This window comes from Streptomyces sp. NPDC088147 (assembly GCF_044741565.1).
Classification (GTDB): domain Bacteria; phylum Actinomycetota; class Actinomycetes; order Streptomycetales; family Streptomycetaceae; genus Streptomyces.
In genome coordinates this window covers 594,159-649,021 of the sequence record NZ_JBIUSY010000005.1, presented here as the reverse complement: position 1 = coordinate 649,021, position 54,863 = coordinate 594,159, and the positions used below count along the sequence as shown (strand labels likewise).

Below are 54,863 nucleotides of genomic sequence, written 5' to 3'. Positions count from 1 at the left end.
ACCGCGATCGCGCGGGCGATGCACAGACGCTGCTGCTGGCCGCCGGAGAGGCCGGAACCGGGCTTGTTCAGGCGGTCCTTGACCTCGTTCCAGAGGTTGGCGCCCTTGAGGGACTTCTCCACGACCTCGGCCAGCTCGCTCTTGCGGACCTTGCCGTTGAGCCGCAGGCCCGCCGCGACGTTGTCGAAGATCGACATCGTCGGGAACGGGTTCGGACGCTGGAAGACCATGCCGACGGTACGGCGCACCGCGACCGGGTCGACGTTCGGCCCGTACAGGTTCTCGTCGTCCAGCAGGACCTTGCCCTCGACCCGGCCGCCGGGGGTGACCTCGTGCATGCGGTTGAGGGTGCGGAGGAAGGTGGACTTGCCGCAGCCGGACGGGCCGATGAAGGCCGTCACGGAGCGGGGCTCCACGGTCATCGAGATGTCGTCGATGGCCCGGTGGGAGCCGTAGTAGGCGGTCAGACCGCTGACGTCGATTCGCTTGGCCATGTCAATCACTGCTTCTTTCGTGGCCCCGCGCGGCGGAGCCGGATATCGAGGCCTCAGCGGCCGGTCTTCGGGGCCTTCCAGCGGGCGATGCCGCGCGCCACCAGGTTGAGGATCATGACGAACGCGATCAGCACCAGGGCCGCTGCCCAGGCACGGTCGATCGAGGCCACCTCGCCGGCCTTGTACTGCTCGTAGATGTAGAAGGGCAGCGAGGACTGCGCACCCTCGAAGGGGTTCGGGTTGATCAGCTGGCTGCCGAAGACGAGGAGGATGATCGGCGCGGTCTCACCGGCGATACGCGCGATCGCGAGCATCACACCGGTGGTGATACCGCCGATCGCGGTCGGCAGGACGACCTTGAGGATCGTGCGCCACTTCGGTACGCCGAGGGCGAGGGACGCCTCGCGCAGCTCGTTCGGTACGAGCTTGAGCATCTCCTCGGTGGAGCGGACCACGACCGGGATCATCAGGATCGCCAGCGCGAGCGCTCCGAGCAGGCCGGACGGCTCGATCTTGAACATGAGCACGATCGACAGGATGAAGAGACCCGCGACGATGGACGGGATGCCGGTCATGACGTCCACGAAGAACGTGACGGCCTTGGCCAGCGCGCCCTTGCCGTACTCGACCAGGTACACGGCGGTCAGCAGGCCGATCGGCGCCGAGATCACGGTGGCGATGCCGACCTGCTCCAGCGTGCCGAGGAGCGCGTGGTAGACACCGCCGCCCACCTCGGCGCTGGGCACACCGGCCATGGAGTGCGACAGGAAGTACCCGTCGAGGATCTCGATGCCGCGGCTGATCGTCGTCCAGAGGAGCGAGAACAGCGGGATGACGGCGAGGACGAAGCAGACCCAGACGATGCTGGTGGCCAGCCGGTCCCTGGCCTGGCGCTGGTTCTCGACGGTCGTCGTGACGACGTACGAGATGACGACGAAGGCGACGACCGCGATCAGGCCCCACTGGACCTTGCTGTCGAGACCGGCGGCGGCGCCGACGCCCACGCCGACGAGGATGCCGAGGAGGGCGAAGCCGGCCGGTGCCCAGCGGGGGAGGCTGCGCTGGCTGAGGCTGCCCGGCCCGCCCGGGGGCGGCACCGGGGTCGGTGTGTCCTGAACAGCTGCGTGGCTCATGCGTTGGCCCCCGAGTACTCCTTGCGGCGCGCGATGATCAGACGGGCCGCGCCGTTCACCAGCAGGGTGAGGACGAAGAGGACCAGACCGGAGGCGATCAGGGCGTCGCGCCCGAACTCATTGGCCTCGTCGAACTTCGCCGCGATGTTCTGGGCGAACGTGCCGCCGCCCGGGTCGAGCAGATGGAGCGAGATCAGATAGCTCGGCGAGAGGACCGTGGCGACGGCCATCGTCTCGCCGAGCGCGCGGCCGAGCCCCAGCATCGACGCGGAGATGACACCGGAGCGTCCGAAGGGCAGCACCGAGAGCCGGATGACCTCCCAGCGGGTGGCGCCCAGGGCGAGCGCCGCCTCCTCGTTCATGCGCGGGACCTGGAGGAAGACCTCGCGGCTGACGCTGGTCACGATCGGCAGGATCATGATCGCCAGCAGGATGCCGACGGTGAGCATGTTGCGGGCCACGCCGGGCTGCGTCTGGTCGAAGATGTACGTCCAGGCGAAGTACTGGTCGAGCCAGGAGTTCAGACCGTCGAGATACGGCACGAGGACGAGGGCGCCCCAGATGCCGTAGATGATGCTCGGCACGGCGGCCAGCAGGTCCACGACGTAGGCGAGGGGCGCGGCCACCTTGCGGGGCGCGTAGTGCGAGATGAACAGCGCGATGCCGACAGCGATCGGAACCGCGATGACCATCGCGATGATCGAGCTGACGACCGTGCCGAAGAGCAGGACCGCGATGCCGAAGACCGGCGGGGACGCGGAGGGGTTCCAGTCGAACGTGGTGAGGAAGTTGCCCTCGTCCTTGGAGATGGCGATGGAGGCGCGGTAGGCGAGGAAGCCCGCGATCGACGCCATGATGACGAGCAGCAGAATGCCCGAGCCCCTGGAGAGGCCCGAGAAGATCTTGTCGCCCGCACGCCCGGTGGAGGTCGTCGCCGACGGAGGGTCGGTACGCGGGGGCTGCGGCGGTGGTGGGGTGTCTATCGATGTGGTGGAAGCCATGGTCTTTCCGGTCTGTGTGGGGGAGGGCTGGCTCCCCTGGCGGCGGTGCACCGGATGAGGTGGCGGCCGCCGGTCCGGAGAGATCCCGTGGACCGGCGGCCGTCACCTGTCGCTCTGTGGTTACGAGAGGGAGTCGACCGTCTCGCGGACCTTGGCGTTGATCTCGGCGGGGATCGGCGCGTAGCCGGCCTCGGAGAGCAGCGCCTGACCGTCGGCGCCGGCCGTGTAGGTCAGGAAGGACTTGACCGTGGCCAGGGTCTCGGGCTTGTTGCCCTTGTCGCAGGCGATCTCGTACGTCACCAGGACGATCGGGTAGGCGCCGTCGGCCTTGGTGGTGTAGTCGAGGTCCAGGGCCAGGTCCTTGCCGGTGCCCTTGATCTTGGCGGCGGCGATGGCCTTGGAGGCGTTCTCGGAGGTCGCCTCGACCGGGGCGCTGGCGCCCGTGTCGATCTTGACCGTCGAGATCTGCTGCGAGGTGGCGTAGGAGAGCTCGAAGTAACCGATCGAGCCGTCGACCTGCTTCACCTGGGTGGCGACACCGGAGGAGCCGGAAGCCGCCTGGCCGCCGGGGGCGGGCCACTTCTTCTCGGCCTCGTACTTCCAGTCGGACGAGGCCGTGGCGCCCAGGTACTTGCCGAGGTTCTGCGTGGTGCCGGAGTCCTCGGAGCGGTGGAAGGCCTGGATCGGCTTCTTGGGGAGCTTGGCGTCGGGGTTGAGCGCCTTGATCGCCGCGTCGTCCCAGCTCTTGATCTTGCTGTCGAAGATCTTGGCGAGGGTGGGGGCGTCGAGGACGAGGCTGTCCACACCCTCCAGGTGGTAACCGATCGCGATCGGTCCGCCGACCATCGGCAGGTTGATGCCCTGGCCGCCGGTGCAGATCTTCTTCGAGTCGGCGACCTCTTCGGGCTTCAGCGCCGAGTCGGAGCCGGCGAAGCCGACCGTGCCCTGGTTGAAGGCGACGATGCCCTCGCCGGACGACGAGGACTTGTAGTTGACCTCCACGCCGGTGCAGGTGGCCATGTAGTTCTTGATCCAGAGGTCCATGGCGTTCTTCTGCGCGCTGGAACCGGACGCGAGCAGCTGACCCTTGGCGTCCTTGCACACCGCGCTCGTCGCGGCGGACGACTTCGTCGCCGTGCCCTCGGGAGCGTTGTCGTCCGAACCGCACGCCGTGAGAACCAGGGCGCCGGAGACGGCGAGGGCACCGAGCGCGGTGGCGCGCAGCCCGTTCTTGCGCTGAAGCTTCACTTCGGGTGTTTCCTTCCAGGAGCCGCCGGTCTGAGCCTTTGTACGGCGGCGTGCGTCGGGGTGGCTGGTGCGGCGCTATGACCGTCACCGTGTAAGGCCGAAATTAGGCAGATCAGGTGAAGCCGCCGACGGGGGCGAGTGAACGGGAGGTGAACCTCGCGGGGCGGTGTGGTTCCGGCGCGCGTGCCGTACACCCGACTGGGTGTACGGAGGGCGTACTCGCGATCACGAAAGCGCCACATGGTGACCGGCGCCGAGCCGCGTACGGCGCGCTACGTCGGGTACGGCCCGCTGTGCGGCGTAGGGCCACTACGTCGGGTGCGGCGCCGGGGACCGTCCTGGTGGTCCCACCGTTCTTCAGAGGCCGGCGAATCCGCGCAAGTTCATGCAAGTTCCTGTCTGCTCAGGTGATTCCGCCCCAAGCTGAGGTCCAGACATCGTTGGCCGTGAAGCTGGAGGTCGTCATGGCTCTGCACATGCTCGGCAAGGACCCGAACTCTCCCGAAGGCAAGTCCCCGACTGTGTACTACGACGACGTGGCGGACAAGTACCTGGTTCAGGGCTTGAAGGTACGTGACGAGGAGCGGCTGTCTCAGATGGACCTGCCCGACCACGAGACCGTGGTCGAGATCCCCAAGTACATGGTCATGTTCTTCCCGGAGGTCACCGGTGGCGGCGGAACCCACGTTTGACGAGCTGTTCCGGCTGGCCAAGCGGTCGGCGGTGCACCTGGAGATGCGGGACGGCTACATGAGGTCGGATCCGCGCTTCATCGCCTGGCAGCGGGACAGGCACTCTGTCTCCGCCGACAGTGATCCGGATCAGCGTCCCTGGCTGGAGCTGATGCGTGAGATCACCGGCCGCGGCGTAGCGGTTCGCCGGGCTCGGATCGTCTCCGAGCCGATCAGCGACTACATCCGGTTCGAGCATCACCTGACGGCCGGCAACGCCGCCGGCGGCGAGCGGGTCCGTTGGCTTCCCCGTCGCCGGGCCTCGGATCTGGCCCTCCCCGGCAACGATTTCTGGCTGTTCGACGACAGTCTGGTCGTGTTTCTCCATTTCACCGGAGAAGGGGAACTCTCCCCGGAAGGGGACGAGGAGCGCACGGCTGATCCTGGCGTTGCGCAGCTCTGTTCGGCGGCCTTCGAGGCGGTGTGGGAACGGGCGGTACCGCACGAGGAGTACAGGCCGTCCTGAGCTACGAGTGAACAGGCACACTTCTCCCGTGGCCCCGTCGTCGCCTTCGTCGAGCGTCCGGCAAGCCAAGGAAGCCCTCGGATCGCGCCTGCGTGAGCTCCGGAAGGACTCCGGCATGACGGGCCGGGCTTTGGCGGCGGCTGCTGGGTGGCATGAGTCCAAGACCTCGCGCATCGAGAACGGCAAGACGCCGCCCTCCGACGCCGACATCCGCGTCTGGACGAGGCTGTGCGATGCGGAGGGCCAGACCGCTGACCTCATTGCCACGGCCCGTGGCATCGAAGGCATGTACGTCGAGTGGAGGCGTCTGGAGAGGGGCGGCCTGAAGCGGGTGCAGCAGTCCGTGCTGCCCCTTTTCGAGCGAACCCGGCGCTTCCGCTTCTACCAGTCGTGGGTCGTTCCCGGTCTCTTGCAGACTCCCGACTACACCCGTGCCGTACTCAACACGGTGGTTGCCCTGCGGGATGCTCCGGATGACGTTGATGCCGCTGTCGCGGTGCGGATGGACCGACAGCGCATCCTTCGCTCAGGTCATCAGGGATTCGCCATGCTCGTGGAGGAATGGGTTCTCCGCACAGTGATCGGAGATGCCCGCGTCATGAGCGGCCAACTCGGCCATCTCATCGCGGCGGCATCCCAACCGTCCGTGAGTCTCGGCGTTATCCCTGTGGGAACTGAGCGTGGCGATGCATGGCCGACCGAGTCCTTCTCTCTCTTCGATGACGCACAAGCATCCGTGGAACTGGTGTCGGCGAATCTTACGGTGACGCAGCCGCGTGAAGTCGCCGAGTATGCACGTACGTTCAAAGAGCTGTCCAGGATCGCGGTCTACGGAGCGAACGCCCGCAAGTTGATCACTGCCGCAATCGACGCGCTCGGGTGAATCCGTGCAAGTCCGTAGAAGCCTATGGAAGCCCGTTGCGCCGTAAGTCGATGCTTTACCTCACGTCAGTAAGCGTTACGTAGCGCGAGGTGATCACTGTGGGAACTGTGGCAAAAGCTGAGACCGAGCCGCCCAACACCATCTACAGCCTTCCTGCCGAAGGAGCAGAGTTCGAGAACTTCTGCGGAGGCAACCTGGGTGGCGAGCAGGCGTACATCGATTTGGATACGAAGGCCGACTACGCGGAGGACGCGCTCAGACGGGGCAGTGATGCCGTCTGGGTCCACTACACCAAGTCCTCGAATCTGGTGTCGTTCTCAGTTGTGTGCTGCCCTCATCGCTTTCTCTCTCGGATTCCATGCCCGATGCCGCTTCTCTGACAGCACAGCGGGTGGGAAAGGATGCCATGTCGCTCAGTCTTCTGCTCCCGGAGACCGGCGTAGCCGACCTCTTGACTTCCTGGCCGGACGAACCTCGCGTGTACCGGCGCGACACCACGGAACTCGACCGCATTGTCACTTCGGCGTTCCTCAATGACGGGATATTCGAACTACGTCCACGCGTTCCTGACGCCGCCGGGAAATCAGGGGCTTCGCCACCATTGGGATCAGCAGATGGCGGTGATCGTGCAGGCAGCGGGGGTCAAGCGGTGGCAACTGTGGCGCCCGCCCGTGGAAGCGCCGATGAGGGAGTTCAACGCATCCTGGCGGGTGTGGCGCGAGAACTACATCCCGGACTGGGAGGCCGCCGGCCCGGACGCCGAGTTCGATCTCCGCGCGGGGCAGTCGCTGCTGTTGCCGAGGGGCTGGGTCCACAATCCCTATGTGGCGGACATCGACGAGGACAGCGTCCACGTGACGTTCGCCATCCGGGAGCGCACCCCAGTGTGGCTGGCCGAGAAGCTGATCGCGGGTGCGATGGAGGAGCCTGCGTTCCGTCGGATCATTCCGCCCCGTGACATCAGCGGTGTGGCGCTGGCCGAGCGCGTGCACGAGACGCGCGACGCGCTCGTGAAGTACCTCGCGGCCCTGGACGTCGACGAACTCGCCCTGGTCGTGAGGCAGGCCGCCCTGACCGAGCTGGAGTACTCGACGTGATCCGCGGGACCCCAACGCCTGGGCCGGCGGTCCGGACCGCTCCCGGCCGACAGGGCGCTACGGCGCGTGCGGCGCGTTCAGGAGCGCGTCGACCAGTAGCCGGTCGCGGGGCTGCGTCAGGCGGTCGCGGGCCGCCGGCGGGGACAGCCACACGATGCGGTCGACCTCGTCGTTCGGGACGAACGTGCCGTCCGTCGCCTCGGCCGCCCAGTACGTGACCTCTTTGGGGCGTCCCTGTGCCAGATAGCGCACGGTGCCGAGCCGGGTCCCCGGCACACAGTGGTGGCCCGTCTCCTCCAGGACCTCGCGCAGGGCCCCGGCCAGCGGGTCCTCCGCGCGCTTGAGCTTGCCCTTGGGGTGGGACCAGTCGTCGTATTTGGGCCGGTGCACCAGGCAGATCTCCGTGCCGCCGCCCCCGTGCGGCGAGCGGCGCCAGAGCACGCACCCGCCCGCGCGGACGAGGCCCTGCCCGCGCTCCTCGGACCCCGTGTGTCCCTCCGGCCCCCGGGGCCGCTCAGGCCCCGCGCCCGGCGTCGCGGTCACCGTGCCACCGCCGCCTTCTGCCACACCTGCTGAAAGGCGAAGCGCGCCGCCTCCACCTCGTGGCGCTGGTCCGCGTGCAGTACGCCCAGGGCGTATGCCGTCGTCGGCGCGATCCGGGGGGTGCGGGCCGCGTTGGCCGCCGCTGCCGCCGCCTCGGCCGCGTCGCGGTGCCGGTCCAGCGCCTGGCCCGCGCCCAGCAGCACCGGATCGGGGGCGCCGCCGGGGCACCACACCTCCTGGGCGTACCGGTGCAGCCGCAGCAGCTGCCGTACGTGATGCCAGGGCGCGTCCTGCGCCTCGCCCTCCGAGGAGGTCGCCAGGCCGTGGACCAGCGCCTCCGCGTTGTACGGATGGGCGGCCCGCGCCAGCGGCAGCGCGGCGACGGCGTCCAGCAGCTGCCGCTCGGTGGCCTCGCCGGGACCGGCGAGCACCTCGACGGCCGGGGCGCTCGCGAGCGGTGCCAGCGGTACTTCCGAGGCCAGTACGGCCACCGCGTCCGCCACCGCGTGGAAGCGGGACGAGCCGAGTGCCTGGAGCGCGGCCGAGTGCGCGCGGGTCCGGGCGAGGGTCAGCTGCCGCTCCAGCAGCGCGCCCGCGCGGGACGCGCCGACGGTGAGCGTCCCGGGCTGCGGCCCGCCGGGCTCCGCCCCCGTACGCGCGCCGGGCGCCGAACCGAGCGTCGTGGCCGGTACGGCGACGGGCACGGGCGCCGCGCCCGAGAGCCTGCCCAGCGCCCCCACCAGCCGGTGCAGCCGGGCCGTACAGGCGTGCTCCTGGGCCAGCGTGCCGGACAGCCAGCCCAGTTCCGTACGGAGCTGGTCGGCCCAGCCGGGGTCGAGCAGCGGCCGGAACGTGTGCAGGCCGCCCCCGATCCTGCGGGCCGCGCCGCGCAGTGCCAGGGCGGCCGACTCGGCCGCCGCCGTGTCCGCGCCGCTCTCCCCGTACAGCCGCAGGCCGCGCAGGAAGTCGGCGGCGTGGGAGTGCAGATAGCCGGCCAGGACCTCGCCCGCGGTCAGCCCGCCGGGGCCTGTCGGGGTAAGCCGGTCGGTGTCCACTTCATGGTGCTGCACGCCGGCGCCTCCGGGCGTCTATGAGCATTTCCTGGATGTTCCGTAGCGGCTGGCCCTCGGCGTCCGTCGAGTGCCGGGTCCAGTTGCCGTCCGGGCCGAGGTGCCAGGAGGACGTGGTGTCGGACATCCCGGTCTCCATCAGCCGGGTTATCGAGGCGCGGTGGGCCGGGTCGGTGATCCGGACCAGGGCTTCGATACGCCGGTCGAGATTGCGGTGCATCATGTCGGCGCTGCCCATCCAGACCTCGGGTTCCCCGCCGTTGCCGAAGGCGAAGATCCGGGAGTGCTCCAGGAAGCGGCCCAGGATCGAGCGGACCCGTATGTTCTCGGAGAGCCCGGCGACCCCGGGGCGTACGGCGCAGATCCCGCGCACCCAGATGTCCACCGGCACCCCGGCCTGCGAGGCCCGGTAACAGGCGTCGATGACCGCTTCGTCGACCATCGAGTTGACCTTGATGCGGACGGAGGCGGGACGGCCGGCCTGGTGGTGCGCGACTTCCTTGTTGATCCGGGAGACGAGCCCGTCGCGCAGGGACTTCGGGGCGACCAGCAGCCGCCGGTAGGTCTCCCGGCGCGAGTAGCCGGACAGCCGGTTGAACAGGTCGGACAGATCCGCGCCGACCTGCGGGTCCGCGGTGAGCAGGCCGAGGTCCTCATACAGCCGGGCCGTCTTCGGGTGGTAGTTGCCGGTGCCGACATGGCTGTAGCGGCGCAGGGACTCGCCCTCCTGCCGTACCACCAGCGAGAGCTTGCAGTGCGTCTTCAGCCCGACCAGGCCGTAGACCACATGGCAGCCGGCCTCTTCCAGCTTGCGCGCCCACTTGATGTTGGCCTGCTCGTCGAAGCGGGCCTTGATCTCGACGAGGACGAGGACCTGCTTGCCCGACTCCGCGGCGTCTATCAGCGCGTCCACGATCGGGGAGTCGCCGGACGTCCGGTACAGCGTCTGCTTGATGGCCAGGACGTCCGGGTCGGCCGCGGCCTGCTCCAGGAACGCCTGGACGGAGGTCGAGAACGAGTCGTACGGGTGGTGCAGCAGCACATCGCGGTTGCGCAGCGCCGCGAAGATGTCGGGCGCGGACGCGGACTCCACCTCGGCGAGCTGGCGGTTCGTCCCCGCGATGAACTTCGGGAACTTCAGCTCGGGCCGGTCGAGCGAGGAGATCCCGAAGAGCGCGGTGAGATCCAGCGGGCCCGGCAGCGGATAGACCTCCGCGTCGGTCACCTTCAGCTCGCGCACCAGCCGGTCCAGGACCTCGGGCGCGATGTCCTCCTCGACCTCCAGCCGGACGGGCGGGCCGAAGCGGCGCCGCATGAGCTCCTTCTCCAGCGCCTTGAGGAGGTTCTCGGCGTCGTCCTCCTCCACCTCCAGGTCCTCGTTGCGCGTGACCCGGAACATGTGGTGCGCCAGCACCTCCATCCCGGGAAACAGCTCCTCCAGGTGGGCGGCGATCACGTCCTCCAGCGGTACGTACCGCGAGGGGGACGCCTCCAGGAAGCGGGAGAGCAGCGGCGGCACCTTGACCCGCGCGAAGTGACGGTGGCCGCTCACCGGGTTGCGTACGGTCACGGCCAGGTTGAGCGAGAGGCCGGAGATATACGGGAAGGGGTGCGCCGGGTCCACGGCGAGGGGCGTGAGGACCGGGAAGATCTGCTGGCGGAAGAGCGTGAAGAGGCGCGCCTGCTCCTTCTCGGTCAGCTCGGGCCAGCGGATGATGTGGATGCCCTCGTCGGCGAGGGCGGGGGCGACGTCCTGCTGGTAGCAGGCGGCGTGCCGGGCCATGAGCTCGCGCGAGCGGGTCCAGATGAGATCCAGCACCTCGCGCGGCTGGAGGCCGGACGCGGAGCGGGTGGCGACACCGGTCGCGATGCGACGCTTCAGCCCGGCCACCCTGACCATGAAGAACTCGTCCAGGTTGGACGCGAAGATGGCGAGGAAATTAGCCCGTTCGAGGAGCGGCGTGGTGGGGTCCTCCGCCAGCTCCAGGACCCGTTCGTTGAAGGCGAGCCAGCTGCGCTCGCGGTCGAGGAACCTGCCCTGCGGCAGATCGGTGCCGTCCGGGCCGCTCTCCTCCTCGTACGCGTCGAGGTCGGCGTCGAGATCGGGTTCGAGGTCGGAGCTGGTGGCGGCCACGGTGTGGGGCCGGTGCGCGGCTATGAATCCGACGGACGGCTGGGGATGCTGGACCGGTACCTCGGCGGGCTGCTGGTTCATGTCCCTATTGTTCCGCGCGGAAGGCACGACGGGCGCGTCGGAGAGAGCGGGGGCGAGGTGGATCCTGCCGTTGGTCCTGCCGTTAGGCGTGGGGGGCACAGCGGGCTGCATTCACAGAGACTCGCAAGAGCGTCTGAATGGCCGGTAACGGCGACATGACGTGAAGGGAAGCGGGGCGGGGCTCCCCGGGGGCGATGTGCCACCTCCGGGGAGCCCCACCGTAGCCGTGGGTGAGCCGGTGGCCCCGGGTGGGGGCCGGACCGGCGGCCGGTCCGGGACCGCTACGTCCGGTCCCGGCGTCAGGGCGTCAGGCGTGGCTGCGGCGCAGCACCCGGAAGGCCGCGAGGACGACCACGGCGGCCACGGCCAGGACGATCCCGGTCTCCATGAGCTGGAGGGGCCAGAAGTGGGAGGCGGGGTGGTAGTCGGTGAAGTGCCTGCCGCCCTCTTGCAGGGTCTGGCACGGGGACGACGACCAGCCCGTCGCCATGCACTCCTCCCGGGTCATCCGCTCGCCCGAGGCCAGGATGACGCCGTCCTGGAGCGTCCAGGCCAGGTCGGGGAGGCGCCCGTCGCCCGTGACGGTCTCGATGGGCCACAGATACGGGCGCAGCCACGTGATCATGGCGAGCATGGCCCCGCCCAGGGCCAGCGCGGTGGCCGACATCGCCAGGACCGTACGGCGCACCAGCAGCCCGGCGAGCGCGCCGAGCGCGATGCCGAGGAGGCCGTACGCGACAGGCAGCGGGCCGAGCCCGGCGAAGCCGAGCCTGTCGTACCAGTAGACGGAGTACACGCCCTCGGGCCCCTGGAACCTGGACGCGCGGTAGAGGATCACCAGCGCCGTACCGCCGACGACCGTCCACACCACGGGAGCCGTGAGCTTCGCCGCGAGCCAGCGGGCGGGGGAGACGGACTGCGTCCAGGCGAGCTTGTACGTCCCGGACTCCAGCTCCCGGCCGATCACCGGACCCGCCACGAAGGCGCCGACGACCACGGGGAGCGCGAACAGCAGGGCGCCCGTGTTGCCGAGCCACTGGTGGAAGGCGTACTGGGCGTCGAAGAAGCCCCGGACCGTGTCCCCGCAGCCGGCCGTGGTGACCTGGACGGAACAGCCCGTTCCGGCGAAGTCGCTCACCGCGCTCGTCGCGAGATAGCGCTGGTAGAGCAGGATCGCGGCGGTCAGTACGAGGAGTGCGGTCCCCGCCCACAGCACGCGGCGGTGCTGGCGTACGGCGACCCGGACCGGGCCGCGCAGGGTCGGTGCGCTCATGCCGCCACCGCCGTACGGCCGCGCTCGCCGTTTCCGTCGCCGCCGGCCGGCGGCTCGGCGCTCGGGGTGAGCAGGGTGGGCGCGCCCGGGGAGCGCAGGTGTGCCAACAGCAGTTCCTCCAGGGAGGGTTCGGCGGTCTGCCAGGTACGGTCCAGCGGTCCGTCCGGCCGGATCAGCGCCGTACGTCCGCGCCCCGCCGTACGGGACTCGACGACCGTGTGCGGCGTCAGGTCGTCCAGATCCCGCGCCGCTCCGCTCACCAGCCGGTGCGCGGTGAGGATGTCCTCCACCTCGCCCCCGAGCCGTACCCGGCCGCCGTCCACGAGCAGCAGGTAGTCGCAGGCGTCGGCCAGTTCCGTGAGGATGTGCGAGGAGATCACGACGGTGGTGCCGTGTTCCTCCGCGCCCGCCATCAGAGCGCCCATCAGCTGATGGCGCGCCAGCGGGTCGAGATCCGCCATCGGCTCGTCCAGCAGCAGCAGTCCGGGGCGTTTGCCGAGCGCGAGGGCGAGCGCGACGCGGGTGCGCTGACCGCCGGAGAGCGAACGGACCCGCCGGCCGTGGTCGAGCGCGCTGCCCTGGCCGCCGCCCTCGATGATCCGCTCGGCCGCCGCCGCGTCCCAGCGCCCCGGGTTCAGCTCGCGGCCCATGCGCAGCGTCTCACCGACCGTCAGCTGCGGGTACAGCGGCTTGTCCTGGGCGACGTACGCGAGGTGCGCGCGGGCGTCGGCCGGTGCCGCGCCCAGGACACGCAGGGTCCCCTCGGTGGGAGCGAGCAGCCCGGCCGCGTGGGCGAGCAGCGTCGATTTGCCGGCGCCGTTGGGGCCGACGAGGGCGCAGACGCGCCCGGCGGGTATGCGGAAGGAGCAGCCGCGCAGCGCCCAGCGCTCACGTCGTCCCACCCCCGCGAAGCGTTTGCCGAGGCCGGTCGCCTCGATCGCGGCCACAGTCATGCGTGGTCCCCCTTGATGCGCGTGGTGCGCGTGGTGCGCGTAGTGTCCCGGGCGCCTTTGGCGCGTTCTTCGAAGCGCTCTTCGACCACCGAGGTGAAGAGCGCGGTCACGTCGTCCTTGTCGAGTCCTCCGGCGCGGGCGCGGTCCGCCCAGGCGGCCAGCTCGGCCCGCAGCTCGCTGTCGGCGGAGCCCCGGCCGAGGGTGCCCTGTACGAACGTGCCGAGGCCGCGCCGCCCTTCCGCCAGCCCCTCGCGCTCCAGCTCGCGGTACGCCTTGAGGACGGTGTTGGGGTTGATGGCGGTGGCCGCCACCACCTCGCGGGCGGTGGGCAGCTTGTCGCCGGGCTCCAGCAGGCCCAGGCGCAGGGCCTGTTTGGTCTGCTGGACGATCTGGAGGTAGGTGGCCACCCCGCTGCGCCGGTCGATGCGGTACTCGATCACCCGCAACCACCCTTTCACTAGGGAAGTAGTGAAAGGGTGGCGTAAGAGAAGGGGCGGCGTCAAGTACGCCGCCCCTCGACTCCCCTTGTCCGTTCCCCTTGTCGTCGGTTCAGGACTCCGTTTGTCGTCGGTTCAGGACTCCGTGCGGTACATCAGGTCGACCTCGTGCGTGCTGAAGCCGAGCCGCTCGTACACCGTCACCGCCGCCGTGTTGTCCGCGTCCACGTAGAGCATCGCGGTCGGCAGCCCCTGCGCCGCCAGATACCGCAGCCCGATCGCGGTGAGCGCCTTGCCGAGGCCGCCGCCCTGCGCGTCGGGCCTGATGCCCAGGACGTACACCTCACCGAGCTGCTCCCCGGCGTGCACCTTGGTCCAGTGGAAACCGATCAGTTCGCCATCGCGCTCGGCCAGGAAGAAGCCCTTCGGGTCGAACCACGACTGGGCGAAACGGTCGTCCAGGTCCCGCTGGGTCAGCGCGCCCTGCTCGGGGTGGTGGGCGAAGGCGGCGGCGTTGACCGCGAGCCACGCCGCGTCGTCCTGGCCGGGGACGAACGTACGGACGGTGACCCCGGCGGGCAGCACCGGCTCCGGGATCGCGGGCGGGACCAGCGGCCTGCGCAGCTGGCGCAGTTCACGGAACAGGGTCAGCCCGAGTACCTGGGCCAGATGCCGCGCGGCCGACCTGCCGCCGTGCGCCCACACCCGCAGCCGCTTCCCGGACGCGCCCAGCAGGGCCGTACCCAGCGCCCGCCCGTGGCCCCGGCCCCGGCACCCGGGGCGTACGACCAGCTCGGCGGCCGGGGCCTCGATGGGATCGGTGTCCTCCAGCTGTCCGTACCCGACGAGTTCACCGTCGACGGTCAGCAGGAAGTGCCGTACGCCCTCCCGGTGCCCGCCGCGCAACTGGAGCCGGCCCTGCTCGGAGACGGCCTGCACCTCGTCCGAGGCGGCTGCCTCCGCCAGCAGGGCGAGTACGTCTTCGGCTTGCCCGGGGGTGAGCGCGTCGAGGGTCTGGATCTGCCGGCCGGGCTCGCGGGCTACTGCGTCAGTCATGGGTCGAGGGTACGGCGGGGGCGCGGCGGGAGGGCGGATGGTCCGGGCGGTCCGGCGTGCGGTCCCGGCGGGGACGGCGTACGGTCCGGGCGGGGACGGCGTACGGTCCGGGCGGCGACAGCGTACGGTCCGGACGGGGTTCGGCCGATACGTGGCGTTTGGTCCACGCGGTATGCGGCGTCCGGTCCGGGTGCCACACGGCGACGGTCCCGGCGAGGACGGCGTATGGTCCGGGCCGCGACAGCTTCCGCACCCGCAACGGCAACCAGCTCGTAACCCGGTACCCCCTGTCGTGCTACGCGCGTTGACTCTAGGCTGCGGCTCGCGGGCTTCGTTACACTCCGCGCCTTTCACCCCCCTCACGCTTCACTCTCACCTCGCACGCTGAATTCACCAAGGGGATCGATGTCAGCGACACCGCAGAAGAACCGCGCGGCACGGCGGGTGCTCGCCGCTGCCGCAGGTCTGGCTACCGTCGGCGCCCTCTTCGCCGCGATGCCGACCGCCACCGCCACCGAGGCCGGTCACGGCAAGGGGCACGGCCACGGCCATGGCTCGCACAAGCCGAGCACCGTTGACGTACAGCTGCTTTCCTTCAACGACCTGCACGGCAACCTGGAGGCGCCCGCGGGCTCCGCCGGGACCGTCACCGAGAAGCAGGCCGACGGTACGACCAAGGCGATCCCGGCCGGTGGTATCGAGTACCTCGCGACCTCGCTGCGCAACGCCCGCAAGGGCAACCCGTACTCCGTCACCGCGGCCGGCGGCGACATGGTGGGCGCGAGCCCGCTGCTGTCCGGCCTCTTCCACGACGAGCCCACCATCGAGGCGCTCAACAAGATCGACCTCGATGTCACGACCGTCGGCAACCACGAGTTCGACGAGGGCGCCGTCGAGCTGGCCCGCCTGCAGAACGGCGGCTGCCACCCGACCGAGGGCTGCTACGAGAAGGGGAAGAAGTTCAAGGGCGCCGACTTCCCGTACCTCGCCGCCAATGTGACGTCGGAGAAGACCGGCAAGCCGATCCTCAAGCCGTACACGGTCTGGAAGAAGAACGGCGTCAAGATCGGCTTCATCGGGGTGACCCTGGAGGGCACGCCGAACATCGTGACCGCCGAGGGCGTCAAGGGACTCAAGTTCCACGACGAGATAGAGACGGTCAACAAGTACGCCAAGGAACTGGAGCGGCAGGGCGTCAAGTCGATCGTCGCGCTGATCCACGAGGGCGGCTCGCCCGCGTCCACCGCGTACAACTACGACTGCGACAGCCCGGGGGCCGGTGACGGCATCTCGGGTCCGATCGCCGAGATCGCCAAGGGCATCACGCCCAAGGTCGACGCGCTGGTGACCGGCCACACGCACCAGGCGTACGTCTGCACGATCCCGGACCCGTCCGGGAACCCGCGACTGGTCACGTCGGCCTCGTCGTTCGGCAAGCTCTACACGGACACCACGCTCACCTACGACCGTCGTACCAACGACATCGTGCGCACGAGCGTGGAGTCGGCGAACCACATCGTCAGCCGTGAGCAGCCGAAGGCGGCGGACATGACGTCGCTGATCGGGCGCTGGAACAAGCTGGCCGCGCCGATCGCCAACGCCCCGCAGGGCTTCATCTCCGCGGACATCAACGGCCGCGGCGCGACGAGCCCGGAGTCGCCGCTCGGCGACGTGATCGCGGACGCGCAGCTCACGGGCATGGCTCCGGCGGACAAGGGCGGCGCGCAGATCGCCTTCATGAACCCGGGCGGGATCAGGTCGGACCTGGTCCACAAGGCGTCGGGCAGTGAGGGCGACGGCGTGGTGACCTACGGCGAGGCGTTCACGGTCCAGCCGTTCACCAACATGATGAACGCGGTGGACCTGACCGGCGCCCAGCTGATCACGGCGCTCCAGCAGCAGGTCAGCGGAGTGAACGAGGCGTCCCCGAAGATCCTTCAGATCTCGAAGGGCCTCACCTACACCCTGGACATGACGAAGACGGGCGCCGCCCGGGTCGTCACGGACTCGGTGAAGCTGGACGGCACGGCGATCGACCCGGCGAAGACGTACCGCGTCGCGATGAACGAGTTCCTCGCCGGCGGCGGCGACGGCTTCCCGGCTCTGGGCGAGGGCAAGAACAAGCTGGTCGGCCCGTCGGACCTGGACCTCTTCAACGCCTACCTGGCGGCGAACTCCACGGCGCAGGCGCCGCTGGCCCCGCCGGCGGCGGACAGGATCACGATCCTGAAGTAGCGGTACGGGCAGGGTACGGGGGGTACGGGGGTACGGGGGTCACGTCAGCGGACGTACCCGTCCGGAGGGCGGTGGGCGACAGACTCACCGCCCTCTGGCGTGCGGGGTGCGGGTTCGGGTGCGGGTGGCTGGCGGGTGCGGGTGGGCTTCGGCGCGGCCCACCCCGGCTACGCCTCGGTTCCGGGCTCGCTTCCCACCGCCGTCAGTCCCACGACCGTCGCGTGCAGCAGGCGCGTCAGGCGGGGTGTGAACTCCACGGCGGCGTGGGCGAGGCGGGTGTCCTCTCGGTAGAGCTTGGCCAGGGTCTCCGGTGGGTGCGAGATCTGCCAGAGGGACTGCGCCAGCGCCATGGATGTCGTGACGAGGTCGAGGGCGGCGTCCCGGTTGAGGTCCGGGAGCGCGGCGGCCAGCGTTTCCGCGATGTCCTGGGCCGCCGTCACGGCGCTGAGCTTGAAGGCGCGCACCACGTCGGCGGAGACCGCCCGTTCCAGGCTGAGCGGGGCGTGGGCGAGCAGGTCGCAGAAGAGCGGCCGATCGCCGAGCGTGTCCGCCAGCGCCGTCGCCAGGCCGGACGGGGTGACCGCCGGGCCGGTGCCGAGCCGGTTCCGTAGCGCCTCGGCCCACTCCCGCCAGCCCTCCTCGGCGAGCCGCAGGAAGATCTCCTCGCGCGATTCGAAGTACCTGCGCACGGCGGAGACATGCACACCGGCGCTGGTGGCGATCTCGGTCAGGGTCACCGCTCGCACGCCCTCGTCGCGCGCCAGCCGGCGGGCGGCGTCGAGGAGATCGTCGGCGCGCTGTCGTTTGCGCTCCGGGGTGCGGGCCCGCTGGAAGCCGGGCTCAATGGTTTCCATGCCCTCACCCTACGGTCGCCGCATAACGCAAGTGTCATGCGTTATCTTTAACGCAAGCGACGCGCGTTATCGAGGTCGAGGAGCTGACGATGAAGGAGAGCGGCATGTCCCAGCAGGAGCAGGAGCAGGAGCAGGAACAGGAGCACGAGCGGGTCTGGTTCATCACCGGCGCTTCCCGGGGCCTGGGACTCGCCCTCGCGCAAGAGGCCCTGGCGGCCGGTAAGCGCGTCGTCGCGACCGCGCGCCGTACCGAGACGCTCTCCGGGCTGGTCGACGCGTACGGGGACCGCGTTCTGCCCCTGGCCCTGGACGTCACCGACCAGGCGCGGGCCGAGAGCGCCGTTCAGCGTGCCGTCGAGCGCTTCGGGCGCATCGACGTCGTCGTGAACAACGCCGGTTACGCCAATATGGCGCCCATCGAAGAGGTCACCATGGACGACTTCCGCGCGCAGGTGGAGGCCGTGTTCTTCGGCACGGTCCTGGTCACCAAGGCCGCCCTGCCGGTCCTGCGGCGCCAGGGCAGCGGTCACGTCATCCAGATCGCCTCCATCGGCGGCCGGATCACCGCGCCGGGCCTGGGCGCCTATCAGAGTGCCAAATTCGCCGTCGAGGGCTTCTCCGGCGTGCTCCGGCAGGAAGTCGCGCCGCTGGGCATCAAGGTGACCGTGGCCGAGCCCGGCGGCATGCGTACCGACTGGGCCGGCTCCTCCATGGAGGTGCCGGCCTTCGACGACGCCTACCGGCCGACCGTCGGGGCCATGACCGAGCGCCTGCGCGCCGGCAGTGGCAAGGAGCCCATCGACCCCGTCAAGGCCGCCCGCGCCCTGATCGGCATCGCCGACGAGGATGAGCCGCCGCTGCATCTGCTCCTGGGGCGCGACGCCCTCCAGTACGGCACCGCGGAGCTGGAGCGGACCAGCGCCGAGGACAAGCGCTGGGCCCATGTCGCCGGCTCGGTCGACTTCGAGGACTGACCGGAGGACCGACCGGCAGGAGACGGCGCCGACAGGAGCGAGGGCGCGGACAAGAGGGCGGGCGCAGAACAAGAGGGCGGGCCGACAGAAGCCAGGGCCGGTAAGAAGGAAGGCCGGTAAGAAGGAGGGCCGACAGGAGGACCGCCCCCGACGCCCCGCTCCCTCAGCTCCAGTCGAACGTCAGCAGCGCCAGCCGGTCGACAGGCTCGAAGAACAGCAGAATCCAGTCGGCCCCGCTCCGGCGGTAGTGCCAGCCCGGCACCGCCGCCACGAACCGGAACGGGTTTCCCGCCTGGCTCACGGGCCACGCCCGGTCCTCGTCGAATTCGAGCCGGAACAGGTCGGGATCCGCCCAGTTGCCCTGGTCGGCGTAGCCGCCGAGCTGGTCGAGCAGCGCCACCCCGTCGGTCGCCCCGTACAGCGGTGCCCCGTCGTCGTCACGCATGAACAGCCGGCCCTCGCGCCGGAACGCGTCCCGGTGGGTCCGGTAGCTGCGTTCCTGGAGTTCGCAGTGCTCGTCGAGCGCGGCGCGGAACCCCGGCCAGGGCTCCGGCACCTCCTCGGGGGTGGTCGCCCGCGCGAAGTACCGTACGTCGCCGAGCAGCCGGTACCGGTCGTCCTCCAGCGCGAACCCGAGCCAGTTGGGCGTCTGGAGCGCGGAGTGGAAGTCCCGGGTGTGGTCGCCGAGATAGCCCTCGGCCGGTTCCAGCGGGCTGACCAGATGGATCCACCCGTGCCAGGCCGGGTCGACCTGCGCGAGATCGATCGAGATCAGGGGGTGCAGATGCCGGGCCAGCCCGACCTGGTCGGCGACGAACACGTCCGCGGGCTCCGGGTACACCCGTAGGCCCGCGCCGGCCGTCACGACTCCCTCCCGCATCCGGGGTCTTCCGCCGCCCGCCCCGGCCGGTAACTCTTCCACGGATATCGACGCCCCTCCCGTGATCACCGATCAAATGATGATCAACCTTAGCGTTCGCTCATGCGCTGTTCCTTGCCTGTCGTGTACCGGTCATAATCCGAGGGCTGACCCCCCACGCCCGACGGAGGCACCCTCGTATGAGCACGTCCATAAACACGCCCGTAGGCACGTCCACAGGCACGTCCATAGGCACGCGCCGGGGCTTTCTGGCCGGCGCGTTCGCTGTTTCCGCCGCTGCCCTGATCGGCGCGGCCCCGGCCGTGGCCGCGCCGCGGCGCGCGTTCGCCACATACGACTGGATGGGCGGCTTCGCCGACTCCACCCCCGTCCAGCGGCTGACCATCCCCGGCACGCACAACGCCGGCGCGCGCGTCGGCGGTCTTTACGTGGCCTGCCAGAACACCAGCATCGCCGAGCAGTTGAACAGCGGCGTCCGCTTCCTCGATGTCCGCTGCCGGGCGTTCGAGAACGCGTTCACCATCCACCACGCCGCGTTCTACCAGAACCTGAACTTCGACGATGTGCTGAACGCGTGCCGGGACTTCCTCCGGGCCAACCCCTCCGAGACCGTCCTGATGCGCGTCAAGCAGGAGTACTCCGGCGAGAGCGACGCGGAGTTCCGGCGGATCTTCGACACCTATCTCGACGGCAAGGGCTGGCGCTCCCTCTTCCGGCTCGACGGCAACCTCCCGACCCTCGGCGAGGCGCGCGGGCGGGTCGTCCTGCTCGCGGACAACGGGGGACTGCCCGGTGTGCGGTACGGGGACTCCGGGCTCTTCGACATCCAGGACGACTACCAGGCGGAGCCCGGCGCCAAGTACCCCAAGATCGAGGCGCACTTCCGCAAGGCGGCCCAGCAGCCCGGGAAGATGTTCATCAACTACGTCAGCACGGCGGCCCTGCTGCCGCCCCGCTGGAACTCCGACCGGCTGAACCCGCAGGTCCACACCTTCCTCGACGGCGGCGAGGCGAGCGGCTGGCGCGGGCTCGGGATCGTGCCGCTGGACTTCCCCGCCACCCGGCCGGGACTGGTCGAGTCGCTCATCCGGCACAACGGCTGACGGCTGACGGCTGACGACCAACGGGTGACGACCAACGGGTGACGGCGCGTACCGGAACCGGCTCTCAGAATTCCCGGCTGCCGGTTCCGGTGGTCTCCGGCGGGGGCGTCGGCGCCCCCGGGATACGGATCACCGCCGCCGTCCCGCCCCCCGCCGCCTGGCGCAGCGCGATCTCGCCGCCCGTCTGCTGGACCGTACGCGCCACGATCGAGAGGCCCAGCCCCGAGCCCGGCAGCGCGCGGGCCGACGGTGAGCGCCAGAACCGTTCGAAGACATGCGGCAGTTCGTCGGCCGGGATACCCGGGCCATGGTCCCGTACGGTCAGCTCGCCGCCCGTGGTCAGCGACACCTCCACCGAACCGGCCGCCGGGCTGAACTTCACCGCGTTGTCGAGGACGTTGACCAGCGCCCGTTCGAGGGCGGCCGGCTCGGCCCGTACGTACCAGGGGTTCAGCTCGGCGCCGATGGTCAGGTCGGGCCCGCGCAGCCGTGCCCGGTCCAGCGCGCTCTCCACGACGTGGTGCAACGCGACGACCTGGAGGGGCCCCGGATCCGCGGCGTCCGGGCGCGACAGCTCCTGGAGATCACCGATGAGCGCGGCCAGCTCGGTCATCTGCGCCTTGACGGACGCCATGAGCGCCTTGCGGTCGTCGGGCGGGATCGCCCGGCCCGTCTCCTCGCTGCGTGCGAGCAGTTCGATGTTCGTACGGAGCGAGGTGAGCGGGGTCCGCAGCTCGTGCCCGGCGTCGGCGATCAGCTGGGACTGCCGGTCCCGGGAGGACGCCAGGGCGGCGGTCATCGAGTTGAAGGAGCGGGACAGCCGGGCGATCTCGTCCTCGCCCTCGACGGGGATACGGACGGCGAGATCCTCGGTCCGCGCCACATGCTCGACGGCCCGGGTCAGCCCGTCGACGGGCCGCAGCCCGGACCTGGCGACCCAGAGCCCGGCCGCGCCCGCCCCGAGCACGCCGACGCCGGCGACGGCGGTGAGCAGCAGGGCGAGCCGGTTCAGGGAGGCGTCGATCTCGGCGAGGGGGCGGGACACCGAGACGGCCACCTGGGCCACCTGGGTGCCGGTCCGGTAAGGGGTGGCCTTGGTGAAGACCCGCACCTTGGCCCCGCTGTCCGTGACGCTGTTGTGGAGCGACTCGCGCAGGGTGCCGGTGGCGACCCCCACATCCTGCGGCTGGACCTTCACCGGCTCCGAGAACGAGGCCACACAGCGGCTGCCGTCGCTCAGGACCACCTGGACGTAGGCGAAGCCGGTCCCGTTCCCAGGACTGGCCGGGGCGCCGCAGTTGTTGAGCGCGTCCCGCACCGTGGGCTCTCCGGCACTGGTGTTCCTGAGCGAGTTGTCCAGCTCGCTCTCCAACTGCGTGCGCGTGAGCAGCCAGCAGGCCACCGCCGCGACCGCGACCGCGACCGCGACCGCCGTGGCGACCAGCAGGGCGAGCCGGGAGCGGAGCGGCAGCGTACGGAGGCGGTGGAGCGGGCCCGTCGGACCGGTCACGCCGGGCCGCCCGTCCCGGTGCCTGTGCCTGTGCCCGTGCCTGTCCCCGTCCCGGCGCCGGAGCCGGAGCCGGGAACCGCCCCGCCGCCCGTGCCGCTTCCGCCGCCTGTGCCGCCTCCTCCGTCGGCGCGCAGCGCGTACCCCACGCCCCGCACCGTGTGGACCAGCCGGGGTTCGCCGCCGCTCTCCGTCTTCCGCCGCAGATACATCACGTACACGTCCAGGGAGTTGGAGCTCGGCTCGAAGTCGAAGCCCCACACGGCTTTGAGGATCTGCTCCCGGGTCAGCACCTGCCTCGGGTGCGCCAGGAACATCTCCAGCAGCGTGAACTCGGTACGGGTCAGCTCCACCCGCCGGTTCCCGCGCATCACTTCGCGTGTCGTCAGGTCCATCCGCAGATCCGCGAAGGCCAGCACATCGTCGTCGGGCACGTCGCCGGCCGTGGTCGCCGCGTACGAGCTGCGCCGCAGCAGGGCGCGGATCCGGGCGAACAGTTCGTCCAGCTCGAAGGGTTTGACCAGGTAGTCGTCGGCGCCCGCGTCCAGCCCCGTGACCCGGTCACCGACCGTGTCGCGGGCCGTCAGCATCAGGATCGGCACCTTCGAACCGCTTCCCCGGAGCCTGCGGGCCGCCGTCAGACCGTCCATCCGCGGCATCTGGATGTCGAGCACGATCAGATCCGGATCGTAGGCGGCGGCCTTGCCGAGCGCGTCGATGCCGTCGACGGCGACCTCGGTCCCGTATCCGTCGAAGGCGAGGCTCCGCTGGAGGGCCTCGCGTACGGCGGGCTCGTCGTCGACGATCAGGATCCGCTGGGGATCGCCTTCGGCGGGACTCATCTCGCTGCTACCTCGTCAGTCGGCTCGGCGGAACGGTCGGGCATGTCACAGGTCGTACGACGGGCGTGCGACCCGTGCTATCAGCGTCGCACGCCTCCCTCACGGTGGCTCGCGCCACGTCCCCGGGGATCAGCCGGTGCCGCCGGAGCGCAGTGCCGAGAGGTCCGACTTGACGGTGTTGACCGGGATGGCGAAGCCCAGCCCCACGCTCCCGGCGTCGGAACCGCCGGTCGCCGAGGCCGAACTCGGCGCGTACATCGCGGAGTTGATCCCGATGATCTCACCGTTCATATTGATCAGCGCGCCGCCCGAGTTGCCCGGGTTGAGCGAGGCGTCCGTCTGGAGCGCCTTGTACGTGGTCTTCGAGGAGCCGGTGTCCCCGTTGAACTGCTGCCCGCCGAACTCGAACGGCCAGTTGCCCCCGCCCCGCTGCGGTTGCTGCTGCTGACCCTGGTCCTGGTCCTTGGCCACGGTCACATCGCGGTTGAGCGCCGAGATGATGCCGCTGGTGACGGTGCCGGTCAGGCCCTCGGGCGAGCCGATCGCCACGACCTGGTCGCCGACCTTCACCTGGTCGGAGTTGCCGAGCGTGGCCGTCTTGAGGCCGCTCGCGCCCTCCAGCTTGATCAGCGCGAGGTCCTTGTCCGCGTCGGTGCCCACGACCTGGGCGGTGTAGGTCTTACCCGTGCTGAGCTGGACCTTTATGGAGGAGGCGCCGGCGATCACATGGTTGTTCGTGACGATCTCGCCGTCGGACGTGATGATCACGCCCGAGCCGGTGGCCTCACCGCTCGTGGAGGTCGCGTTGATCTCCACGATGGCGGGCGACACGGCCTGGGCGACGCCGGCCACCGTACCCGCGCTGCTCTGCGAGACGGTCGTCCCGCTGACCGTGGTGCCGATGCTGTCCGTGCCCCCGCCGGTGTAGTTCCCGACCAGGGCCGCCGTCCCGCCCCCGACGATCGCCGCGGCGATCGCCACCGCGGCGAGCAGCGCCACCGGCCGCCTGGCACGCCGGTGAGCGGTGGCGGTACCGCCGACGGGAACGGTGGGACCGTACGAGGGCGGCGGCGGATACGCCGAGCCCTGGAACCCCTGCCCCTGGTACCCCTGCCCCGGAAACCCCTGGGTGGGGTGCTGCTGCGTGCTGTCTGCGTCGCCGCTGCCGCGGTAGTTGTCGGTCATGGCAACGACTGTCCGCGCCGTAGATGAGAACGAGCTGAGGACGTTCTGAGAAGGGCAACAAAAGCGCGTATGCCCCATATAAAGGCCGCGCGCCGGACGAGCCGGGACGGGGTGGCCGGTGGAGCATCAACCCTCACGGACCAGTGCTTCCGCTCGGTGGCGAGTGCTCACTTACCGTGTAGAGCGGCAAGGTCGGAGTCGTGTCAGCAGCACAGGAGGACGTCATGAGCGCCGGCGAATGGGTCAGTACCTCGATGCCGTACCTGACACCACCCGGTAAGGGGCAAACCGACGCGTGGGGCGCCGAGTTGGCGGCGCGGGGGCGGCCGGGGGGCCAGCGGATCGTCGGTGCGGGCGAGGTGGAGGCGTCGGACGAGGTGGCCGGATTGCTCGGCGTCGCCGTAGGGGAGTTGGTCGTTGTGCGGAGGCGGATGATGTTCCTGGAGGACCTGCCCTGCGAGCTGACCGACACGTACTACCCCGCTTCCGTCGCACGCGGCACGCGTCTCGCCGGGACGGCGAAGATCCCCGGCGGAGCCGTCGCACTCCTCGCCGAGCTGGGGTACGTCGGCGTACGCGTCCGGGAGGATGTGACCGCCAGGATGCCCGCGGAGGAAGAGCGGGAAGCCCTGTGCGTCGAGCCGGGCGAGCCGGTGCTGGGCCTGACCCGGGTCACGCTCGACGGGGAGGACCGGCCCATCCAGCTCGACAAGATGACCATGCCCGCACACCGGCAGCGGCTGCGTTACGAGATGAGGATCGGATGACGACCGTGCCCCTGCCGGAGTAGACCCCGTACACGGAGCGTGCACGGACAAGAGCGTGGACGACCGCCGGACGCCCCATGAGCGGATCGCCGCCGATCCGCGCGATGAGATCATGACCGGGATCTCGCCCCGGGCGCCGACGGCCGCCGGAGGCTACGCGCAGCCGCAGGAGCGGCGCACGATCAGTGCCGACGGGAACTGCTTCACCCGTTCCCGCCGCGACCCCGCCACCCGCAGCCCGTCGTCCAAAACGAGATCCACCGCGGCCCGTGCCATCGCGGGCCGGTCCGAGGAGATCGTCGTCAGCGGCGGGTCCGTGAGGCCGGCTTCCTTGACGTCGTCGAAGCCCGCCACCGCCAGCTCGCCGGGGACATCGATCCGCAGTTCGCGGGCGGCGCGCAGCACGCCGATCGCCTGGTCGTCGGTGGAGCAGAAGATCGCCGGCGGCCGGTCCGGGCCCGACAGCAGTTCCAGCGCGACGTTGTACGCGTCGTACCGGTTGTAGAGGGCCCGGAAGAGGCGGCCCTCCACCGGCCGCCCGGCCTCCAGCATCGCCCGCCGCCAGCCCTCGACGTGGTCGGTCACCGGGTCGCCGACGACCGGGGTGGACTCGACCCCGCCGAGGCAGGCCACGTACGGATGGCCGTGCTCCAGCAGATGACGGGTGGCGAGCTGGGCGCCGCCGATGTCATCCGTGACGACCGCCACGTCGTCGATGCCCTCGGGCCGCTCGTGCAGCAGCACGACCCGGGCGTCCCAGGCCTCTATCTCGGCCGCCGCGCGCTCGCTCGGGCCCTGGCTGACCAGGATCAGCCCCGACACCCGCATGCCCAGGAAGGCCCGCAGATAGTGGACCTCCCGCTCGTTGCGGTAGTCGGAGTTGCCGACGAGCACCATTTTCCCGCGCTCGGCCGCGGCCTGTTCGACCGCGTGCGCCATCTCCGCGAAGAAGGGCTGTCTCGCGTCCGGCACGACGACCCCTATGAGGTCGGTGCGCCGCGAGGCCATCGCCTGGGCGACCCGGTCGGGCCGGTACCCCAGCTCCTTGATCGCGGCGACCACCCGCTCGCGCGTGGCCGGGGCGACCGGCCTCGGTCCGTTGTTGATGACATAGCTGACGACGGCGGTGGACGTACCCGCCAGTCGTGCCACATCGTCCCGCGTCACCTTGGCCACGCGCGGAGTCTACGCGTGGTGACCTACCGCTTGGCAGGTCGCACGGCACTTTCTTGTGTGGCGTCCAGTTCGGCGGCCCTGTCGTCGCCCCGGGGTGCCTCGGCCTTCTCGTGCCGCGGCTCGGGGTGCGAACCGTTGCGGGAGCCGTGGTGAGCGCCGTTACGGGACGGGTCCGCGGCGGCGTTCGCCCGGGTCGTCTCCTCGGAGGCGTTCGGCCGGTCGGCCTTGTCCGAGCCGCGCTCGCCCTTCTCCGGGGTGACGAAGCGGTAGCCGACGTTCCGTACGGTCCCGATCAGCGACTCGTGCTCGGGGCCGAGCTTCGCGCGCAGCCGCCGTACGTGGACGTCGACCGTCCGCGTACCGCCGAAGTAGTCGTAGCCCCAGACCTCCTGGAGCAGCTGCGCCCGGGTGAAGACCCGGCCGGGGTGCTGCGCGAGGTACTTGAGCAGCTCGAACTCCTTGAAGGTCAGGTCCAGGACCCGCCCCTTCAGCTTCGCGCTGTACGTCGCCTCGTCGACCGACAGGTCGCCGTTGCGGATCTCCATCGGGGAGTCGTCGGTCGAGATCTGCTGCCGGCCCATCGCGAGCCGCAGCCGGGCCTCGACCTCGGCGGGACCCGCCGTGTCGAGCAGTACGTCGTCGATGCCCCAGTCCGCGGTGACGGCGGCGAGGCCGCCCTCCGTCACGACGAGGATCAGCGGGCAGCCCGGTCCGGTGGACCGGAGCAGCTGGCAGAGCGACCGCACCTGCGGAAGGTCGCGCCTGCCGTCGATCAGAATGACATCGGCACCAGGGGTGTCGACGAGAGCGGGCCCTTCGGCGGGAGCCACCCGCACATTGTGGAGCAGCAGTCCAAGAGCCGGCAGCACCTCCGTCGAGGGCTGGAGTGCGTTGGTCAGGAGCAGCAGAGAACTCATCGCCGCCCACCTGCCTCGGCCGGACTGTTGTCATACACGGTTCGCTTGCCCATTACGTCGGTTCCTCCTCGGTCCCTGCGAGGACGTATGCGGCACTGCTTGTCCTACGGTGGTGCCGGTCGCGGATCCCTCGCCCTGAGGCCGCGGCCGTGATGTCCGTGTCTTCCGTCTGCGTCATCTGTCTGTAACAACGGACGGGAAACACAAAAGGACCCGGGGGCTACATTGCCCGGATCCTCTTCGCAGCAGAATAACCCACATGTGCTCGGCGACAGAGGGTCAATCCCGCAGATCACCAGATTCCCCGGGTGCCCGGAGCACCCGGCGCACGGTCCTCAGGACCGTGGACGGGGTCCCCATCGAGGCGGTGTACGAGCCGTGTACGGCGGGTTTCGGACAGGATTTCCGGGCGGACGGCGAAACCGCGATCGTGCTCGCACATGGGTTCACCGGATCAGTCGACAGGCCGGCCGTACGACGGGCGGCGCGGGTGTTCGCGCAGCGTGCGGCCGTCGTCACCTTCTCGTTCCGCGGGCACGGCCGCTCGGGCGGGCGCTCGACGGTCGGCGACCGCGAGATCCTCGATCTGGCGGCGGCCGTGGAATGGGCCCGTGCGCTGGGCCATTCGCGTGTCGCGACCGTCGGTTTCTCCATGGGGGGTTCCGTGGTGCTGCGCCATGCCGCGTCGCACAGGGGGCGCACAGGTGCGCGGACCGACGCCGTGGCCGCCGTGAGTGCCCCCGCGCGCTGGTACTACCGGGGAACGGCCCCGATGCGGCGCCTGCACTGGGTGGTGACGCGGCCCCTGGGGCGGCTGGTGGGCCGCTACGGATTGCATACACGTATCCATGACCGGGAGTGGGACCCGGTGCCGCTCTCCCCGGTCGAGTCCGTCCCGCTGATCGCGCCGGTGCCGCTGCTCGTCGTCCACGGCGACCGCGACCCGTACTTCCCGCTGGACCACCCCCGCGCACTGGCCGGGGCCGCGGCACCGGGCGCCGCCGAACTATGGCTGGAGCCGGGCATGGGGCACGCGGAGAACGCCGCCGACGACGCGCTGCTGGCCCGTCTCGGGGAGTGGCTGACGGAGCCGCGAGGGCCGTCGGCCATCATGGGAGCCGACGAGAGGAGCGCCGCCATGGCATCGGGCACGATCCGCTACTGGGCCGCGGCCAAGGCCGCGGCGGGCACCGCGGAGGAGCCGTACGCGGCGGACAATCTGGCCGACGCGCTCGCGGCAGCGCGGGTGAGGCACCCGGGCGAGCTGGCCCGCGTACTCCAGAGGTGTTCCTTCATCGTCGACGGTGACCCCGTGGGGACCCGCGGGCATGAGACCGTACGGCTTGCCGAGGGCGGCACGGTCGAGGTGCTCCCGCCGTTCGCAGGAGGGTGAACCGCAGCACATGAGCGACGACGATCAGCAGTATCGGTACGGCCAGGGTGGGTACGGGGACCGGGGCCAGGGGCAGAGCCAGGGCCAGAGCCAGGGTCAGGGGCCGTACGGCGACCAGATCCGGGACCAGGTCCAGTACGACCAGTACGGCCGCCCGCAGCAGCCGTCCTACGATGGGAACGGGGCGTACCAGGACCCGAACGCCTCGCAGGGCTGGGCCGAGCCCCAGTACCGGCCGCAGGTCCACGAGGAGCCTCCCACGCAGACGTGGCAGGGCCAGACCTGGGACACCCAGTACCAGCCGCACGTCCAGCCGCAGGGCCAGCAGCCGCCCGCCCAGCAGTACGTTCAGCAGCCGCCCGTCCAGCCACCGGGCCAGTACCACCCCTCGCAGCAGGGCCAGGCCCCCGGGTACCAGCACCAGCACCAGCCTCAGCAGGCCGCTGCCGCCGCCGACACGGCGTATCTGCCGCCGCAGGGCGCCTATCCGCTGCCTCCGGAGATGCCGTCGGAGCCGTCGTCGGGGGTTCCGTCGGGGGTGCCGTCGCCCGCCTCGGCGCCGTACGCGCCCCAGGCTCCGGGCCCGGCCGCCTTCGCCGCTCCCGGGGCCACGCCTCCAGGGGCCACGCCTCCCGGTTCCGCCGACGGCTACAGCGCGCCGACCACCATGGGCAACGCCCGCATCACCGACGCCCAGCGCGCCCGTGCCGAGGGCCGTTCGCCGATCATCCCGCCGGGCATCCAGCCCGCCGGGCTGACCGCACTGCTCGGCCTGCTGCTGGCCGGCGGCGCGGCGATCGGGCCGTACGCGCTGCTCGTCCCGCTCGTCCTGCTCCAGGCCGTCACGGCGGCCGGCTGGTTCCGGCTGAACGGGATGTGGCCGGCCAGGCAGGGCATCGCGCTGGCCTTCCTCGGCGGGCTCACCGCCGATGTCGTGCTGCTCGTGGCGGGCAGGGAGAACGCCCCCGCCGCGATCATCGGCACGCTCGGTGTGTGGGTGCTGCTGGTCGTCGTCCTGCAACTGCGCAGCCGCGCGAGCGCCGACGAGCGGATGACGGGCCTGATGGCCACCGTCGCCTCGGCCGCGCTCGCCATCCTCGCCACCGGCCAGCTCGCGGCCGCGCCGGACGCGGTGGCCGTCGGCGGGGTCGCGGTCGCCGCGGCCACCGTGGCCCGCGCCCTTCCGCTGCCGGGGTTCGTCTCCGTCGTGGTGGCCCTGCTGGCCGGCGCGGGCGCCGGGATCGTGGCGGGCGGGATGACGGACCTGGGCAGCCAGGGCGCGCTGCTGGGGCTCGGCGCGGGGGTCTGCGCGCTGGTCGGGCTGCGCGCGGCGAGCTACGACTACCCGTCCCGTTTCGTGCACATGACCGCCGGAGTGGCGCTGCCGCTCACGGCCGCCGCCCCCGCCGTCTACCTGCTGGGCCGCATGCTGGCCTGAGCCGGGCCCGCCCCTGGGCCCTGGCCGCTCAGGGGCCTGACCGCCCGGGTCTGACGGGGCCCGAGTGGCGCGTGACGCACGGCCGGGCGGGGCACGGCGGGGAACTGTACGGCCACGCCGGACGTCGATCAGTCCGACAAGCGGCCCATCCGACTGGCGTTACGCTCACGGTCGTCAGGGGGCATAACCGATCAAGGTGGGGGTCACGGAACCATGCGCGCACTGCGAATACTGCTGATATTCGTCGTGATCTTCGGCGGGCTGTTCGTCGCCGCGGACCGGGCGGCGGTGTACTTCGCCGAGAGCGAGGTCGCCGACCGTGTCAGATCGAGCGCGGGACTGAGCTCCCAGCCCGAGGTCTCCATCAAGGGCTTCCCCTTCCTGACCCAGGTCCTCAACACCTCGCTCGACGAGGTCGAGATCAGCCTCGACGGTGTCAACGCCACGGCCGACGGCCACGCGGTCCGGGTGACCCGGGTCAAGGCGGAGCTGAAGGACGTCACGATCGACAGCAGTTTCTCGTCGGCCGTGGCGGGGCAGGCCACCGGCTCGGCGCGCATCTCGTACGCGGACCTCGCCAAGTCGGCGCCGAAGGGCGCGACCGTCGGCTACGCCGGGGCCGAGCGGGCGGCGAAGGGGCAGGTCAAGCTCTCGGGGTCGCTGACGGACGTGCTGGCGGGCGCGGGCATCGAGATCCCGGACACCGTCAAGGCCCTGCTGGGCACCCGGAGCGTCACGGCGTACAGCACGGTGACGCTGGACGGGGGTGACACGGTCCGGCTGAAGGCCGCGTCCCTTCCCGAACTGCCCGTGCCCGGCATGGACGAGCAGGTGCGCGACGTGGTCGATTACGACCTCAAGATCGACGGACTGCCGTCGACCGTGAAGCTCGACCAGGTCACGGCGGCCGAGGACGGTCTGCACTTCTCCGGCGCCGGGACGGACATCTCCCTCACCGGCTGACCGCACGCCGACCGCGCATCGGCCGAGAGCGCGGCGGCCGGGGGCGCGGCGGCCGGGGGCGCGGCGGCCGGGCCCGGTACGGCGCACCGCGAGCGGCGGGTTAGCGCGCTCCGGAGGGCGGGTAACCGGATGGTGAGACGTCGGCGTCCGCTCCTCAGATGACAGCGGGACGCCCACCCCCGGCCGGTCGGCGGACACCGCCCCGACCATAGGATCGTCTCGCTTTCTGGACGATCGAGTCTCAGCATGTGACACGCCGGTGACATGTCCGCCGGGACGTCCCTACGATCGGACGTATGAAGCAACAGGCGGACTTCACGAAGCGGCGGGCAGTCGACCTGTGCCGCGTCGCCGCCATGCTCTGTCGCACCGTCTGAGCGGGACATTCGCGTCCGCTTCCCGCCGGGCCCTTCGAGTCTCTCAGGGCCACCCGCGTGCCGTACGCAGGCTCGGGCTCCGTACCCGGAAGCCGTGGCGGCAGCCGCGCCCCCCACCTCGCAGCACCCGCCGCACACTGCCCCGGAGGAGAACAGCATGAGCCGCAGCGACGTCCTGGTAGACGCCGACTGGGTCGAGGCCCACATCGACGACCCGAAGGTGGTCATCGTCGAGGTCGACGAGGACACCTCGGCCTACGACAAGAACCACATCAAGAACGCTGTCAGGATCGACTGGAAGAAGGACCTCCAGGACCCGGTCCGCCGTGACTTCGTCGACCAGGAGGGCTTCGAGAAGCTCCTGTCGGCCAAGGGCATCGCCAACGACGACACCGTCATCCTCTACGGCGGCAACAACAACTGGTTCGCGTCCTACGCCTACTGGTACTTCAAGCTGTACGGGCACGACTCCGTGAAGCTCCTCGACGGTGGCCGCAAGAAGTGGGAGCTGGACTCCCGCGACCTGGTCGACGCCGTCCCGACGCGCGCCGCCACCACGTACAAGGCCAAGGCCCAGAACACCGCGATCCGCGCCTTCCGTGACGACGCGGTCGCCGCGATCGGCACGCAGAACCTGGTCGACGTGCGCTCGCCCGACGAGTTCAGCGGCAAGCTGCTCGCTCCGGCGCACCTCCCGCAGGAGCAGTCGCAGCGTCCGGGTCACATCCCGACCGCGCGCAACATCCCGTGGTCCAAGAACGCCAACGACGACGGCACCTTCAAGTCGGACGACGAGCTCAAGGAGCTGTACGCCGAGGAGCAGGTCGACCTGACCAAGGACACCGTCGCCTACTGCCGTATCGGCGAGCGCTCCGCGCTCACCTGGTTCGTGCTGCACGAGCTGCTCGGTGTCGAGAACGTCAAGAACTACGACGGCTCGTGGACCGAGTACGGCTCGCTCGTCGGTGTGCCGATCGAGCTCGGCGCCAACAAGTAATCACGCCCCGACCCGGAGGACTGAACAGTATGTGTGGAGCACAGGCCGGCGGCCCCGACGCTTCGACGATCAAGCCCGGCGAGACCACCATCCAGGGTTCCGTGACCCGTGACGGCGAGCCCGTCACCGGTTACGTACGCCTGCTGGACTCGACCGGAGAGTTCACCGCGGAGGTCCCGACATCGGCGACCGGCCAGTTCCGCTTCTACGCTGCCGAGGGCACCTGGACGCTGCGCGCCCTCGTGCCGGGCGCGACGGCCGACCGTACGGTCGTCGCGCAGACCGGGGGCCTCTCCGAGGTCGCGATCGCGGTCTGAGCTCCTCTTTTTTCCGACAGGGAGGGCCCGCGCCCCAGGGGGTGCGGGCCCTCCCTGTCGTATGTGCCGTACGGCGGGCCGATCCAGGCATCCCCGGGCATTCCCGGTCGTACACTGAACATATGTACGCGCGACGCCGTCGTCGGTACTTTCTGCTCATGGGCGGATGCCTGGTCCTCTTCGTCTCCGCCTGGACCTTCGTGCGCGACTGGTCGGTACCGGCCGCCGTCGGGCTCTGCCTCGTCGCGATGCTCATCCCGCCGATGGCCGCGATCGTGGGCAACACCAAGGACAGGACCGACCACTGGTGGGACGATCCGCCGGAGGGCGAGCCGTCCGAGTCCGAGAAGTGGCTGGACGAGCTGGACCACAGAACGCGCCACGGGAAGCACCACGAGCGCTCCGAGGAGCAGCGCGTGGCGGAGCAGGGGCGCGTGGCGGAGCAAGGGCGCGAGATGGAGCGGGGGCAGGGCGGGAGACCGGCCGGGAAGCCGCCACCGGGCGCCCGTGCCCCCGGATCACGCCGTCGGTAGCCCGGCTCCGGATCCCCGGCTCCGGATCCCCGGCTCCGGATCCCCGGCTCCGGATCCCCGGCTCCGGATCACGCCGTCAGTAGACGAGCGCCTGCACGCCGTCCGCCATGATCTCGCTGACGAAGACCTGCGCCCCGGCGATCCGTACCCCGTCGAGCACGTCCTTCTCCGTGATGTCCCGCCGGGCGGCACACTGCGTGCACAGCGTGATCAGCCCCGCCGCCTGGACCGACTCGATGAGTTCGGGCAGCGGCGCCGAGTGCGGCAGCTCGAACTCCGCCGCCCGGCCGGGCAGCGCGAACCAGGCGGACTCTCCCGTCAGCCACAGGGAGACCTCCACCCCACTGGCCACGGCGACCGCCGCCACCGTGAAGGCCTGGGAGCAGCGCTCGGGGGCGTCGGCCCCCGCGGTCACCTTGATCACGAGCTTCTTCGCGGAGTGCATACGCGGAACTGTAATCCGCGCGGGTACGACCACTCGCCCGTCACCCCGGGTGTGCCCGAGACCCCGCGGTACCTCGGAGTACCTCGCCGAGAGGGCCCGGCCCCCACCCATTAGGCTGGGGCCCGGCCCTTACCGCCCATTCGCTCATCCGAGGAGCACTCCGTGCTTGAGGCTTTCTTCACTTCCCTGCTGGTCCTCGTCTGCGTCGGGGTGCTCGCCTTCACCGTTCTGGCCGTGAAGAAGCTGTACCAGGGTCAGCGCTGACGCCTCGCGCCGGTCGCCGCACATCGCTCACCCCGTACTCACCCCTACAGATCGCCTGAGCCGCTCATGATCGAGATCCCGTCCGACCTGCACCCGGACCTTGTTCCCCTCGCCTTCCTCCTCGGCAACTGGGAGGGCGTCGGCGTCTTCGACTTCCCCGGTGACGAGAAGGCCAACTTCGGCCAGGAGGTCACCTTCAGCCACGACGGCCGGGACTTCGTCGAGTACGTCTCGCACACCTGGGCGCTCGACGACGAGGGTAAGAAGATCAGGCCGATCGAGTCCGAGGCCGGCTACTGGCGGATCGACAAGGACCGCAAGGTCGAGGTCGTGATGGTCAGGGACCAGGGTGTGGTGGAGGTCTGGTACGGCGAGCTGGCCGACCAGAAGCCGCAGATCGACCTGGTGACCGACGCGGTGGCCCGTACGGCGGCCTCCGGGCCCTACAGCGGTGGCAAGCGGCTGTACGGCTATGTGAAGGGCGACCTGATGTGGGTGGGCGAGAAGTCCACCCCCGAGGTGCCGCTGCGCCCGTACATGTCGGCGCATCTGAAGAAGGTCGTGTCCCCGGACCAGGTCGAGGCATGGGCCAAGGACCTCGGCGACCTCCCGGACGACGGCATCGCCTTCTTCAAGTAGAGCCGCCTCCGCGCCGCGCCTGCCTACACTGGGGGCGTGGTGAGCACCGACTGGAAGAGTGATCTGCGGCAGCGTGGCTACCGGCTGACCCCTCAACGCCAGCTTGTCCTCGAAGCTGTCGACTCCCTGGAGCACGCGACACCCGACGACATCCTGTGCGAGGTGCGCAGGACCGCGTCCGGGGTGAACATCTCCACCGTCTACCGGACGCTGGAACTGCTGGAGGAGCTGGGCCTCGTCTCGCACGCCCATCTCGGGCACGGCGCCCCCACGTACCACCTCGCCGACCGGCACCACCACATCCACCTGGTCTGCCGCGACTGCACGCATGTCATCGAGGCGGATGTCGAGGTGGCCGCGGAGTTCACCGCCAAGCTGCGCGAGGACTTCGGGTTCACGACGGACATGAAGCACTTCGCGATCTTCGGCCGGTGCCGGAACTGCGCCGCCCGGACCGCGAACGGCGAGTCGTAGGCTGAACGGTATGAAGAGCCCTCTGCTGTCCCTGCCCGGAGCCGTCGCCGCCGAAGGACAGGACGAAGGTGTCGCCGCCCACTACGGTGACCTGTTCCGCGAGCAACGAGCCCTCGCCGACGGCACCGGGCTGGTGGACCTCTCGCACCGCGGAGTCGTCACCGTCACCGGGGACGACCGGCTGAGCTGGCTGCATCTGCTGCTCACCCAGCACGTCAGCGAGCTGCCCGTGGGCCGGGCCACCGAGGCGCTGATCCTCTCCCCGAACGGTCATATCGAGCACGCGCTGTATCTCGTGGACGACGGCGAGACGGTCTGGGCGCATGTCGAGCCCGGCACGCGGGAGGCGCTGATCGCCTACCTGGAGTCGATGAAGTTCTTCTACCGGGTCGAGGTCGCGGACCGTACGGACGACATCGCGGTCGTCCATCTGCCGGCGGGCTCCATCGCCGAGGCGCCCGAGGGCGTGGCCGTACGGGAGACCCCGTACGGCCGGGATCTGTTCCTGGCCCGCGCCGACTTGGAGGCGTACGCCGCCGCGCACGGCCCGGTCGCCGGGATCCTCGCGTACGAGGCGCTGCGCGTCGAGGGCCACCGGCCGCGCCTGGGCTTCGAGACCGACCACCGCACCATCCCGCACGAGGTGGGGCTGATCGGCACGGCCGTGCATCTCGACAAGGGCTGCTACCGGGGCCAGGAGACCGTGGCCCGCGTCCAGAACCTGGGGAAGCCGCCGCGCCGGCTGGTCTTCCTGCACCTGGACGGCAGCGAGGTCCATCTGCCGGGTCACGGCACGCCGGTCCGGCTCGCCGCGGACGGCGCCGAGGGGCGCCAGCTGGGCTTCATCACCACCTCGGCCCGCCATCACGAGCTGGGGCCGATCGCGCTGGCCCTGATCAAGCGGAATGTGCCGCTGGACGCGGAGCTGCTGGCCGGGGACACGGCGGCGGCGCAGGAGACGGTGGTCGAGGCGTAGCGGAGCCTTCCGACCGGGCCCGTGGCGGATCCTTCCGCGGGGGCCCGTAGCGGATTCTTCCGCCGGGGCCCGTGGCGGTGTCTCCGCCGGGCCGTGGCGGTGGTCTCTCCGCCGGGCGCGTAGTGATGTCTCCGCCGGGGCTCGTGGCGGTGTCTCTTCGCCGGGCCTCCGCGCGTCACATGTCCAGCAGCACCGTGAACGGGCCGTGGTTCGTGAGCGAGACGCGCATCTCCGCTCCGAACCGGCCCGTTTCCACCGTCGCGCCCAGCGCGCGCAGCTGCGCCACCACCTCGTCCACCAGCGGTTCGGCCACCGGGCCGGGGGCCGCCGCGTTCCAGGTGGGGCGGCGGCCCTTCCGGGCGTCCCCGTAGAGAGTGAACTGCGAGATCACCAGGAGCGGGGCGTTCACCTCTGAACAGGACTTCTCGCCCTCCAGCATCCGTATCGACCAGAGCTTGCGGGCCAGCCGTTCCGCCTGCTCCGCGGTGTCCTCGTGGGTGACTCCCACCAGCACACACAAGCCCTCACCGATGATCTCGCCGACGGTTTCCGGCCCGGACTCCGTCACGGCCACGACGCTCGCGCCGTCGACTCTCTGCACCACTGCACGCATGCGGACCAACCTATCGGGGGCCGAACGGGTGCAGAGTGCCCGCACGCCCGGCCGTGGGAGTGGCACGATGCACGGAGGCGGTGCGTTCTGCGTATCTGTCGAGGGATGGGGGTTCCCAGCGGATCGGGGCAGGGGTCTCTCCAGCGGAGTGAGGGGAAGTACGCGCGATGAGCACATCTGGCGCCGGGCAGCCGCCCGGTCCCGTACCGACGACCCGTACGACCACCGGGACGGGCAGCGGACCGGCCGCCGGTCCGGGCGCGGACCACGGTCCGGGAGCGGCGGGACCGGGAACGGGCCCGGCGGGCGGGGGGCCCCGGCCGCCCGTGCAGCGGACCGGCGGTGAGGGCACGCTGCCCGCGCCCCGGCCGTACGACTTCGGTGTGCTGCGGCTGCCCGAACTGCGCGCGCTGCGCCGTGACTCGCAGCGGGACGAGGCCGATCTGAGCTATCTGCGCCGGCTGCTCCAGGGCCGGATCGACATCCTGCGGGCCGAGCTGGCCCGCCGTACCGCCCCGGAGACGCCCGTGGTCGACCGGCTCTCGGAGATCCTGGCCGACTCTCCTTCGCGGCACCGCTCGTCCGCCCGCCACGTCACGCTCTCCACACCGCGCAGCGAGGAGTACCGCCTGCTGGCCGCCGAGACGCTGGCCGAGGTGGAGCTGTCGGACCTGGCGGCGCGTACCGACGAGGAGTTGCACACGGCGATGGGGCGGCTGGTCCGCAACGAGCAGCAGCTCTCGCGCCGCCGCCATCAGTTGCAGCGGACGGCGGACGATTGCAGTGCGGAGATCGCCCGCAGGTACCGTGAGGGTGAAGCCCAGGTGGACGACCTGCTGACGTAGTGATTCCGTGTGGTTCCGTCTGATTTCGTGTCGATCCTCACCGTCCCGCACCGTCCCGGCCGTCCGCTGATCACTGTTGAGGTGATCACGGTCGATACGTGCGGATCCGTACGGGTCCCCGCGGATGACCGCGGATCACCGCCGGACCGCGCGAGCGGGTACCCCAGCCCCCGGAAGGCCGATGATGTCCTCCAGTTCCCACGCCATATCCCCGGCCGTGCCGCCGGTTCTCGCCGAGGTCGTACGCTCCGGCTTTGTCGAGGGCAGTCACCGGGGAACGCTGGTGCTGCTGGCGGCGGACGGCACCGTCGAGCTGGAGCTCGGTGACCCCGAGGCCCCGGTCTTCCCCCGCTCCAGCAACAAGCCGATGCAGGCCGCGGCCGTGCTGCGGGCCGGGGTGGAACTGTCCGGGGAACGGCTGGCGCTGGCGGCGGCGAGCCACTCGGGCGAGAGGTTCCATCTCGACCTCGTCCGTACGATGCTCGCCGAGCACGGGCTGACGGCCGACGATCTGCGGACGCCGCCGGATCTGCCGGTCGACCGCGTCGAGGCGGAGGCGTATCTCGCCGGTGGCGGGGCGCGGGACCGGATCGTCATGAACTGTTCGGGCAAGCACACGGCGATGCTGGCGGCCTGCGTACGCAACGGCTGGCCGACGGAGAGCTATCTGGACCCGGAGCATCCGTTGCAGAAGCTCGTCCGGGCGGTGATCGAGGAGACGGCGGCCGAGCGGGTCTCCACGATCGGTACGGACGGCTGCGGCGCCCCGCTGATGGCGATCAGCCTCACCGGTCTCGCCCGCGCCTTCCGTCACTTCGTACTCGCCGCCCCGGGGTCCGCCGAGCGGCGGGTGGCGGACGCGATGCGCGCCCACCCCGAGTACGTCGGGGGGACGCGCAGGTCCGACACCTGGCTGATGGCGGAGATACCCGGCACGCTCGCCAAGACGGGCGCGGAGGCGGTCCAGGCGGTGGCGCTGCCGGACGGCCGAGCGCTGGCCTTCAAGATCGACGACGGCGGGGCCAGGGCGCTGGGGCCCGTGCTGGCGCGGGCGCTCCAACTGCTGGGCGTGGAGGCCGAGGTGCTGGGCCGGATCGGACGGGCGCCGCTGCTGGGCGGCGGTGTGGAGGTCGGCGCGGTGCGCGCGGCGTTCTGAGACTTCCGGGGCGGGCCGCGGCGGTCCGGGACGGCCGGGGCCGGCCGCGGCGGTGCGAGATCTCCGGGGCCGGGGAGCCGGCGAAAACCGGGGTGCGGCGGGCCGCCCGGACCGCTTAGCGTGACGGCCATGAGCCTTGACGTCCGTACGGTCACCGAATCCGAGCTTCCCGACTGGCTGCGGGCCGTTGACACCGGGTTCCTCCGGCCGCCGCGCGTCCCGGACGAGTACGTGGCGGACAAGCTCTCCCACTTCGATCTGGCCCGTACGCGCGGGGTCTTCGACGACGGGCGCTGCGTCGCCACCTTCCGGTCCTTCGAGCAGGGTCTCACGGTCGTCGGCGGCGCGGTGGTTCCCGCCGACGCGGTCACCAACGTGACCGTGTCGCCCACCCACCGCAGGCGCGGGCTGCTCGGCCGGATGATGGCCGCCGACCTGGCGGCGGCGAAGGAGCGCGGGGACGTCGTCGCCACGCTGATCGCCGCCGAGTACCCGATCTACGGACGGTACGGGTTCGGCCACGCCACCTCGATCACCGAGTGGGCGATCGAGGTGGCGCGTACGGGACTTGACCCGCGGTGGTCGGGGCCGGGCGACGGCGGCAGGATCGATCTGATCGACCTCGCGGACGTACGGAGAACAGGCCCGGAGCTGCATGAGCGCTTCCGGGTGCGGCAGCCCGGCGCGGTCAGCCGTGACGGCCAGTGGTGGCGCGCCAATACCGGCCAGGCGGCGAGCAGCCTGCCGTGGACGGAGCCCTTCAACGCGGTGTACCGCTCGGCGGCCGGTGAGGTCGAGGGCCTGGTCACCTACGCCAGTGACGAGCACTGGGACGACACCAAGCAGCCGCTGAACACCGTGTCCGTGCGGAAGCTGATCGCGCTGACCCCGGCGGCGGAGAGCGCGCTGTGGCGCTTCGTCTGCTCGATCGACTGGGTCACCACGGTCAGGACGGGCCACCGCGCGGCGGACGATCTGCTGACCCGGTTCCTCCCGGACCCGCGCGCGGCGCGGATCGTGACGCAGGCGGACTTCCTGTGGGTGCGGATACTCGACACCGTACGGGCCCTGGAGGCGCGTACGTACGCCGTGCCGGCCACGCTGACGCTGGAGATCCACGACAAGGACGGTCTGGCGGGCGGGCGCTTCCGGCTGGAGGGGACGCCGGAGGGCGGGGTCTGCACCCCGACCACGGAGTCGCCGGACATCGCGCTGGATGTGCGGGAGCTGGGCGCGCTGTACCTGGGGGACGAGTCCGCGGTGACGCTCGCGGCGCTCGGTCTGCTGACCGAGGAGCGGCCGGGGGCGGCGGCGGTCGCGGAGAAGCTGTTCCGTACGGCGCGGCGCCCCTGGTGCCCGGACATCTTCTGACGCCGGGCCCGGGGTGAGATCCGGGCCCGGACCTACCCCGGGCCCGGATGCATGACCAGCAGGACCAGGACCACCGCGCCGATCCCCGCGCAGGTGCTGTTCCTCGACTTGATCCCGATGCTGAGCAGGACGAGTGCGACGATCCCCATGGGGCCGAAGCGCCACTGGACCAGCTGTTCGAGTCCGAGGCCGAAGGTTGCGATGACGAGTGCGAGCAGAGGCATGGCGGTTGCTCCTTCGAAGGCGGAGAACGCGCGGCGGACTTGGTCCGAGTTGGTCGCCAACTATCAGCCAACTAAGGGAGTTGTCCCTCTGTGGCGCGATCCATAAACAACTTCGGATACAACTTCCCTGACAACTCCCCTTGGATGGCAGGAAGTTGTAACGTGCTGGGGTGACGGGGTGACAAGGTGACCTCAGAGACGGGGAGCGCTGCTGTGAACGGCATCGGGAAACCCACGTCGGAGGAGGTGGCCGAGGCTCTGCGCGCCCGTATCGAGTCGGGCGAGCTGGCCGCGGGGCAGCCCATTCCGACGCAGAAGAGCCTGGTCGAGGCGTTCGGGGTGCAGCGCGGGGTGATCCGCCGTGCCCTGCGCAGCCTTCAGGAGGACGGGCTGCTGACCGAGGTCACCAGGGGCGCTCCGCCGCGTATCGCCGACCGTTCCGCCGAACCGCGCGTGGCGGATGGGGCGGGCGTGGCGGGTGCGGCGGGCACCGCGGGCGTCGGCGCCGATGAGACGCCCCAGGAGACCATGGTGGCGCTGCGGCCCCGGATCACGGAGGCGTTCCGGGCCGACCATGTACGGGTCGACGCCCTCTGTCTGACGGCCGAGTCCCTGAGCGCGGCCCTCGGGGAACAGCGGCTGCGGATCCAGGACCGTTCCGTCGCGCCGAGCAGCGTCACCGTCCGGGTGCTGCTGCCCAACCGGAACATCGAGCTGGCCTTCCCGCGCTCGGTCAGCACCGCCGACACCCACCCCGACGAGGGCGATCTCGTCCATCAGCGCTGGCTCCAGCAGCGCAACTCGCATGGCACGGTGCTGAGCGACCATCTGGTGGGGATGCGCTCGGCGGGCATCGATGTGGACGTGCGGTTCAAGGCGCTGCCCTTCACCCCGGCCGTCAAGCTGTATGTGCTGAACGGCACGGAGGCGCTGCTCGCGTACTACAAGGTCATGGTGCGCGAGGCCGAGATCGGGCGGACGTCCGTGGAGATGTATGACGCGCTGGGGGACAAGTCGCCGCTGTTCTCCTTCGTGTCGGGGGAGACACGGCTGCGACGGGACGAGGCGTTCGTGGCGGAGTCGCAGGCGTGGTTCGACGCCCTCTGGGACACGATCGCCACGGATCTCGCGCTGGGCTGACGCCGGGCGCCGACTGCCCTGCTTCGGTGCTTCGGGGGAGTGGTTGGGGGGAAGATGGGGTCCGGAGGTGCTGTCCGCCCGCCCTCCGCCCCGACGGACGGAGCGACGTGACCGACCCGCTCGACCCGCTCGACGCGAAGGCGCCGCTCGACGCGATGACACCGTTCGACACGAAGGCGCCGCACGACACGATGGCGCCGCTCGACGCGAAGGCGCTCGTCGACTCGATGGCGCCCCTCGACACGATGGCGCCCCTCGGCTCGATCGCTCCGCCGGATGCGGTCAGGTGCGTGCTCTTCGACTTCGACGGACCCGTCTGCGCCCTCTTCCGCAACCATCCGGCCCCCGGGGTGGCCGGCCGGCTGCTCGACTGGCTGCCCGCCGGGGTGCGCCGCCTCGTACGGTCCGAGGACGGCGGCCCCGTGACCGATCCGCAGGTCATCCTGCGGGCGGTGGGGGAGCTCGATCCGGGCGGCGCGCTGGTGTCCGAGCTGGAGGCACGGCTCACCGAGGAAGAGGTCCTGGCGACGGCGTCCGCCGTACCGACCCCGCGCGCGGCGGAGCTGATACGGGCGCTCGGCGACGCGGGCGTCGTCCTGGCGGTGACGACCAACAACTCGCCGCGAGCGGTGCGCCGTTATCTCGAACGGGCCGGTCTCGCCGACTGCTTCGGCCCGCACCTCCACGGCCGTACGCACGACCCGCACGATCCCCGCAGGCTCAAGCCGCACCCCGACTGTCTGGCGCGGGCCCTCGCGTCGACCGGCGCGGCGGCCGGGGAGTCGGTGATGATCGGCGACGCGGTGGCCGACTTCCTCGCGGCCAAGCAGCTCGGTATCCGGTTTCTCGGGTACGCGACACGTGAGAGCAAGGGCGAGGTGCTGTACGAGGTGGGGGCGCGGGTGGTGGTCGATGAACTGCCCGGGAGCACGGCCGAGTTGGCCGCACTGGTCGGCCAACTCAGCCGAGATGGCCGCCCGGCATAGCGCCGCACCCGTCGAATTCCTGTCCGGTACGGTGCGTCAGCTGCCACGACGCGCTGGTCCGAGTTGGTGAAGATGGCATAACTTCCCACCGGCATGCCCCTCGGAGAGGTACGTTCCGCCTCTGGGGCCGCCCGTGGGACAGGCCCCGGCGGCCCGGCGGGCGGAACCGCCGACGGCATCATGATCATGAGCACCGAGGGCATACGCGCGATGACAGCCGATGCGGCACCGGCATCCGAGGTCCGTCTGCGAGCGGGCGAGCTGAGCCGCGACAGCCGGCGGGTCGTCGGCCCGCTCAACGGCTATCACCATGAGACCTATGCCTTTCCGCTGCCCGAGGAGAGCGAGCTGAGCGCGCGGTTCGAGCGCGCCAAACTCCGCGCGCCCAGGCCGGGGCTGCTCTGGTTCGACCGGCGGTGCTTCGCCTCCGAGGATCTGCTGCTCACCGCGCTCCAGGGGCGCATCACCCGTATTCCGGAGATCATCGAGGTCGGCGGGGGCGTCCATCTCCAGGGCTTCATCGAGGGCGTGACGCTGGACGGCGGCGCCCGCTCCCTGCCGGGACGCTGCCTGCCGGGCCGGTATCCGGGGGGCCGTGGGCTGTCCCGCCGCCACCACGGCCAACTGGAGCGTTTCTTCCACGAGTTGGTGTCCATCGACCCGAAGGCACTTGAAGAACGCGAGGTGAAGCGGGTCTGCGCGCCCGCCGACCGCACGGACGACGGGGATTCGGCCGCCTTTCTCGACCGGCTGATCGGATTCACCGAGGAGCAGGTCTACCGGCGCCACGGCGCGCCGTATCAGCGGCTCTTCGAGGAGTTGGGCGTCGGCGCCGAGGCGCTCGTCCGGCTGCGCGAGCGGGCCGTCGAGCTGCGCCGGCGCCCCTTCTCGCTCCTCCACTGCGATCTGCACCGGAAGAATCTGATCGTCGACCGGCGCGGCGATCTGTGGATCATCGACTGGGAACTCGCCATGATCGGCGACCCGCTCTACGACCTCGCCACGCATCTCCATCTGATGCGCTATCCGCGACGGGAGGCGGCCGGGGTCGCGCACCGGTGGCAGCGGGCGGTGGAGCGGGCCAGGGAGGGGAGTTCGTACGGCTGGGAGGACGATCTCCCGCTGCTCCTCGCGTACAAACGCGTCCAGTCCGTCTATACGGACGTGATTCGTACGGCGCTGCTGCTCGGCGAGCGGCGGGGCCGGGCGCGGGGGGCGCTGCCCCGGGCCGCCTGGCGGATCCGGCGCGTGCTGGCGGCGGCGGCCCGGGACACGTCGGGCGCGGATCAGGAGCCGACTGGGGCGGCCGGTGTGACGGATGCGACGGGTGCGGCCGGGGCGGCCGGGGTGCCGTCGTACCGGCAGGTGGTGGCCGCGTACCGGAACTGGTTCCGTACGGCCCGGCCGCCCGAGGCCCTCACGCCGTCCGGATCCTGAACAGCACCTTCGACAGCCCGAGCGCCAGCACCAGGAACCCGGCGCACCACGCCAGCGCCACCCAGGGGGCCGAGCCGACCGGCAGCCCCAGCAGCAGTCCGCGCAGGGACTCGATGACCGGAGTGACCGGCTGGTGGTCGGCGAAGCCGTGGAGCCAGTCCGGCATCGTGTCGATCGGGACGAAGGCGCTGCTCGGATAGGGCAGGAACATCATGAAGAAGGTGAACCCGCCCGCTGCCTCGGGGGACTTGGCGAGCAGACCGATCGCCGCTGAGAGCCAGGAGATGGCCACGATGAAGGCGAACAGGATGCCGGCGGCGGCGAGCGCGGCGGCGGGGGTGGCCGACGGGCGGAAGCCGATCAGGAGGGCGACGCCGAGGACGAGGGCCGTCGAGACCACGTTCCGGGCGACGCTCGCCGTCACATGCCCGGCGAGGATCGAGGCGCCGCCGATGTCGAGGGAGCGGAAGCGGTCGATGATCCCGCCCTTCATGTCCTCGCTGACGCTCACGGCGGTGCTGGACGAGCCGAAGCCGGCGCAGAGGAGCAGGACGCCGGGGACGACGTACGTCACGTACTGCGTACCGGTGTCGATGGCGCCGCCGAAGAAGTACACGAAGATCAGCATGAGCATGATCGGCAGCATCATCGCGGTGATGACGGCGTCGATATTGCGCCTGCTGAGACGGATGCCGCGGCCGGCCATGATGAGGGCGTGCGTACGGGAGGACGCGAGCGCGTCAGACATGGGTGGGCTCCTGCTTCGTGGGGTGGCCGGGCGCCGGGGCCGTGCCCGTCAGCGCGAGGAAGACGTCGTCGAGGGTGGCGCCCCGGAGCGCGAACCGCGCCACCTCCGTACCGTCCGGATCGATCTCGTCCAGCAGGGCGCGCACCCGCGCCGCGGTGCCGTCGGTCGGCAGCCCGAGCGTGAGGCTCTCCGGCGCGTGGTGGACGGCCCGGGACGCGAGGCGGAGATAGGCCTCGCGGCTGGTCAGTACGAGGTCGAGGCGGTGGCCCGCGACCCGGTTCTTCAGCTCCTGCGCCGTCCCCTCGGCGACCACCAGGCCGTGGTCGACCACCGCGATACGGTCCGCCAACTGGTCGGCCTCCTCCAGGTACTGGGTGGTGAGGAAGACGGTGGCGCCCCGCGCGGAGAGATCCCGTACGACCTGCCACAGCTCCTGGCGGCTGCGCGGGTCGAGGCCGGTGGTCGGCTCGTCCAGGAAGACCACCTCGGGGTCGCCGACCAGGCCGGCGGCCAGATCGAGCCGGCGCCGCATGCCGCCGGAGTAGGTGACGGCGAGCCTGCCGCCCGCGTCCGTGAGGCCGAACCGGTCGAGGAGTTCGGCGGCGCGGCGGCGGGCGCCGGCCGGGGAGAGCCCGCTGAGGCGGGCCATCATGCGGAGGTTCTCCTCGCCGGTCTGCTTCTCGTCCACCGCGGCGAACTGCCCGGTCAGGCTGATGGCGGCGCGTACCCGGCGCCGGTCGGCGACGACGTCGTACCCGGCGACCCGGGCGGTGCCGCTGTCGGCGGTGGTGAGGGTGGAGAGGATCCGGACGGCCGTGGTCTTGCCGGCGCCGTTGGGGCCGAGGAGCGCGAAGACCGTGCCGCGTTCGACCCGGAGATCAATGCCGTGCAGGACTCTCACCCGCGCGTTTCCGGTTCCGTACGCCTTTTCGAGGCCGAGGGCCTCGATGGCCGGTTGTGACGTCATGGACATCCCCCTTGATGGTGCGGGCGGCCTGCCGTGGGTCTCTCGCGCACGACAGGTCTATTGCGTATGACATACGCGTTACTGTGTAAGGGTTACGCATTACTAGGATGGACGTCAAGCGGGGAGTGGGCGGAGAAGGGCGGAGACGATGACGGACCGCGGTGACGGCGCTGGTGACGGCGGTGGTGGTGAGGGCGGCGGTGCCGGCGGGACGGGGCTGCCCGCCAGCATCGAGGCCGCCTGGGGGCTGCGCGAGCGCCCGTCCAAGGGGCCCAAGCCCGGCATCGGCCTGACGCGGATCGTCGACGCGGCGGTCGGTATCGCGCGGGCGGAAGGGCTCGGCGCGGTCTCCATGGGGCGGGTCGCCAAGGAACTGGGCGCCTCCACGATGTCGCTGTACCGCTATGTCGCGGCCAAGGACGAGCTGTACGTCCTGATGCAGGAGGCGGCCATCGGCGAGCCCCCTGGCCCGCCGGCCCCCGGCACCGGCTGGCGCGAGGCGCTGTCCCAATGGGCCTGGGCGCAGCGCGAGGCGTACCACCGGAACCTCTGGGCGCTGCGCATCCCGATCTCGGGCCCGCCCGCCACCCCCAACTCGGTGGCGTGGTGGGAGCTGGGCCTCGGCGCCCTGGCCGGCACGAATCTGGACGACGGCACGAAGCTGTCGGTGATCCTGCTGGTCAACGGCTTCGTGCGGAACGAGGCGACGCTGATGTCCGAACTGGACACGGCCATCAAGGCGAGCGGCTTCTCGTCCCGGCAGGTCATGGCCGGGTACGAGCGCACTCTCCGCAGGCTGGCCGATCCGGCCCGCTATCCGGCGGTCGCCGAACTGCTGGCGTCCGGCGGCCTGGGCGGCGAGGACGACCCGGACGCGGACTTCACCTTCGGTCTCGACTGTGTGCTGGACGGGGTCGAGGCGCTGGTGCGGAGGCAGAAGCGGTAGCGCGGGGGAGCGGCAGCGGGCACGGCGGCAGCGGGAGCATGGCGGGAGGGGGCGCACGGCGGCAGCGGGAGCACGGCGGCAGCGGGGGCGGGGGCCATGTGCGGTAGTGGTGCCCGCCCGGCACTGGGGCGGGACCGGTGGCGGGGCGGTCAGCCGGTGGCCGCCGGGGACGCTTCCCGGGGCGAGCGGTGCCGGTCCACGATCCCCTGGACGATCCTCATCAGCCGGTCCCCCGTCTGATCGATGCTTCCGTTCTGCGTGCTGACCTGCGCGCCTTCGAGTACGAAGGTGATCTCGGCCGCCGCCTGCTCGGGGTCGGGCAGCCCCGCCCCGGCGCACATGCCGACCAGTCTGCGGGTCTGGAGGGCCTTGTGCTCCTCGATCACCTGCCGTGCGGGATGGGAGCGGTCGGGCAGCTCGGCGAGGGAATTGATGAACGGGCAGCCCCGGTGCGAGATCGCCGGCAGTCCCTCGGCGATGAAGCGGGCCATCCCCAGGATCTGCTCCCCGGGCCGGCCGGGGTATTCGGCCTCGACCCGGTCGAAGACCGCCTGGTAGTCGGCGGCGACGATCCGCAGCCACTCGGCGACCAGCGCGTCCTTGGTTCCGAAGTGCCGGTAGATCGCCATTTTGGTGGTCTCGGCCTTCTCGGCGATCGCCTGGACGCCCACCCTCCGGATCCCCTCGCTCTGGAAAAGCTCTTCCGCCGCGTCGAGGATGCGCTCGCGAGGCGGCAGTTTCGCCACCCTGCTCGGCCTTCCGGCGGTCGATGCCATGACTGCTCCGTGACGTCCGGTCCGATGTGAGCCCTCCACTTCCGGGCCCTCCACTCCCTGTTACCCACTCCCTGTTACGGTACCAGTCCGTTCCACACGATACCGTTGGGTATCGTCAGGGACTCAACGGTATCGTTCGTTCCGCTGGGAGTGACAGTGAGAATTGCCGAGTACGTGAGCTTCGACGGGGTCGGGCTCGCGGAGCTGGTGGCCAGAGGCGAGGTGACCCCCGCCGAACTGGAGGCGGCGGCACGTGAGGCCGCGCGGGAGGTCGGTCCGCGGATCAACGCGATCGTCGAGACATGGCCGGCCGACGACGAGCCCGTCCCCGGCAGCACGCCGCTGGCCGGGGTCCCTTTCCTGATCAAGGACATCGGAGTCGCCATGGCCGGGAGGCGAATGGAGCTGGGCAGCCGTCTCGCGGCCGGCCACGTCGCCGGCGCCGACTCCTTCCTGATGCGGCGCTTCCGTCGCGCCGGTCTCGTGACGTTCGGACGTACCGCGACACCGGAGATGGCCTTCAGCAACACGACGGAACCGGTGCTGTACGGCGCGACCCGCAACCCGTGGGACCCGGAGCGGAGCGCGGGCGGCTCCAGCGGGGGCGCGGGCGCGGCGGTCGCGGCCGGGGTGGTCCCGATCGCGCACGCCACCGACGCCGCCGGCTCGATCCGCGTCCCCGCCGCCTACAACGGCCTCTTCGGGCTGAAGCCGACCCGTGGCCGGGTCTCCATGGGCCCCTACGCCGACGAGGTCTTCAACGGCCTGGCCGTGCACGGCGGTGTCAGCCGCACCGTCCGTGACAGTGCGGCACTGCTCGACCGGATCCGCGGCCCGGAGCCGGGTGACCCCTACTTCGCCCAGGAGCCGTCCCGGCCGTACGCGGAGGAGGTCACGCGCCCCCCGGGCCCGCTGCGGATCGGTGTCCTCGCCCAGGCGTGGGGCGGACGCCGTACCACCGCACCGGTGGCCGACGCGCTCTCCCGCACGGTACGGCTGCTCGAATCCCTCGGCCATCACGTGGAGGAGGCCGAGGCCGGCCTCGGGGCCGACTGGGAGGAGTTCGTCCTCGCCAGTGCCCGCCAGTGGACGGCGAATCTCGCGGCCTCGGTCGACGAGCTGGCCGCCGCCCTCGGCCGGCCCGTCGACTCCTCGACCCTTGAGCCGCCCGTTCTCGCCAGTTACCACTATGGACAGCGGGTCAGCGGCCCCCGGTTCGTCACCGCTCTCGAGATACGGAACCGGGTCGCCCGAAGCCTGGCACGGCACTTCGACGCCTACGACCTGCTGCTCACCCCGACCGTGCCCGAGCTTCCCGTGCCCTTGGGCACCCATGCCGAGGGCGCGGAGGCGCTGGACGGCCTCGGCTGGCTGCGCCGTCTCTTCGACCTCTCGCCGTTCACCGCGGCGTTCAATGTGGCGGGCACGCCCGCCATGTCCGTACCCGTGACGGCCGACGCCGGTACGGGGCTCCCGGTCGGTATGCAGTTCGCCGCCGGTTACGGGCTCGAAGGCCGTCTCTTCCGTCTCGCCGGACAACTCGAACAGGCGAGCCCGTGGTCGGGCCGAACTCCCCAGGTGTGGGCCGGGAACCACACCGGTCGCTGAGGAACGGGGGCGGGTCCAGGGCGAGATGGTGAGGTGCCGCCGCCGAGGAGGTGGCGGCCGCGGTGCTCTACCTCGCCTCGCCCGCCGCCGGGGCGGTGGTCGGCACCGACCTGGTCATCGACAGTGGGTCATCGGCCTGACGGTCCGAGCGAGTGAGCACGGCCGCCCGAGGACGCCGCCCCTGGTGGGGCGCCGCCCACGTGGGGCCGACCGCACCGGCCGGCACGTCCGGCTCGGTTCAGGCGCTGCGTACGCTTCGTGCTCATGAACGATCAGGACCTCGGTCTGCGCGAGCGCAAGAAACGGCAGCGGTACCGGGAGATCTCCGACGCCGCGATCGGGCTCTTCCTCGCGAAGGGCTTCGACGGGGTGTCGGTGGCGGAGGTCGCCGCCGCGGCCGACATCTCCAAGCCCACCCTCTTCCGGTACTTCCCGGCCAAGGAGGATCTGGCGCTGCACCGCTTCGCCGACCACGAGGACGAGGCGGCCAGGGTGGTCGCCGGCAGGCCCGATGGCGTACACCCGCTCGACGCCCTGCGGCTGCACTTCCTGGCGGGGCTCGGCCGGCGCGACCCCGTGACCGGGCTCAACGACGAGGACGGGGTGCTCGCGTACCACCGGCTGCTGTACGGGACGCCGAGCCTGGTGGCCAGGCTGTACGCGTATCAGCGGCGCTCCGAGGCGGCGCTGGCCGGGGCTCTCGGCGGCGGGATCGTGGGCGCGCTCGGCTCGGGACAGATCATCGCCGTACAGCGCGTCCTCGCGGAGGAGAACTGGCGGCGGATCACGACGGGGGAGAGCGCGGGGGAGGTGTATCCGGACGCGGTCGCGGCGGCGGAGCTGGCCTTCGGGCAGCTGGGCTCCGGGCTCACTGTCCGGTGAGCGGGTGCGTGAGCCGTGTACGCGACTCATTTATGTGACCCGGTAATGTTTTTAACTCGGTTACGTTATTCTCGATGGAATGAACGGCGAACTCACCCGTGAACTCGATCGCGAACGGACCTACCACGAGACCTGCCGCGCCGCGCTGACCGGCATGGTGGACGACGCGCACGAACAGGTCGTCATCGGCGAGAACGCCTTCGCCTCCGGCGCGGACGCCGAGGTCCTCGGCCGCCATCTGCGCAGCCGCGCCAAGGAGTTGCGGCAGGAGCCCGACAGCCCGCTCTTCTTCGGCCGCCTCGACTTCGCGGTGGCGCCGGGCAGTGATCACGGCGGCCAGAGCTACCACATCGGCCGGCGCCGGATCAGCGAACACCCCTCGGCGCCGCCCCTGGTCGTCGACTGGCGCGCACCCGTCTCGCGCGCCTTCTACCGGGCGAGCGCGCGCGATCCGCAGGGCGTCGCCGTACGCCGCAGGTTCGGCTGGGCGCCCTGGAGCAAGGGGGCGGCGGAGGATCTGACCAGCCTGGAGGACGAGCGGCTGGCGGGCGAGGCGGCGACCGGCGGCGAGGGGGCGGCGTACGGGGGATCGGCATACGGGGGATCGGCGTACGAGGGGTTCACCGACGGCCGCCCGGCGGCACCCGTGGCCGCGAGCGCGATCCTCACCGGCGAGATCGAACGCCCCCGCGTCGGTCCGATGCGCGACATCGCGGCCACCATCCAGCCGGAACAGGACGACCTCGTACGCTCCGAACTCACCCGGTCCGTCTGTGTCCAGGGCGCCCCGGGCACCGGCAAGACCGCCGTCGGGCTGCACCGCGCCGCCTATCTCCTCTATACGTATCCGCGCCGGATCCAGCGCGGCGGCCTGCTGATCCTCGGCCCCAACCGCACCTTCCTCTCCTACATCTCCCAAGTGCTGCCCGCCCTCGGGGAGACCGGCATCCGTCAGTCGACGGTCGGTGACGAGATCGCGCGCCATCCGGTGCGTACGGAGGATCCGGAGGCGGCGGCCGTCGTCAAGCACGACGCCCGGATGGCCGAGGTCTGCCGCCGGGCGCTGTACGGGCGGGTGACGGCGCCCGCCGAGCCGCTCACCGTCCCGGACGGTTCGTACCGCTGGCGCCTGGGGCTCGATGACCTCGCGCGGATCGTGGCGGAGGTACGGGCCGAGGCGCCTCCGTACGCCGTCGGCAGGGAGCGCGTCCGCAGCCGCGCCGTACGGGAGATCCAGCTCCGGGCGGAACGGCGGGCGGGCCCGAAGCCGGCGGCCTGGGTACGGCGGGTGGGCGGCTCGCGGGCGGTCACCGCGTTTCTCGACACGGTCTGGCCCAGGGCGCGGCCCGAGGAGGTGCTCGCGGCTCTGCTCGCCGACCCGGAGGCGGCGGCCGTGGGCATCCTCACCCCCGAGGAGCGGCGGGCGATCCGACGGACGAGGCGTTCCGGCCGTCCGCTCTCCGCGCGGGCGGCCGGGGATCTGCCGTGGTCCGCCGCCGATCTGGTGCTGCTCGACGAGCTGGCGTGCCTCATCGAACACCCCGAGGGGTACGGCCATATCGTCGTCGACGAGGCGCAGGACCTGTCCCCGATGGAGTGCCGGGCGATCGCCCGCCGGGCGGAGTTCGGTTCGCTGACGGTGCTGGGCGATCTCGCGCAGGGCACCACCCCCTGGGCCGCCCGTTCCTGGCCCGAACTCCTCGCCCATCTGGGCAGACCGGACGCCACGGTCACCCCGCTGACCACCGGCTACCGGGTTCCGGGCGCCGTCGTGCGGCTCGCCAACCGGCTGCTCGTCACGCTGGACGTCGACGTGCCCCCGGCCCGTTCCCTGCGCGGGCAAGGTGAATTGACGGTACGTCAGGTCGGTGATCTGGCGGGCGGGGTGACCGAGGCGGTACGGAAGGCGCTCACCCGCGAGGGCTCGATCGGCGTCATCGCGGCGGACCCGGAGGCGGAGCGGCTCCGTACCGTACTCACGGCCGCCGGTATCGCCACGGCGACGGCCGGCGAACTCGACGCGTCGGCGGGCCGGGTGACGGTGCTGCCCGCGACCGCGGCGAAGGGGCTGGAGTACGACCATGTCGTACTCGCCGAGCCGGTGGCCATCGAGGAGGCGGAGGCGCGGGGGCGGCACCGGCTGTACGTGGCGCTCACCCGCGCGGTGTCCCGCCTGGACATCGTGCACAGCCGCCCGCTGCCGACGGCGCTCGGTATCGCCCCGGGGTGAGTTGGCATCACGCCGGGGTGAGCAGGCCGACCGAGCGTAGGCGCTCTCCCCACCGGCCGGGAGGAGGAGCGCCGCGCCGTCGCTCGTCGCCGACGCGGCGCGGCGCGGCCCGTGCGGCGCGGCCCGTGCGGCGCGGCCCGTGCGGCGCGGCCCGTGCGGCGCGGCCCGTGCGGCGCGCGCCCGACGCGAGCGATGCGCCCGACGCGAGCGATGCGCCTGGCCCGTGCGGCGCGCCCGCCCGTGCGGTTCAGTCGCCCCTCCGAGCGGGTCAGTCGCCGAGGATCGTCACATCGAGACCGCCGAGCCACTCCGGGGCCGCGCGCAGGTCGATTCCGGTGATCCTCCCGCCCGTGATCGTGAAGCCGAACACGACGCGCGGCCGTCCGCCCGGCGCCGCCACGGCTCCCGCCGTTCCGTTCACGAGCGCCGGCCGCAGAGCCTTGGCGCGTCCCAGGATCGTGCGGGCCACGGCCGCCGCGCCCCGTACCTCGCCCGCCGCGCCCGCCTTCACGACCGCCTGGTCGGCCCGGACCACGACATCCGGATCGAGCAGCGCGAGGAGCGCGTCGAAGTCGCCGTCGCGCGTGGCGGCGAGGAAGGCGTCGACGATCTCCCGCCGGCGGACGGGATCGACGTCGGTGGCGGTGGGCGCGTCCCGCACCCGCCGTCTGGCCCGGCTGGCGAGCTGCCGCGCCGCCGCCGGGGTACGTTCCAGGATGGGGGCGACCTCGGTGAAGGGCATGGCGAACAGATCGTGCAGTACGAACGCCAGCCGCTCCGCGGGCGTCAGCGTGTCGAGCACCACCAGCAGCGCGCTGCTCACCGCGTCGGTGAGCAGCGCTTCGTGCTCGGGACCGAGCGGGCCCGTGCGGCTGTCGGCCGGCCCGGGGACGTACGTGTCCAGCGGCTCTTCGCGACGCGACGCGCGCGTGCGCAGCATGTCCAGGCAGATCCGGCCGATGACCGTCGTCAGCCATCCGCCGAGGTTCTCGACCCCGTCCGCGCCGGAGCGGCTGAGCCGTAGCCAGGTCTCCTGGACGGCGTCGTCCGCCTCGCTCAGCGAGCCGAGGATCCGGAACGCCACCGCTCTGAGGTGGTTCCGGTTCTCCTCGAACCGCGCGGTCAGCAGTGCGGTCTCGTCCTCGTCGTCCATGTCACATTCCTCCGTCGGCCTCCGTCAGCACTGTGACGGACGGGACCCGGTCGGACGTGACATCGCGCCCTCCGTCGCCCGGAGACGTGCGGCCCCCCGGGCTACCGCGCGTCGTCCCGCCAGGCGCTCGCGGGGTAGTCGACGTATCCCTCGGCCCCGTCGGTGTAGTACGTACCGGGGTCACCGGCCGCCAGTTCGCGGCCCAGCGCGAACCGTGTGACGAGGTCGGGGTTGGCGATGAAGTGCGTGCCGAAGGAGACGGCGTCGGCGATCCCCGCCCCGATCACGGCGTTCCCGGACTCGCGGCCGAAACCGAGGTTCGCGATCAGGGGACCGTTGAACCGCCGCCGGTAGTGCGCGAACGCGTCGAAGCAGGGGCCGTCGCCCGGCGCGGCGGGGGCCGGTCCGCGCAGATGCAGATACGCCACGGGGCGGGCGCCCAGCTCCGCCACGAGTTCGTCGTAGTCGGCGAGCGTCGCCTCGTCGGCGGTGAAGTGGTCACCGGCGTCCCAGTGGGGCGACAGACGCACCCCGACCCGCCGTCCGTCCCAGGGCGCGGCGACCGCGTCGATGATCTCGAACAGCAGACGCCGCCGGCCGGCACGGTCGGCGCCGTACCCGTCGGAGCGGCGGTTCAGCCGCGGGTTGAGGAACTGCGGTATCAGGAACGGGCCGATGGCATGGACCTCGACCCCGTCGAACCCGGCGCGCCGGGCGTTCGCCGCGGCGGCGCCGTACTCCGCGATCGTGGCCCTGATGTCGGCGGTGGTCATCTCCCGGGGGGTGACGGTGGCCTTGAAGCCGCTCGGCGTGTACGACCTCTCGTGCGGATTGACCGCCGAGGGCCCGGCCGGCAGCTCTCCCCCGAGGTGATCGGGGTGCGAGGCGGCGCCGGTGTGCCAGAGCTGGAGGACGATACGGCCGCCGAGGGCGTGTACGACGTCGGTGACCCGGCGCCACGCGGCGACCTGCTCCTCGCTGTAGACGCCGGGAACGCGGGCGAAGCCGATCGCGCGCTCGCTGACCCAGGTCCCCTCGGTGATGATCAGCCCGGCGGAGGCCCGCTGGCCGTAGTAGGCGGCGTGCATCCCGGTCGGCAGCAGCCCCGCGCCGGCCGCGCGGGCGCGGGTGAGAGGGGCCATCACCACGCGGTTGGGGAGCTGGAGATCGCCGAGGCGCGCGGGCCGCAGCAGCGGCTGGTCGAGGGCGCTCGGCGACGCCGGGGCCGGGGTCGGGGTCGGGGCCGGGGCTGGGGTCGGGGCTGGGGCTGGGGTCGGGGTCGGGGTCGCACGGGTCGTGGTATCCGTCGTCGTGGTCATGGGTCACCTTTTCTCGTCTCTCCCCGTCATCAGGGATGTGCTGAAGTTGACGGAGCGCGACGAGGAAAGGTGACCGATGGGCGGGCAACGGGACCAGGACCGGCTGGCGGAACGCTTCGAGACGCACCGCGCCCGGCTGCGGGCGGTCGCCTACCGGATGCTCGGCTCGGCCGGCGAGGCGGACGACGCGGTCCAGGAAACGTGGCTGCGGCTCAGCCGCGCCGACGCCGACGGTGTCGGCAACCTGGCCGGCTGGCTGACGACGGTCGTCTCGCGCGTCTGCCTCGACATGCTGCGCTCCCGTACGGCACGACGTGAGGACCCGGTGGGGGAGCGGCTGCCGGACCGGATCGAGGCCGCCCGAGACAGCGGCGGCGAGAGCGCCGGGGGCGGGGGCGGGAGCGACCCCGAAGAGGAGGCGCTGCTGGTCGATTCGGTCGGCCGGGCGCTGCTCGTGGTGCTGGACACGCTGGGTCCCGCCGAGCGGATCGCCTTCGTACTGCACGACCTGTTCGCCGTACCGTTCGACCGGATCGCGCCCATCGTGGAGCGCTCACCGGTCACCACGAAGAAGCTCGCCAGCCGCGCGCGCCACAAGGTACAGGG

55 protein-coding genes and 2 pseudogenes (2 of these 57 cut by a window edge) are annotated in these 54,863 nt (G+C 71.2%); 31 read left to right on the top strand and 26 right to left on the bottom strand.

Translation table 11 applies throughout. The features are described from left to right. The 4 genes from pstB to pstS form a co-directional block, all read right to left on the bottom strand. Positions 1-494, bottom strand: the 5' portion of a protein-coding gene (pstB, locus tag ACIOGX_RS20910; protein WP_351415183.1) for a phosphate ABC transporter ATP-binding protein PstB. 283 nt of this gene lie to the left of the window's left edge; 494 of the gene's 777 nt are visible here — the first part of the coding sequence; the start codon lies at positions 492-494; its stop codon lies beyond the left edge, outside the window. A gap of 53 nt (positions 495-547) precedes the next feature. Further along, positions 548-1,627, bottom strand: coding sequence for a phosphate ABC transporter permease PstA (gene pstA / locus ACIOGX_RS20905; protein ID WP_356514762.1), 1,080 nt, complete (start codon positions 1,625-1,627; stop codon positions 548-550). Next, entirely contained in the window at positions 1,624-2,628 is a 1,005-nt protein-coding gene (pstC, locus tag ACIOGX_RS20900; RefSeq protein ID WP_401915043.1) for a phosphate ABC transporter permease subunit PstC, read from the bottom strand. Before pstC ends, pstA begins: the two co-directional genes overlap by 4 nt. 120 nt (positions 2,629-2,748) lie before the next feature. Next, positions 2,749-3,876 (bottom strand): phosphate ABC transporter substrate-binding protein PstS, encoded by a 1,128-nt coding sequence (gene pstS / locus ACIOGX_RS20895; protein WP_129767949.1) that lies wholly within the window; start codon positions 3,874-3,876, stop codon positions 2,749-2,751. 464 nt (positions 3,877-4,340) lie between these two features. Between pstS and ACIOGX_RS20890 the strand changes: the two genes are divergently transcribed. The 5 genes from ACIOGX_RS20890 (at position 4,341) to ACIOGX_RS20870 (ending at position 7,053) form a co-directional block, all read left to right on the top strand. Further along, positions 4,341-4,568: a hypothetical protein gene (locus tag ACIOGX_RS20890; RefSeq protein ID WP_356514766.1), complete on the top strand. Its 228-nt coding sequence runs from the start codon at positions 4,341-4,343 to the stop codon at positions 4,566-4,568. Further along, positions 4,546-5,073, top strand: a complete 528-nt coding sequence (locus ACIOGX_RS20885; RefSeq protein ID WP_356514768.1) for a DUF6879 family protein — start codon at positions 4,546-4,548, stop codon at positions 5,071-5,073. The genes ACIOGX_RS20890 and ACIOGX_RS20885 overlap by 23 nt, the downstream gene beginning before the upstream one ends. 28 nt (positions 5,074-5,101) lie before the next feature. Next, complete coding sequence (locus ACIOGX_RS20880) at positions 5,102-5,956, top strand: helix-turn-helix domain-containing protein (RefSeq protein ID WP_401915038.1); 855 nt, start codon at positions 5,102-5,104, stop codon at positions 5,954-5,956. 107 nt (positions 5,957-6,063) lie between these two features. Beyond that, positions 6,064-6,336 carry a hypothetical protein gene (locus tag ACIOGX_RS20875; protein WP_401915036.1) on the top strand — a complete coding sequence of 91 codons (273 nt, stop codon included), beginning with the start codon at positions 6,064-6,066 and terminating at the stop codon, positions 6,334-6,336. A 153-nt stretch (positions 6,337-6,489) separates the two neighbouring features. Then, positions 6,490-7,053 carry a JmjC domain-containing protein gene (locus tag ACIOGX_RS20870; protein ID WP_356514774.1) on the top strand — a complete coding sequence of 188 codons (564 nt, stop codon included), beginning with the start codon at positions 6,490-6,492 and terminating at the stop codon, positions 7,051-7,053. Positions 7,054-7,110: 57 nt separating this feature from the next. Here ACIOGX_RS20870 and ACIOGX_RS20865 read toward each other — a convergent pair whose 3' ends face one another. The 7 genes from ACIOGX_RS20865 to mshD form a co-directional block, all read right to left on the bottom strand. Continuing rightward, complete coding sequence (locus tag ACIOGX_RS20865; RefSeq protein ID WP_401768156.1) at positions 7,111-7,494, bottom strand: NUDIX hydrolase; 384 nt, start codon at positions 7,492-7,494, stop codon at positions 7,111-7,113. Between the two features lie 98 nt (positions 7,495-7,592). Then, complete coding sequence (locus tag ACIOGX_RS20860) at positions 7,593-8,666, bottom strand: CHAD domain-containing protein (protein WP_384772316.1); 1,074 nt, start codon at positions 8,664-8,666, stop codon at positions 7,593-7,595. Continuing rightward, entirely contained in the window at positions 8,653-10,881 is a 2,229-nt protein-coding gene (locus tag ACIOGX_RS20855; RefSeq protein WP_129767960.1) for an RNA degradosome polyphosphate kinase, read from the bottom strand. Before ACIOGX_RS20855 ends, ACIOGX_RS20860 begins: the two co-directional genes overlap by 14 nt. Before the next feature lie 307 nt (positions 10,882-11,188). Beyond that, positions 11,189-12,154: an ABC transporter permease gene (locus ACIOGX_RS20850; RefSeq protein ID WP_401915034.1), complete on the bottom strand. Its 966-nt coding sequence runs from the start codon at positions 12,152-12,154 to the stop codon at positions 11,189-11,191. After that, the gene (locus tag ACIOGX_RS20845; RefSeq protein ID WP_356514778.1) at positions 12,151-13,107 is read right to left on the bottom strand and encodes an ABC transporter ATP-binding protein; all 957 of its coding nucleotides are present in this window, start codon (positions 13,105-13,107) and stop codon (positions 12,151-12,153) included. The genes ACIOGX_RS20850 and ACIOGX_RS20845 overlap by 4 nt, the downstream gene beginning before the upstream one ends. Then, entirely contained in the window at positions 13,104-13,547 is a 444-nt protein-coding gene (locus ACIOGX_RS20840; RefSeq protein ID WP_401767913.1) for a GntR family transcriptional regulator, read from the bottom strand. Before ACIOGX_RS20840 ends, ACIOGX_RS20845 begins: the two co-directional genes overlap by 4 nt. A 132-nt stretch (positions 13,548-13,679) precedes the next feature. Then, positions 13,680-14,600, bottom strand: coding sequence for a mycothiol synthase (gene mshD, locus ACIOGX_RS20835; protein WP_356514782.1), 921 nt, complete (start codon positions 14,598-14,600; stop codon positions 13,680-13,682). Between the two features lie 405 nt (positions 14,601-15,005). Between mshD and ACIOGX_RS20830 the strand changes: the two genes are divergently transcribed. Next, on the top strand, positions 15,006-16,835 hold the full coding sequence (locus tag ACIOGX_RS20830; RefSeq protein ID WP_387012558.1) for a bifunctional metallophosphatase/5'-nucleotidase: 1,830 nt from the start codon (positions 15,006-15,008) through the stop codon (positions 16,833-16,835). A gap of 167 nt (positions 16,836-17,002) precedes the next feature. Here the strand turns inward: ACIOGX_RS20830 and ACIOGX_RS20825 are convergent, their stop codons facing one another. After that, positions 17,003-17,689: a TetR family transcriptional regulator gene (locus ACIOGX_RS20825; protein WP_401767917.1), complete on the bottom strand. Its 687-nt coding sequence runs from the start codon at positions 17,687-17,689 to the stop codon at positions 17,003-17,005. Positions 17,690-17,793: 104 nt separating this feature from the next. Here ACIOGX_RS20825 and ACIOGX_RS20820 point away from each other — a divergent pair, with 104 nt between their 5' ends. Further along, the gene (locus ACIOGX_RS20820; RefSeq protein WP_401915029.1) at positions 17,794-18,663 is read left to right on the top strand and encodes an oxidoreductase; all 870 of its coding nucleotides are present in this window, start codon (positions 17,794-17,796) and stop codon (positions 18,661-18,663) included. A gap of 163 nt (positions 18,664-18,826) precedes the next feature. Here the strand turns inward: ACIOGX_RS20820 and ACIOGX_RS20815 are convergent, their stop codons facing one another. After that, positions 18,827-19,543, bottom strand: a complete 717-nt coding sequence (locus tag ACIOGX_RS20815; RefSeq protein WP_401767921.1) for a hypothetical protein — start codon at positions 19,541-19,543, stop codon at positions 18,827-18,829. Positions 19,544-19,722: 179 nt separating this feature from the next. On the opposite strand from ACIOGX_RS20815, the gene ACIOGX_RS20810 reads away from it, so the two are divergent. Next, the gene (locus tag ACIOGX_RS20810) at positions 19,723-20,646 is read left to right on the top strand and encodes a phosphatidylinositol-specific phospholipase C (RefSeq protein ID WP_401915026.1); all 924 of its coding nucleotides are present in this window, start codon (positions 19,723-19,725) and stop codon (positions 20,644-20,646) included. Positions 20,647-20,710: 64 nt separating this feature from the next. Here the strand turns inward: ACIOGX_RS20810 and ACIOGX_RS20805 are convergent, their stop codons facing one another. The 3 genes and pseudogenes from ACIOGX_RS20805 to ACIOGX_RS20795 form a co-directional block, all read right to left on the bottom strand. After that, positions 20,711-22,156, bottom strand: coding sequence for a sensor histidine kinase (locus ACIOGX_RS20805; protein ID WP_401915023.1), 1,446 nt, complete (start codon positions 22,154-22,156; stop codon positions 20,711-20,713). A gap of 119 nt (positions 22,157-22,275) precedes the next feature. Beyond that, positions 22,276-22,995: pseudogene (locus tag ACIOGX_RS20800) on the bottom strand (response regulator transcription factor); the annotation flags it as partial. A gap of 129 nt (positions 22,996-23,124) precedes the next feature. Beyond that, positions 23,125-24,180, bottom strand: coding sequence for a S1C family serine protease (locus tag ACIOGX_RS20795; protein ID WP_401915020.1), 1,056 nt, complete (start codon positions 24,178-24,180; stop codon positions 23,125-23,127). Between the two features lie 224 nt (positions 24,181-24,404). Here ACIOGX_RS20795 and ACIOGX_RS20790 point away from each other — a divergent pair, with 224 nt between their 5' ends. Further along, complete coding sequence (locus tag ACIOGX_RS20790; RefSeq protein WP_401915018.1) at positions 24,405-24,947, top strand: GntR family transcriptional regulator; 543 nt, start codon at positions 24,405-24,407, stop codon at positions 24,945-24,947. Positions 24,948-25,100: 153 nt separating this feature from the next. Here ACIOGX_RS20790 and ACIOGX_RS20785 read toward each other — a convergent pair whose 3' ends face one another. Both ACIOGX_RS20785 and ACIOGX_RS20780 read right to left on the bottom strand, forming a co-directional pair. After that, positions 25,101-26,123, bottom strand: coding sequence for a LacI family DNA-binding transcriptional regulator (locus ACIOGX_RS20785; protein ID WP_129767970.1), 1,023 nt, complete (start codon positions 26,121-26,123; stop codon positions 25,101-25,103). Between the two features lie 23 nt (positions 26,124-26,146). After that, positions 26,147-27,040, bottom strand: a complete 894-nt coding sequence (locus tag ACIOGX_RS20780; RefSeq protein ID WP_401915015.1) for a response regulator transcription factor — start codon at positions 27,038-27,040, stop codon at positions 26,147-26,149. Positions 27,041-27,299: 259 nt separating this feature from the next. On the opposite strand from ACIOGX_RS20780, the pseudogene ACIOGX_RS20775 reads away from it, so the two are divergent. The 7 genes and pseudogenes from ACIOGX_RS20775 to ACIOGX_RS20745 all read left to right on the top strand — a co-directional run. Further along, a pseudogene (locus ACIOGX_RS20775) lies at positions 27,300-28,127 on the top strand (alpha/beta hydrolase); the annotation flags it as partial. A 24-nt stretch (positions 28,128-28,151) separates the two neighbouring features. Then, a complete protein-coding gene (locus ACIOGX_RS20770; protein WP_360419160.1) occupies positions 28,152-28,433 on the top strand; it encodes a MoaD/ThiS family protein in 282 nt (93 codons plus the stop codon). Between the two features lie 10 nt (positions 28,434-28,443). Beyond that, positions 28,444-29,871 (top strand): hypothetical protein, encoded by a 1,428-nt coding sequence (locus ACIOGX_RS20765; RefSeq protein WP_401915012.1) that lies wholly within the window; start codon positions 28,444-28,446, stop codon positions 29,869-29,871. Between the two features lie 213 nt (positions 29,872-30,084). Next, positions 30,085-30,834 carry a DUF2993 domain-containing protein gene (locus ACIOGX_RS20760; protein ID WP_383962182.1) on the top strand — a complete coding sequence of 250 codons (750 nt, stop codon included), beginning with the start codon at positions 30,085-30,087 and terminating at the stop codon, positions 30,832-30,834. A 534-nt stretch (positions 30,835-31,368) separates the two neighbouring features. Beyond that, the gene (locus ACIOGX_RS20755; RefSeq protein WP_356514804.1) at positions 31,369-32,208 is read left to right on the top strand and encodes a sulfurtransferase; all 840 of its coding nucleotides are present in this window, start codon (positions 31,369-31,371) and stop codon (positions 32,206-32,208) included. A gap of 29 nt (positions 32,209-32,237) precedes the next feature. Then, entirely contained in the window at positions 32,238-32,525 is a 288-nt protein-coding gene (locus tag ACIOGX_RS20750; RefSeq protein ID WP_030353448.1) for a DUF1416 domain-containing protein, read from the top strand. Positions 32,526-32,566: 41 nt separating this feature from the next. Next, the gene (locus ACIOGX_RS20745; RefSeq protein ID WP_401915009.1) at positions 32,567-33,058 is read left to right on the top strand and encodes a DUF3099 domain-containing protein; all 492 of its coding nucleotides are present in this window, start codon (positions 32,567-32,569) and stop codon (positions 33,056-33,058) included. 76 nt (positions 33,059-33,134) lie between these two features. Here the strand turns inward: ACIOGX_RS20745 and ACIOGX_RS20740 are convergent, their stop codons facing one another. Then, positions 33,135-33,503 (bottom strand): DsrE family protein, encoded by a 369-nt coding sequence (locus tag ACIOGX_RS20740; protein WP_356514808.1) that lies wholly within the window; start codon positions 33,501-33,503, stop codon positions 33,135-33,137. 330 nt (positions 33,504-33,833) lie between these two features. Between ACIOGX_RS20740 and ACIOGX_RS20735 the strand changes: the two genes are divergently transcribed. From ACIOGX_RS20735 to ACIOGX_RS20725, 3 genes are read left to right on the top strand one after another with little or no spacing between them, the layout of a single operon-like run. Beyond that, entirely contained in the window at positions 33,834-34,406 is a 573-nt protein-coding gene (locus tag ACIOGX_RS20735; protein ID WP_129767975.1) for an FABP family protein, read from the top strand. Positions 34,407-34,442: 36 nt separating this feature from the next. Beyond that, positions 34,443-34,880 carry a Fur family transcriptional regulator gene (locus ACIOGX_RS20730; protein WP_129767976.1) on the top strand — a complete coding sequence of 146 codons (438 nt, stop codon included), beginning with the start codon at positions 34,443-34,445 and terminating at the stop codon, positions 34,878-34,880. Positions 34,881-34,890: 10 nt separating this feature from the next. Beyond that, entirely contained in the window at positions 34,891-35,856 is a 966-nt protein-coding gene (locus ACIOGX_RS20725) for a folate-binding protein (protein WP_356514810.1), read from the top strand. A 175-nt stretch (positions 35,857-36,031) separates the two neighbouring features. Here ACIOGX_RS20725 and dtd read toward each other — a convergent pair whose 3' ends face one another. Next, positions 36,032-36,469, bottom strand: a complete 438-nt coding sequence (dtd, locus tag ACIOGX_RS20720) for a D-aminoacyl-tRNA deacylase (protein ID WP_356514812.1) — start codon at positions 36,467-36,469, stop codon at positions 36,032-36,034. Positions 36,470-36,636: 167 nt separating this feature from the next. Here dtd and ACIOGX_RS20715 point away from each other — a divergent pair, with 167 nt between their 5' ends. From ACIOGX_RS20715 to ACIOGX_RS20705, 3 genes are all read left to right on the top strand, one after another. Continuing rightward, the gene (locus ACIOGX_RS20715; RefSeq protein WP_356514814.1) at positions 36,637-37,314 is read left to right on the top strand and encodes an ABC transporter substrate-binding protein; all 678 of its coding nucleotides are present in this window, start codon (positions 36,637-36,639) and stop codon (positions 37,312-37,314) included. Positions 37,315-37,495: 181 nt separating this feature from the next. After that, positions 37,496-38,470, top strand: a complete 975-nt coding sequence (locus ACIOGX_RS20710; RefSeq protein ID WP_383962193.1) for an asparaginase — start codon at positions 37,496-37,498, stop codon at positions 38,468-38,470. Between the two features lie 129 nt (positions 38,471-38,599). Further along, positions 38,600-39,841 (top strand): GNAT family N-acetyltransferase, encoded by a 1,242-nt coding sequence (locus tag ACIOGX_RS20705; protein WP_356514817.1) that lies wholly within the window; start codon positions 38,600-38,602, stop codon positions 39,839-39,841. Positions 39,842-39,873: 32 nt separating this feature from the next. Here the strand turns inward: ACIOGX_RS20705 and ACIOGX_RS20700 are convergent, their stop codons facing one another. Then, positions 39,874-40,065, bottom strand: coding sequence for a hypothetical protein (locus ACIOGX_RS20700; protein WP_129767982.1), 192 nt, complete (start codon positions 40,063-40,065; stop codon positions 39,874-39,876). Positions 40,066-40,278: 213 nt separating this feature from the next. Between ACIOGX_RS20700 and ACIOGX_RS20695 the strand changes: the two genes are divergently transcribed. From ACIOGX_RS20695 to ACIOGX_RS20685, 3 genes are all read left to right on the top strand, one after another. Continuing rightward, positions 40,279-41,205, top strand: a complete 927-nt coding sequence (locus ACIOGX_RS20695) for a GntR family transcriptional regulator (RefSeq protein WP_401915003.1) — start codon at positions 40,279-40,281, stop codon at positions 41,203-41,205. Positions 41,206-41,312: 107 nt separating this feature from the next. Next, a complete protein-coding gene (locus ACIOGX_RS20690; RefSeq protein ID WP_401915002.1) occupies positions 41,313-42,191 on the top strand; it encodes an HAD family hydrolase in 879 nt (292 codons plus the stop codon). A 186-nt stretch (positions 42,192-42,377) separates the two neighbouring features. Continuing rightward, positions 42,378-43,628: a phosphotransferase family protein gene (locus ACIOGX_RS20685; RefSeq protein WP_401915001.1), complete on the top strand. Its 1,251-nt coding sequence runs from the start codon at positions 42,378-42,380 to the stop codon at positions 43,626-43,628. Here the strand turns inward: ACIOGX_RS20685 and ACIOGX_RS20680 are convergent. Together ACIOGX_RS20680 and ACIOGX_RS20675 are read right to left on the bottom strand one after the other, a co-directional pair. After that, positions 43,609-44,376 carry an ABC transporter permease gene (locus ACIOGX_RS20680; protein ID WP_356514826.1) on the bottom strand — a complete coding sequence of 256 codons (768 nt, stop codon included), beginning with the start codon at positions 44,374-44,376 and terminating at the stop codon, positions 43,609-43,611. The genes ACIOGX_RS20685 and ACIOGX_RS20680 overlap by 20 nt on opposite strands. Beyond that, positions 44,369-45,343, bottom strand: coding sequence for an ATP-binding cassette domain-containing protein (locus ACIOGX_RS20675; protein ID WP_401914999.1), 975 nt, complete (start codon positions 45,341-45,343; stop codon positions 44,369-44,371). The genes ACIOGX_RS20680 and ACIOGX_RS20675 overlap by 8 nt, the downstream gene beginning before the upstream one ends. Before the next feature lie 148 nt (positions 45,344-45,491). Here ACIOGX_RS20675 and ACIOGX_RS20670 point away from each other — a divergent pair, with 148 nt between their 5' ends. After that, positions 45,492-46,289, top strand: coding sequence for a TetR/AcrR family transcriptional regulator (locus tag ACIOGX_RS20670; RefSeq protein WP_401914996.1), 798 nt, complete (start codon positions 45,492-45,494; stop codon positions 46,287-46,289). Positions 46,290-46,438: 149 nt separating this feature from the next. Here the strand turns inward: ACIOGX_RS20670 and ACIOGX_RS20665 are convergent, their stop codons facing one another. Continuing rightward, positions 46,439-47,065, bottom strand: a complete 627-nt coding sequence (locus tag ACIOGX_RS20665) for a TetR/AcrR family transcriptional regulator (RefSeq protein WP_401914993.1) — start codon at positions 47,063-47,065, stop codon at positions 46,439-46,441. A 156-nt stretch (positions 47,066-47,221) separates the two neighbouring features. Between ACIOGX_RS20665 and ACIOGX_RS20660 the strand changes: the two genes are divergently transcribed. The 4 genes from ACIOGX_RS20660 to ACIOGX_RS20645 all read left to right on the top strand — a co-directional run bounded on the left by ACIOGX_RS20660 (position 47,222) and on the right by ACIOGX_RS20645 (position 51,785). After that, a complete protein-coding gene (locus tag ACIOGX_RS20660; RefSeq protein WP_401914990.1) occupies positions 47,222-48,673 on the top strand; it encodes an amidase in 1,452 nt (483 codons plus the stop codon). Positions 48,674-48,723: 50 nt separating this feature from the next. Further along, complete coding sequence (locus ACIOGX_RS20655) at positions 48,724-48,813, top strand: hypothetical protein (RefSeq protein ID WP_356514835.1); 90 nt, start codon at positions 48,724-48,726, stop codon at positions 48,811-48,813. A 124-nt stretch (positions 48,814-48,937) separates the two neighbouring features. After that, on the top strand, positions 48,938-49,555 hold the full coding sequence (locus ACIOGX_RS20650; protein WP_401914988.1) for a TetR family transcriptional regulator: 618 nt from the start codon (positions 48,938-48,940) through the stop codon (positions 49,553-49,555). Between the two features lie 79 nt (positions 49,556-49,634). Further along, complete coding sequence (locus ACIOGX_RS20645; RefSeq protein ID WP_401914985.1) at positions 49,635-51,785, top strand: HelD family protein; 2,151 nt, start codon at positions 49,635-49,637, stop codon at positions 51,783-51,785. A gap of 268 nt (positions 51,786-52,053) precedes the next feature. Here the strand turns inward: ACIOGX_RS20645 and ACIOGX_RS20640 are convergent, their stop codons facing one another. Continuing rightward, the gene (locus tag ACIOGX_RS20640) at positions 52,054-52,938 is read right to left on the bottom strand and encodes a sigma-70 family RNA polymerase sigma factor (RefSeq protein WP_356514841.1); all 885 of its coding nucleotides are present in this window, start codon (positions 52,936-52,938) and stop codon (positions 52,054-52,056) included. Between the two features lie 101 nt (positions 52,939-53,039). Continuing rightward, complete coding sequence (locus ACIOGX_RS20635) at positions 53,040-54,257, bottom strand: alkene reductase (RefSeq protein ID WP_401914982.1); 1,218 nt, start codon at positions 54,255-54,257, stop codon at positions 53,040-53,042. A 76-nt stretch (positions 54,258-54,333) separates the two neighbouring features. Here ACIOGX_RS20635 and ACIOGX_RS20630 point away from each other — a divergent pair, with 76 nt between their 5' ends. Further along, positions 54,334-54,863: the 5' portion of a sigma-70 family RNA polymerase sigma factor gene (locus ACIOGX_RS20630; protein ID WP_401914979.1), read on the top strand. It continues 436 nt past the right edge of the window; only the first 530 of its 966 coding nucleotides appear in the window; the start codon lies at positions 54,334-54,336; its stop codon lies off the right edge, out of view.

Bases quoted from the DNA above. Each gene is read 5' to 3' on its own strand.
- pstA (WP_356514762.1), bottom strand. From the start codon at position 1,627: ATGAGCCACGCAGCTGTTCAGGACACACCGACCCCGGTGCCGCCCCCG.
- pstC (WP_401915043.1), bottom strand. From the start codon at position 2,628: ATGGCTTCCACCACATCGATAGACACCCCACCACCGCCGCAGCCCCCG.
- ACIOGX_RS20890 (WP_356514766.1), top strand. From the start codon at position 4,341: ATGGCTCTGCACATGCTCGGCAAGGACCCGAACTCTCCCGAAGGCAAG.
- ACIOGX_RS20870 (WP_356514774.1), top strand. From the start codon at position 6,490: ATGACGGGATATTCGAACTACGTCCACGCGTTCCTGACGCCGCCGGGA.
- ACIOGX_RS20855 (WP_129767960.1), bottom strand. From the start codon at position 10,881: ATGAACCAGCAGCCCGCCGAGGTACCGGTCCAGCATCCCCAGCCGTCC.
- ACIOGX_RS20850 (WP_401915034.1), bottom strand. From the start codon at position 12,154: ATGAGCGCACCGACCCTGCGCGGCCCGGTCCGGGTCGCCGTACGCCAG.
- ACIOGX_RS20845 (WP_356514778.1), bottom strand. From the start codon at position 13,107: ATGACTGTGGCCGCGATCGAGGCGACCGGCCTCGGCAAACGCTTCGCG.
- mshD (WP_356514782.1), bottom strand. From the start codon at position 14,600: ATGACTGACGCAGTAGCCCGCGAGCCCGGCCGGCAGATCCAGACCCTC.
- ACIOGX_RS20830 (WP_387012558.1), top strand. From the start codon at position 15,006: ATGTCAGCGACACCGCAGAAGAACCGCGCGGCACGGCGGGTGCTCGCC.
- ACIOGX_RS20825 (WP_401767917.1), bottom strand. From the start codon at position 17,689: ATGGAAACCATTGAGCCCGGCTTCCAGCGGGCCCGCACCCCGGAGCGC.
- ACIOGX_RS20820 (WP_401915029.1), top strand. From the start codon at position 17,794: ATGTCCCAGCAGGAGCAGGAGCAGGAGCAGGAACAGGAGCACGAGCGG.
- ACIOGX_RS20815 (WP_401767921.1), bottom strand. From the start codon at position 19,543: ATGCGGGAGGGAGTCGTGACGGCCGGCGCGGGCCTACGGGTGTACCCG.
- ACIOGX_RS20810 (WP_401915026.1), top strand. From the start codon at position 19,723: ATGAGCACGTCCATAAACACGCCCGTAGGCACGTCCACAGGCACGTCC.
- ACIOGX_RS20795 (WP_401915020.1), bottom strand. From the start codon at position 24,180: ATGACCGACAACTACCGCGGCAGCGGCGACGCAGACAGCACGCAGCAG.
- ACIOGX_RS20790 (WP_401915018.1), top strand. From the start codon at position 24,405: ATGAGCGCCGGCGAATGGGTCAGTACCTCGATGCCGTACCTGACACCA.
- ACIOGX_RS20780 (WP_401915015.1), bottom strand. From the start codon at position 27,040: ATGAGTTCTCTGCTGCTCCTGACCAACGCACTCCAGCCCTCGACGGAG.
- ACIOGX_RS20770 (WP_360419160.1), top strand. From the start codon at position 28,152: ATGGGAGCCGACGAGAGGAGCGCCGCCATGGCATCGGGCACGATCCGC.
- ACIOGX_RS20765 (WP_401915012.1), top strand. From the start codon at position 28,444: ATGAGCGACGACGATCAGCAGTATCGGTACGGCCAGGGTGGGTACGGG.
- ACIOGX_RS20760 (WP_383962182.1), top strand. From the start codon at position 30,085: ATGCGCGCACTGCGAATACTGCTGATATTCGTCGTGATCTTCGGCGGG.
- ACIOGX_RS20755 (WP_356514804.1), top strand. From the start codon at position 31,369: ATGAGCCGCAGCGACGTCCTGGTAGACGCCGACTGGGTCGAGGCCCAC.
- ACIOGX_RS20750 (WP_030353448.1), top strand. From the start codon at position 32,238: ATGTGTGGAGCACAGGCCGGCGGCCCCGACGCTTCGACGATCAAGCCC.
- ACIOGX_RS20740 (WP_356514808.1), bottom strand. From the start codon at position 33,503: ATGCACTCCGCGAAGAAGCTCGTGATCAAGGTGACCGCGGGGGCCGAC.
- ACIOGX_RS20735 (WP_129767975.1), top strand. From the start codon at position 33,834: ATGATCGAGATCCCGTCCGACCTGCACCCGGACCTTGTTCCCCTCGCC.
- ACIOGX_RS20725 (WP_356514810.1), top strand. From the start codon at position 34,891: ATGAAGAGCCCTCTGCTGTCCCTGCCCGGAGCCGTCGCCGCCGAAGGA.
- dtd (WP_356514812.1), bottom strand. From the start codon at position 36,469: ATGCGTGCAGTGGTGCAGAGAGTCGACGGCGCGAGCGTCGTGGCCGTG.
- ACIOGX_RS20715 (WP_356514814.1), top strand. From the start codon at position 36,637: ATGAGCACATCTGGCGCCGGGCAGCCGCCCGGTCCCGTACCGACGACC.
- ACIOGX_RS20710 (WP_383962193.1), top strand. From the start codon at position 37,496: ATGATGTCCTCCAGTTCCCACGCCATATCCCCGGCCGTGCCGCCGGTT.
- ACIOGX_RS20705 (WP_356514817.1), top strand. From the start codon at position 38,600: ATGAGCCTTGACGTCCGTACGGTCACCGAATCCGAGCTTCCCGACTGG.
- ACIOGX_RS20700 (WP_129767982.1), bottom strand. From the start codon at position 40,065: ATGCCTCTGCTCGCACTCGTCATCGCAACCTTCGGCCTCGGACTCGAA.
- ACIOGX_RS20685 (WP_401915001.1), top strand. From the start codon at position 42,378: ATGAGCACCGAGGGCATACGCGCGATGACAGCCGATGCGGCACCGGCA.
- ACIOGX_RS20680 (WP_356514826.1), bottom strand. From the start codon at position 44,376: ATGTCTGACGCGCTCGCGTCCTCCCGTACGCACGCCCTCATCATGGCC.
- ACIOGX_RS20675 (WP_401914999.1), bottom strand. From the start codon at position 45,343: ATGACGTCACAACCGGCCATCGAGGCCCTCGGCCTCGAAAAGGCGTAC.
- ACIOGX_RS20670 (WP_401914996.1), top strand. From the start codon at position 45,492: ATGACGGACCGCGGTGACGGCGCTGGTGACGGCGGTGGTGGTGAGGGC.
- ACIOGX_RS20665 (WP_401914993.1), bottom strand. From the start codon at position 47,065: ATGGCATCGACCGCCGGAAGGCCGAGCAGGGTGGCGAAACTGCCGCCT.
- ACIOGX_RS20650 (WP_401914988.1), top strand. From the start codon at position 48,938: ATGAACGATCAGGACCTCGGTCTGCGCGAGCGCAAGAAACGGCAGCGG.
- ACIOGX_RS20645 (WP_401914985.1), top strand. From the start codon at position 49,635: ATGAACGGCGAACTCACCCGTGAACTCGATCGCGAACGGACCTACCAC.
- ACIOGX_RS20640 (WP_356514841.1), bottom strand. From the start codon at position 52,938: ATGGACGACGAGGACGAGACCGCACTGCTGACCGCGCGGTTCGAGGAG.
- ACIOGX_RS20635 (WP_401914982.1), bottom strand. From the start codon at position 54,257: ATGACCACGACGACGGATACCACGACCCGTGCGACCCCGACCCCGACC.